Origin of the sequence: Citrobacter sp. BIDMC107 (genome assembly GCF_001037575.1) — a bacterium.
Classification (GTDB): domain Bacteria; phylum Pseudomonadota; class Gammaproteobacteria; order Enterobacterales; family Enterobacteriaceae; genus Citrobacter; species Citrobacter freundii.
This window is the reverse complement of record NZ_KQ089848.1, coordinates 4,330,821-4,387,392: the sequence shown is the minus strand read 5'-3', so window position 1 is coordinate 4,387,392 and position 56,572 is coordinate 4,330,821. Positions and strand designations below refer to the sequence as shown.

The 56,572-nt window shown below is 51.4% G+C and carries 58 protein-coding genes, 3 pseudogenes, 1 riboswitch and 1 other annotated feature (2 of these 63 only partly in view); of the genes and pseudogenes, 34 read left to right on the top strand and 27 right to left on the bottom strand.

The features are described from left to right. The 12 genes from SK39_RS20310 to pduF all read right to left on the bottom strand — a co-directional run. Positions 1–486: the 5' portion of a cobalt-precorrin-6A reductase gene (locus SK39_RS20310; protein WP_048217360.1), read on the bottom strand. Its footprint begins 300 nt before the window's first position; only the first 486 of its 786 coding nucleotides appear in the window; its start codon is at positions 484–486; the stop codon falls past the left edge of the window. After that, positions 483–1,208: a precorrin-3B C(17)-methyltransferase gene (locus SK39_RS20305; RefSeq protein ID WP_003030278.1), complete on the bottom strand. Its 726-nt coding sequence runs from the start codon at positions 1,206–1,208 to the stop codon at positions 483–485. The genes SK39_RS20310 and SK39_RS20305 overlap by 4 nt, the downstream gene beginning before the upstream one ends. Further along, positions 1,208–2,263: a cobalt-precorrin 5A hydrolase gene (cbiG, locus tag SK39_RS20300; RefSeq protein ID WP_003030276.1), complete on the bottom strand. Its 1,056-nt coding sequence runs from the start codon at positions 2,261–2,263 to the stop codon at positions 1,208–1,210. Before cbiG ends, SK39_RS20305 begins: the two co-directional genes overlap by 1 nt. Beyond that, on the bottom strand, positions 2,244–3,017 hold the full coding sequence (locus SK39_RS20295; protein WP_003030275.1) for a cobalt-precorrin-4 methyltransferase: 774 nt from the start codon (positions 3,015–3,017) through the stop codon (positions 2,244–2,246). The genes cbiG and SK39_RS20295 overlap by 20 nt, the downstream gene beginning before the upstream one ends. Continuing rightward, on the bottom strand, positions 3,010–3,579 hold the full coding sequence (locus SK39_RS20290; RefSeq protein ID WP_003030273.1) for a decarboxylating cobalt-precorrin-6B (C(15))-methyltransferase: 570 nt from the start codon (positions 3,577–3,579) through the stop codon (positions 3,010–3,012). Before SK39_RS20290 ends, SK39_RS20295 begins: the two co-directional genes overlap by 8 nt. Continuing rightward, positions 3,569–4,174 carry a cobalt-precorrin-7 (C(5))-methyltransferase gene (locus tag SK39_RS20285; RefSeq protein WP_003844235.1) on the bottom strand — a complete coding sequence of 202 codons (606 nt, stop codon included), beginning with the start codon at positions 4,172–4,174 and terminating at the stop codon, positions 3,569–3,571. The genes SK39_RS20290 and SK39_RS20285 overlap by 11 nt, the downstream gene beginning before the upstream one ends. After that, the gene (cbiD, locus tag SK39_RS20280; RefSeq protein ID WP_032936768.1) at positions 4,168–5,304 is read right to left on the bottom strand and encodes a cobalt-precorrin-5B (C(1))-methyltransferase CbiD; all 1,137 of its coding nucleotides are present in this window, start codon (positions 5,302–5,304) and stop codon (positions 4,168–4,170) included. The genes SK39_RS20285 and cbiD overlap by 7 nt, the downstream gene beginning before the upstream one ends. Continuing rightward, entirely contained in the window at positions 5,301–5,933 is a 633-nt protein-coding gene (locus SK39_RS20275) for a cobalt-precorrin-8 methylmutase (protein ID WP_003030267.1), read from the bottom strand. Before SK39_RS20275 ends, cbiD begins: the two co-directional genes overlap by 4 nt. 10 nt (positions 5,934–5,943) lie before the next feature. Further along, positions 5,944–6,903 (bottom strand): adenosylcobinamide-phosphate synthase CbiB, encoded by a 960-nt coding sequence (cbiB, locus tag SK39_RS20270; RefSeq protein ID WP_003839024.1) that lies wholly within the window; start codon positions 6,901–6,903, stop codon positions 5,944–5,946. After that, the gene (locus SK39_RS20265) at positions 6,900–8,279 is read right to left on the bottom strand and encodes a cobyrinic acid a,c-diamide synthase CobB (RefSeq protein WP_048217359.1); all 1,380 of its coding nucleotides are present in this window, start codon (positions 8,277–8,279) and stop codon (positions 6,900–6,902) included. Before SK39_RS20265 ends, cbiB begins: the two co-directional genes overlap by 4 nt. 88 nt (positions 8,280–8,367) lie before the next feature. Beyond that, positions 8,368–8,542: riboswitch (cobalamin riboswitch) on the bottom strand. Positions 8,543–8,874: 332 nt separating this feature from the next. Next, on the bottom strand, positions 8,875–9,786 hold the full coding sequence (gene pocR / locus SK39_RS20260; RefSeq protein ID WP_003030260.1) for a transcriptional regulator PocR: 912 nt from the start codon (positions 9,784–9,786) through the stop codon (positions 8,875–8,877). 203 nt (positions 9,787–9,989) lie between these two features. Continuing rightward, positions 9,990–10,799, bottom strand: coding sequence for a propanediol diffusion facilitator PduF (gene pduF / locus SK39_RS20255; RefSeq protein WP_003030258.1), 810 nt, complete (start codon positions 10,797–10,799; stop codon positions 9,990–9,992). A 525-nt stretch (positions 10,800–11,324) separates the two neighbouring features. Here pduF and pduA point away from each other — a divergent pair. The 21 genes from pduA to SK39_RS20150 all read left to right on the top strand — a co-directional run bounded on the left by pduA (position 11,325) and on the right by SK39_RS20150 (position 28,085). Beyond that, on the top strand, positions 11,325–11,606 hold the full coding sequence (pduA, locus tag SK39_RS20250; RefSeq protein ID WP_003030255.1) for a propanediol utilization microcompartment protein PduA: 282 nt from the start codon (positions 11,325–11,327) through the stop codon (positions 11,604–11,606). Then, positions 11,606–12,418, top strand: coding sequence for a propanediol utilization microcompartment protein PduB (gene pduB, locus SK39_RS20245; protein WP_003030252.1), 813 nt, complete (start codon positions 11,606–11,608; stop codon positions 12,416–12,418). Before pduA ends, pduB begins: the two co-directional genes overlap by 1 nt. Before the next feature lie 18 nt (positions 12,419–12,436). After that, on the top strand, positions 12,437–14,101 hold the full coding sequence (pduC, locus tag SK39_RS20240) for a propanediol dehydratase large subunit PduC (RefSeq protein WP_003030249.1): 1,665 nt from the start codon (positions 12,437–12,439) through the stop codon (positions 14,099–14,101). A 10-nt stretch (positions 14,102–14,111) separates the two neighbouring features. Further along, positions 14,112–14,786, top strand: coding sequence for a propanediol dehydratase medium subunit PduD (gene pduD / locus SK39_RS20235; protein ID WP_032936764.1), 675 nt, complete (start codon positions 14,112–14,114; stop codon positions 14,784–14,786). A 14-nt stretch (positions 14,787–14,800) separates the two neighbouring features. Continuing rightward, complete coding sequence (gene pduE, locus SK39_RS20230; RefSeq protein WP_016150572.1) at positions 14,801–15,319, top strand: propanediol dehydratase small subunit PduE; 519 nt, start codon at positions 14,801–14,803, stop codon at positions 15,317–15,319. 15 nt (positions 15,320–15,334) lie between these two features. After that, positions 15,335–17,167, top strand: coding sequence for a diol dehydratase reactivase subunit alpha (locus SK39_RS20225; RefSeq protein ID WP_003839013.1), 1,833 nt, complete (start codon positions 15,335–15,337; stop codon positions 17,165–17,167). Beyond that, a complete protein-coding gene (locus SK39_RS20220) occupies positions 17,157–17,507 on the top strand; it encodes a glycerol dehydratase reactivase beta/small subunit family protein (protein ID WP_003844243.1) in 351 nt (116 codons plus the stop codon). The genes SK39_RS20225 and SK39_RS20220 overlap by 11 nt, the downstream gene beginning before the upstream one ends. A gap of 19 nt (positions 17,508–17,526) precedes the next feature. Continuing rightward, the gene (gene pduJ, locus SK39_RS20215) at positions 17,527–17,802 is read left to right on the top strand and encodes a propanediol utilization microcompartment protein PduJ (RefSeq protein WP_001057752.1); all 276 of its coding nucleotides are present in this window, start codon (positions 17,527–17,529) and stop codon (positions 17,800–17,802) included. Positions 17,803–17,826: 24 nt separating this feature from the next. Beyond that, positions 17,827–18,291 carry a BMC domain-containing protein gene (locus SK39_RS20210; RefSeq protein ID WP_003839007.1) on the top strand — a complete coding sequence of 155 codons (465 nt, stop codon included), beginning with the start codon at positions 17,827–17,829 and terminating at the stop codon, positions 18,289–18,291. Next, positions 18,291–18,923, top strand: a complete 633-nt coding sequence (locus SK39_RS20205; RefSeq protein ID WP_003839005.1) for a phosphate propanoyltransferase — start codon at positions 18,291–18,293, stop codon at positions 18,921–18,923. The genes SK39_RS20210 and SK39_RS20205 overlap by 1 nt, the downstream gene beginning before the upstream one ends. Then, a complete protein-coding gene (gene pduM, locus SK39_RS20200; protein ID WP_032936762.1) occupies positions 18,920–19,411 on the top strand; it encodes a microcompartment protein PduM in 492 nt (163 codons plus the stop codon). The genes SK39_RS20205 and pduM overlap by 4 nt, the downstream gene beginning before the upstream one ends. A gap of 3 nt (positions 19,412–19,414) precedes the next feature. Next, the gene (locus tag SK39_RS20195) at positions 19,415–19,690 is read left to right on the top strand and encodes a EutN/CcmL family microcompartment protein (RefSeq protein ID WP_003030211.1); all 276 of its coding nucleotides are present in this window, start codon (positions 19,415–19,417) and stop codon (positions 19,688–19,690) included. Positions 19,691–19,698: 8 nt separating this feature from the next. Then, positions 19,699–20,706, top strand: coding sequence for a two-domain cob(I)yrinic acid a,c-diamide adenosyltransferase PduO (pduO, locus tag SK39_RS20190; protein ID WP_032936761.1), 1,008 nt, complete (start codon positions 19,699–19,701; stop codon positions 20,704–20,706). After that, positions 20,703–22,088, top strand: coding sequence for a CoA-acylating propionaldehyde dehydrogenase PduP (gene pduP / locus SK39_RS20185; protein ID WP_048217358.1), 1,386 nt, complete (start codon positions 20,703–20,705; stop codon positions 22,086–22,088). Before pduO ends, pduP begins: the two co-directional genes overlap by 4 nt. Before the next feature lie 10 nt (positions 22,089–22,098). Beyond that, entirely contained in the window at positions 22,099–23,211 is a 1,113-nt protein-coding gene (locus SK39_RS20180; RefSeq protein WP_032936759.1) for a 1-propanol dehydrogenase PduQ, read from the top strand. Then, a complete protein-coding gene (gene pduS, locus SK39_RS20175; RefSeq protein WP_048217357.1) occupies positions 23,208–24,563 on the top strand; it encodes a cobalamin reductase PduS in 1,356 nt (451 codons plus the stop codon). The genes SK39_RS20180 and pduS overlap by 4 nt, the downstream gene beginning before the upstream one ends. 2 nt (positions 24,564–24,565) lie before the next feature. Then, on the top strand, positions 24,566–25,120 hold the full coding sequence (gene pduT / locus SK39_RS20170) for a propanediol utilization microcompartment protein PduT (protein WP_003030201.1): 555 nt from the start codon (positions 24,566–24,568) through the stop codon (positions 25,118–25,120). Beyond that, positions 25,120–25,470, top strand: coding sequence for a propanediol utilization microcompartment protein PduU (gene pduU, locus SK39_RS20165; protein ID WP_003030198.1), 351 nt, complete (start codon positions 25,120–25,122; stop codon positions 25,468–25,470). Before pduT ends, pduU begins: the two co-directional genes overlap by 1 nt. Before the next feature lie 4 nt (positions 25,471–25,474). After that, positions 25,475–25,927, top strand: a complete 453-nt coding sequence (gene pduV / locus SK39_RS20160; RefSeq protein WP_003030195.1) for a propanediol utilization protein PduV — start codon at positions 25,475–25,477, stop codon at positions 25,925–25,927. Then, complete coding sequence (locus tag SK39_RS20155; protein WP_003030191.1) at positions 25,912–27,126, top strand: acetate/propionate family kinase; 1,215 nt, start codon at positions 25,912–25,914, stop codon at positions 27,124–27,126. Before pduV ends, SK39_RS20155 begins: the two co-directional genes overlap by 16 nt. A gap of 92 nt (positions 27,127–27,218) precedes the next feature. Next, a complete protein-coding gene (locus SK39_RS20150) occupies positions 27,219–28,085 on the top strand; it encodes a GHMP family kinase ATP-binding protein (RefSeq protein WP_048217356.1) in 867 nt (288 codons plus the stop codon). 40 nt (positions 28,086–28,125) lie between these two features. On the opposite strand, the gene SK39_RS20145 is transcribed toward SK39_RS20150, so the two are convergent. The 7 genes and pseudogenes from SK39_RS20145 to phsA all read right to left on the bottom strand — a co-directional run. Further along, a complete protein-coding gene (locus SK39_RS20145; RefSeq protein WP_003030187.1) occupies positions 28,126–28,461 on the bottom strand; it encodes a DUF496 family protein in 336 nt (111 codons plus the stop codon). Between the two features lie 238 nt (positions 28,462–28,699). Continuing rightward, a complete protein-coding gene (locus tag SK39_RS20140; protein ID WP_003030186.1) occupies positions 28,700–29,758 on the bottom strand; it encodes an FUSC family protein in 1,059 nt (352 codons plus the stop codon). Positions 29,759–29,865: 107 nt separating this feature from the next. Next, a complete protein-coding gene (gene sbmC / locus SK39_RS20135; RefSeq protein WP_003838984.1) occupies positions 29,866–30,333 on the bottom strand; it encodes a DNA gyrase inhibitor SbmC in 468 nt (155 codons plus the stop codon). Between the two features lie 123 nt (positions 30,334–30,456). After that, a complete protein-coding gene (gene dacD / locus SK39_RS20130) occupies positions 30,457–31,629 on the bottom strand; it encodes a serine-type D-Ala-D-Ala carboxypeptidase DacD (protein ID WP_032936755.1) in 1,173 nt (390 codons plus the stop codon). 139 nt (positions 31,630–31,768) lie between these two features. Further along, complete coding sequence (gene phsC, locus SK39_RS20125; protein ID WP_032936754.1) at positions 31,769–32,536, bottom strand: thiosulfate reductase cytochrome B subunit; 768 nt, start codon at positions 32,534–32,536, stop codon at positions 31,769–31,771. After that, positions 32,533–33,111 carry a thiosulfate reductase electron transport protein PhsB gene (gene phsB / locus SK39_RS20120; protein ID WP_003838976.1) on the bottom strand — a complete coding sequence of 193 codons (579 nt, stop codon included), beginning with the start codon at positions 33,109–33,111 and terminating at the stop codon, positions 32,533–32,535. Before phsB ends, phsC begins: the two co-directional genes overlap by 4 nt. 14 nt (positions 33,112–33,125) lie before the next feature. After that, positions 33,126–34,982 (bottom strand): annotated as a pseudogene (phsA, locus tag SK39_RS20115) (thiosulfate reductase PhsA); the annotation flags it as partial. 81 nt (positions 34,983–35,063) lie between these two features. Here phsA and SK39_RS26915 point away from each other — a divergent pair. After that, positions 35,064–36,175 (top strand): IS3 family transposase gene (locus tag SK39_RS26915; protein ID WP_129622533.1). Its coding sequence is split into 2 segments (ribosomal slippage): positions 35,064–35,325 and positions 35,325–36,175, totalling 1,113 coding nucleotides; the frame shifts between segments, so codons are not numbered across the junction. An 18-nt stretch (positions 36,176–36,193) separates the two neighbouring features. On the opposite strand, the pseudogene SK39_RS26275 reads toward SK39_RS26915, so the two are convergent. After that, positions 36,194–36,610, bottom strand: a pseudogene (locus tag SK39_RS26275) (molybdopterin-dependent oxidoreductase); the annotation flags it as partial. Between the two features lie 904 nt (positions 36,611–37,514). On the opposite strand from SK39_RS26275, the gene SK39_RS20095 reads away from it, so the two are divergent. Continuing rightward, complete coding sequence (locus SK39_RS20095) at positions 37,515–38,576, top strand: hypothetical protein (protein ID WP_044701556.1); 1,062 nt, start codon at positions 37,515–37,517, stop codon at positions 38,574–38,576. 490 nt (positions 38,577–39,066) lie between these two features. Next, on the top strand, positions 39,067–40,491 hold the full coding sequence (gene sbcB, locus SK39_RS20090; RefSeq protein ID WP_047715910.1) for an exodeoxyribonuclease I: 1,425 nt from the start codon (positions 39,067–39,069) through the stop codon (positions 40,489–40,491). A gap of 59 nt (positions 40,492–40,550) precedes the next feature. Here sbcB and plaP read toward each other — a convergent pair whose 3' ends face one another. The 4 genes and pseudogenes from plaP to SK39_RS20075 all read right to left on the bottom strand — a co-directional run bounded on the left by plaP (position 40,551) and on the right by SK39_RS20075 (position 43,977). Next, positions 40,551–41,912, bottom strand: a complete 1,362-nt coding sequence (gene plaP / locus SK39_RS20085; RefSeq protein ID WP_003030167.1) for a putrescine/proton symporter PlaP — start codon at positions 41,910–41,912, stop codon at positions 40,551–40,553. After that, complete coding sequence (yoeI, locus tag SK39_RS27905) at positions 41,902–41,964, bottom strand: membrane protein YoeI (protein ID WP_099045591.1); 63 nt, start codon at positions 41,962–41,964, stop codon at positions 41,902–41,904. The genes plaP and yoeI overlap by 11 nt, the downstream gene beginning before the upstream one ends. Positions 41,965–42,126: 162 nt before the next feature. Then, positions 42,127–43,111: pseudogene (locus SK39_RS20080) on the bottom strand (LysR family transcriptional regulator). A gap of 41 nt (positions 43,112–43,152) precedes the next feature. Then, positions 43,153–43,977 carry an SDR family oxidoreductase gene (locus SK39_RS20075; RefSeq protein WP_003030163.1) on the bottom strand — a complete coding sequence of 275 codons (825 nt, stop codon included), beginning with the start codon at positions 43,975–43,977 and terminating at the stop codon, positions 43,153–43,155. Positions 43,978–44,151: 174 nt separating this feature from the next. On the opposite strand from SK39_RS20075, the gene hisL reads away from it, so the two are divergent. The 9 genes from hisL (at position 44,152) to hisIE (ending at position 51,382) form a co-directional block, all read left to right on the top strand. Then, positions 44,152–44,199, top strand: coding sequence for a his operon leader peptide (hisL, locus tag SK39_RS27190; RefSeq protein ID WP_100250077.1), 48 nt, complete (start codon positions 44,152–44,154; stop codon positions 44,197–44,199). Beyond that, positions 44,175–44,297: a sequence feature (His leader region), on the top strand. (Overlaps the previous gene by 25 nt.) A gap of 45 nt (positions 44,298–44,342) precedes the next feature. Beyond that, a complete protein-coding gene (gene hisG, locus SK39_RS20070; protein ID WP_003030161.1) occupies positions 44,343–45,242 on the top strand; it encodes an ATP phosphoribosyltransferase in 900 nt (299 codons plus the stop codon). Between the two features lie 5 nt (positions 45,243–45,247). After that, positions 45,248–46,552, top strand: coding sequence for a histidinol dehydrogenase (gene hisD, locus SK39_RS20065; protein ID WP_048217354.1), 1,305 nt, complete (start codon positions 45,248–45,250; stop codon positions 46,550–46,552). After that, positions 46,549–47,628 carry a histidinol-phosphate transaminase gene (gene hisC, locus SK39_RS20060; RefSeq protein ID WP_044701948.1) on the top strand — a complete coding sequence of 360 codons (1,080 nt, stop codon included), beginning with the start codon at positions 46,549–46,551 and terminating at the stop codon, positions 47,626–47,628. Before hisD ends, hisC begins: the two co-directional genes overlap by 4 nt. After that, complete coding sequence (gene hisB, locus SK39_RS20055) at positions 47,625–48,692, top strand: bifunctional histidinol-phosphatase/imidazoleglycerol-phosphate dehydratase HisB (protein WP_048217353.1); 1,068 nt, start codon at positions 47,625–47,627, stop codon at positions 48,690–48,692. The genes hisC and hisB overlap by 4 nt, the downstream gene beginning before the upstream one ends. Continuing rightward, positions 48,692–49,282, top strand: coding sequence for an imidazole glycerol phosphate synthase subunit HisH (gene hisH / locus SK39_RS20050; RefSeq protein ID WP_003844282.1), 591 nt, complete (start codon positions 48,692–48,694; stop codon positions 49,280–49,282). Before hisB ends, hisH begins: the two co-directional genes overlap by 1 nt. After that, the gene (hisA, locus tag SK39_RS20045; protein WP_003844283.1) at positions 49,282–50,019 is read left to right on the top strand and encodes a 1-(5-phosphoribosyl)-5-[(5-phosphoribosylamino)methylideneamino]imidazole-4-carboxamide isomerase; all 738 of its coding nucleotides are present in this window, start codon (positions 49,282–49,284) and stop codon (positions 50,017–50,019) included. Before hisH ends, hisA begins: the two co-directional genes overlap by 1 nt. Continuing rightward, positions 50,001–50,777: an imidazole glycerol phosphate synthase subunit HisF gene (gene hisF / locus SK39_RS20040; protein WP_019077116.1), complete on the top strand. Its 777-nt coding sequence runs from the start codon at positions 50,001–50,003 to the stop codon at positions 50,775–50,777. The genes hisA and hisF overlap by 19 nt, the downstream gene beginning before the upstream one ends. Then, the gene (gene hisIE, locus SK39_RS20035; protein ID WP_048217352.1) at positions 50,771–51,382 is read left to right on the top strand and encodes a bifunctional phosphoribosyl-AMP cyclohydrolase/phosphoribosyl-ATP diphosphatase HisIE; all 612 of its coding nucleotides are present in this window, start codon (positions 50,771–50,773) and stop codon (positions 51,380–51,382) included. Before hisF ends, hisIE begins: the two co-directional genes overlap by 7 nt. A gap of 53 nt (positions 51,383–51,435) precedes the next feature. On the opposite strand, the gene wzzB is transcribed toward hisIE, so the two are convergent. Then, positions 51,436–52,419 (bottom strand): LPS O-antigen chain length determinant protein WzzB, encoded by a 984-nt coding sequence (wzzB, locus tag SK39_RS20030; RefSeq protein WP_048217351.1) that lies wholly within the window; start codon positions 52,417–52,419, stop codon positions 51,436–51,438. Between the two features lie 406 nt (positions 52,420–52,825). On the opposite strand from wzzB, the gene SK39_RS20025 reads away from it, so the two are divergent. Then, a complete protein-coding gene (locus SK39_RS20025; protein ID WP_048217350.1) occupies positions 52,826–53,830 on the top strand; it encodes an NAD-dependent epimerase in 1,005 nt (334 codons plus the stop codon). A 58-nt stretch (positions 53,831–53,888) separates the two neighbouring features. On the opposite strand, the gene ugd is transcribed toward SK39_RS20025, so the two are convergent. Both ugd and gndA read right to left on the bottom strand, forming a co-directional pair. Beyond that, positions 53,889–55,055, bottom strand: coding sequence for a UDP-glucose 6-dehydrogenase (gene ugd / locus SK39_RS20020; RefSeq protein ID WP_044701934.1), 1,167 nt, complete (start codon positions 55,053–55,055; stop codon positions 53,889–53,891). A 198-nt stretch (positions 55,056–55,253) separates the two neighbouring features. Then, positions 55,254–56,572 carry the 3' portion of an NADP-dependent phosphogluconate dehydrogenase gene (gndA, locus tag SK39_RS20015; RefSeq protein WP_048217349.1) on the bottom strand. Its footprint extends 88 nt past the window's final position, so the window shows 1,319 of its 1,407 coding nt (coding positions 89–1,407); its start codon lies beyond the right edge, outside the window; the stop codon is at positions 55,254–55,256.

Genomic DNA, 56,572 nt, shown 5'->3' with positions numbered 1-56,572 from the left:
TACAGGCAGAACACGCGCCAGCAGCGTTTTTTCAGGCAACCCTTCGCGCCAGGTGGCCAGATCTTTACTACCGGTCGTCAGCAGCACGCGATCGCCGAAGCGTCGCGCCACCTCACAGGCTTGCGGAATACTTTGTACGGTATAAAGCTGCGGGTGAGTTAATCCGCTCAACTGCTCAGGGCGCTGGTAGCGGCTCAGCAGTACGCCCGCCGCTTCGCAGGCATTCATAATGTTGCGACTCACCACCTCGGCGTACGGATGCGAGGCATCGATCACCCAGCGCGTCTGATTTTCCTGCAGCCAGGCAATCATTTGCTCGCGTTCCAGACGCCCGCAGCGCACCTGGCCTTTGATGTCTCCCGCCAGCTGCTTTCCCGTCGGGGTCGCAACGGACAGGGTGTAGGCCACGTTTGCCGCATCCAGTTGCTGGCACAGCATGCGCGCGTCGCTGGTGCCGCCCATGACCAGCACATCACCATAATTCACAGCACATAACCTCGTGGCGTGATCATCAGGCCGTCCTGAACATAGGTTGTTTTATTGCCCACGATCACAAGACTGGTCATATCAACCGGCTCAAAGTCCATTTCACCCAGCGTGGTCAGCCATTTTTCCTGCTTTTTACGTCCGGCTGACTTCACAATACCAACCGGCGTTTGTGCGCTCTTGCTGGCAGATAACAGCTCAAATGCGCGCGCCAGGTGACCTTCGCGACCCCGACTGCGCGGGTTGTAGAAACAGATAACAAAATCGGCCTCACCGGCGGCAACGATGCGTTTTTCGATAACCGGCCACGGCGTTAACAGATCGCTTAAGCTGATGTGGCAGAAATCGTGCATCAACGGCGCACCCAGCAAAGAGGCGGCGGCAATGCTGGCGGTCATCCCTGGTATTAACCTGACCTCAACGTCCAGCTTTTGCTTGCTGACCAGTTCGAGCACCAGCCCGGCCATACCGTAAATCCCCGCGTCACCGCTGCTGATCAGCGCCACGTTGTGCCCCGCCTGCGCCAATTCGATCGCCGCCTGACAGCGTTCAATCTCTTTGCACATCCCGGTTTTGATCACCTGCTTGTCGCCAGTGAACGCTTTTACCAGATGGGTGTAGGTTTTATAGCCCACGATGATTTCCGCTGCCTGCAGTGCTTCAACGGCTTCCATGGTCATCATTGCCTGCGAGCCAGGGCCAATTCCAATTACGCTTAACATCAGTGTGAAACTCCCAAAGTGATAGTGACGCCCTGTTCTCGCAGGGTCTCGCCTAACAGTTGTCCGTGGCTCAACAGCCAGGCTGCAGGACCAGAAACGCTTCCTGTACCCACCGTTTTGCGAACAAACGATGAGGCCGGAAAACGGTGCTCATGCTCACGCAGCGCGTCAGCAGTAAAGGTTTCGAAAGGAACGCGGCAGCATGAAGCCAGTTGGATAAGTCCCTGTTCATCTTTTTTCAGCGTGATGCTGCCAATCGCTTTTAGCGCCAGCGGATCAAGCTGTTGGGCTTCGAGTTGGCGGGCAAGCAGCGCAGCCAGCAGCGGGAACGGCGTATCACGGCGACAACCAATTCCGGCCACAACCCGCTGCGGCACCAGCTTCCAGTGCGGAACAGGCAGCTCAGGTAAATTGGTGCGTAAGGTGATGCACACCAAAGCATCCAGTTCAGGGAGTTGGTTGAGATCGGTGACCGTAATAAATCCGCGCCGGTCGCAATGGCTGACATCCTGCGTCAGTTCGTCATCCCACCACAGCCCAACCCGCTTATTGCTGACCAACATCTGATTGACGATCTTCACCGCCGAACGGAAATCACTCATTCGGGCATTCAGTTGAAATGCCAGCGTATCCAGTGCCGCCATATCGTTCACATCCGTCGCGGTGGTGATAACCGGGTCGGCACCCAACATGCCCGCCAGATAACGAGCCAACGCATTAGCACCGCCCGCATGACCGGAGAGCAGGCTGATGACATGCTGGGCACGTTCATCAATGACCACCACCGCCGGATCGCAAAACTTGTCGTTGACCAGCGGGGCCAGTACGCGCACCGCAATGCCGGTCGCCCCGATAAAAATCAGCGCCGAATAATTCGTAAACGCTTCGCGAGCGGTATTCGCAAAGCCGTTTTCGAAGGGAATAAACCCCTCCTCCAGCAGCTTTTCACTGGTAAAACAGGTTACCGGCAGCATAGCTGCCAGACGTTTCGCCAGCACAACGCCGCCAGGAGTCAGGCAAAAAAGCGCAATTGACTCAGGCTTTACGGTATTCATGGCTAAAGTCCGCCGCATAGAGTTTGGAGTAGTGATACTCCGAGCCCAGGAAATTACCGACCAGAATAAGGGCCGTTTTACGGATGCCAGCATCGCGAACCTTGTCGCCAATATCCGCCAGGGTCCCGCGTACGGTCTGGCTTTCCGGCCAGGTCGCTTTATAGATCACCGCTACGGGCGTGGTCGCCGGATAGCCGCCTTCAATCAGACGCTCAGCCACCCGATGAATACGCTGGACGGAAAGATATATCGCCATTGATGTCTGGTGGCTGGCAAAAGACTCCAGCTGTTCACGCTCTGGTACCGGGGTGCGGCCTTCCAGGCGCGTAATGATCAGGCTCTGTGACACTTCGGGCACGGTATACTCAACACCCAGCTCCGCCGCCGCGCCGAGGAACGCGCTGACGCCGGGCACCACCTGCCAGTCAATCCCGCGTTTGGTCAGCTCCTCGCCCTGCTCGCGCACGGAACCATACAACGAGACATCGCCGGTTTGCAGACGCACAACGGTCTTACCCGCTTTCACTCCGGCTTCCATCAGATCAAGGATCTGCTCCAGATGCAGTTCGGCACTGTCGTGACATTCAGCACCAGCAGGGCAATACTCCAGCAGTTCGGTGTTAATCAGCGATCCGGCGTAGATAACAACCTGCGCCTGTTGCAGCAACCGGTAACCTTTGAGGGTAATCAGCTCGCGATCGCCAGGACCTGCGCCAACAAACCACACGCTACGGGGATCAAAAATCTCAGACATGGTTTCCTTCCTTCTGACAGGCGATAACAAATACGGGGTTATTCGGTTTAAAATAGTGACCACTGCCAAGCGCGGTAAGCGAGGAAACCTGTAGCTGCAGGCAATCCACTCCCTGTACGCCAAGATGGTCCAGATGTGTTAGGGCGGTGTTGAGGTTTTCCTGGAGGATAAATGTCATCACCAAACGCCCTGCGGGATGTAATTGACGCATCGACCAGTCAATCAGGTCGGTCAGATGACCACCGCTGCCGCCCATAAAAATGGCATCGGCTTTTTCCGCGATGGTCATGGGAGCAACGCCGGGAAAAATATCGATATTTGCGCAGGCAAAATGCTGGCGGTTTTCATCCAACAACCTGAGCGCCGCCGGGTTACGTTCGATGGCCGTTACACGTAATCCGGGATATTGCAACGCCGCCTCTATCGACACGCTGCCGGTTCCGGCGCCTATATCAATCAGGTGACTGGCGCGGTGTAATTCAAGTTTTGAGAGGGCAAGTGCGCGTACCGCTTCTTTGGTCATCGGCACTTTCTCTCCACGCAGAAACAGCTCATCTTTCATCGAGGATCACCACTGCATTCATGTCATAGTCGGCGTTAACTTCACGCACAGGCAGGAAATGGATCTTTTCGTTTTCCATTGCCAGGTTTTCGCCAATCACCATCCAGCGATGCCCCTTGCCTCGGGCAATGAGCTGCTGCGCGATTTCACGCGGGCCACACAGCGCATCAGTCACCATCGCTACCTTGTTATGTCGCGCCAGCTCATCAAAACAGACGCTGCGGCCATGGCTACTGGTCAGCCACATATCGTTCATATCAATACCGGACTGCGCGCACAGGTACTGCACCGCACTAATGCCGGGAATAATCCGCACATTCTCAATACCAAAATGCACCACCATGCGCGTCCCGATGCCGTAAAACAGCGGATCGCCAGATGCCAGTACCACAACATGCTTCTCCTGGTGCGCGCTAATCCAACTCAGGAGTTCCGGGATATTGGCGCCAAGAGCAAACTGTTCACCGGCAAAATCCGGGAATTGCTGCAAATGCCGCTTTCCACCGACCAGAACATCCGCCACCGCGACCGCTTCACGTGCCGCAGGCGTCATCAAATGCAAACCGGCGGGGCCCATCCCTACAACGGTTAACATTGCATCTCCTCAGCAATCTCTGCGACCGGACGATTACTGCCAAGAACCTGATTATCAAAGGAAAACATGATGGCATCGCAGATCGGCGGATTTTTGGTAAAGCGCAATGTTTGCAGAACACGCATACAAATGCGCTGAGCCAGATGGTCATAAATGTGCTGGAAACCGTATGCGTCGATATGTTCCATCGCCGCTTCGGTGGTATCGCACTCGCTGACCAGCGTCAGCAGCTCCAGCGGTGCGCCAAGTAATGCGAGGTGGGCCACCAGCGTTTCCATGCGGGCATCGGCAATATGGCTATGGGTATGGAAGATCCCCGCCGCGATTTTGACGAGCTTACCGGGATGTCCCACCAGCACAATTTGCCGGAATCCAAGACGTACGGCTTCTTCAATCATGTAGCCGACAAAGTTGCTCATGGTGACTACAACCTGGGTGTCGATACCCATCTGCTCGCGCACAAAACGCTCGCCGTGGTTTCCCGGCACCAGTACGACACGCTCCAGCCCAGCCGCCCGCTTAATTTCCAGCTCCAGCGACAGCGAACGTTTCCAGCTCTCTTCCGACATCGGCGTGACAATACCCGTGGTGCCGATAATCGAAATGCCGCCCAGAATGCCAAGGCGGGAGTTGTAGGTTTTTTGCGCCCGTTCTTCGCCTTCTGGCGCGAAGATTTCAATCTGCGCCCCACGATTTGGGCCAATCGCTTCGCGGACGGCAGATTCGATGGTCTGGCGAGGTGTACGGTTAATCGCCGAACTGCCGACCGGTAGGCCAATCCCTTTGCGGGTTACCGTACCGACCCCTTCACCGCCCTGTAAGGCAATCACGCCACTATCGTCTAACGTCACGCGCGCAAAAATCAGCATCCCATGTGTGGCGTCCACATCATCACCACCGTCTTTGCGGATGGCGGCTATTGCCTGCTGCCCTTCGATATGTGGCGACTCAACGTTCAGGCACAACGTCACCCCGGAAGGCGTGACGATGGAAACCTGATGGATGAGGTGTTGGCGCAATACCATCAACGCTGCCACTTTTGCCGCCGCCGTGGCGCACGATCCCGTGGTATATCCTTTACGCAGCGCTTTACCGTTGTGCCACACCGGCGTATCGAAGGCCTCGCTCATCGCGCCCCCTGCATGTGATAAAGCATGGCGTTGACGATAGCGGCAGCGACATTACTCCCCCCTTTACGGCCTAACGCGGCAATGGCGGGCAACTTGCTTTGGGTCAATGCATCTTTCGACTCTTCTGCACCAACGAATCCGACCGGTACGCCAACCACACCGCTGACAGCGACATCATGCTCAAGCAGGCGAAACAGCGCTGTTGGCGCGTTGCCAAAGACAAACAGCTTTTCCCCCTCTTCCTTCACCGCAATGTCGACAGCAGCCATGGACCGGGTAATCCCCTGCTCTTTTGCCGTACGCACAACTCTCGGGTCACTGATGTAACAGCGGCATTCACCGCCGAATTTTGCCAGCAGCGTTTTATTGATCCCGGAAAGCGCCATCGTGGTGTCGGTATAAATCACGCTCGAACGGCTAAGCGCCGCACAAAACTGCTCCAGCACATCACTGGAAAACCACAGAATGTCCAGCCAGTCGAAATCTGCCGTCGTGTGAATGACCCGCTTGATAATGGCTTCATGTAACGGACTGGCAAACTGATAGTCCGGACGGGTTTCACGGATGATCTCGCCAATAATGTCGAAACTTTTGGCTTCAATCGCCTGGGGTTGCTGGATATATTGCATTATGTTGTCCTCAGGCTACACCGGCCCACAGCCACCGCAGCGCAATAAACAGCGCCAGTGCCAGCGTCGATGCCACCCACATCAGTCGAATCGTATGGGAAATGTCGTCTACCGAAATGTCGCGTTGCGCATCACCGATCCACGGTTTCTCAACGCGCTCGCCAAAGTAGTCATTAGGACCACCCAGACGAATGCCTAATGCCCCGGCTACGGATGCCTCTGACCACGCACAGTTTGGGCTGCTGTGGTTGTAGCGATCGCGCCAGCCAATCTGTAAAGCTCGCGAGCCGTCTTTACGGCATAAAAATGCCGCCACGCCCAGCAGCAGCCAGCTCAGTCTTGCAGGAATAAAGTTCGCGACATCGTCCAGACGCGCGCTGACCATACCGATAGCGCGGTATTTTTCATGTTTGTAGCCCACCATGGAGTCAAGGGTGTTTACCGCTTTGTAGGCCATCGCCAGGGGCGCACCGCCGAGAAGGAGAAAAAACAGCGGCGCGATAATGCCGTCTACGGTGTTTTCAGCCACGGTTTCCACCACCGCACGATTGATCTGTTGCGGTTGCAGTTGCGAGGTATCACGCCCCACTATCCACGACAGTTTTTCCCGACTCGCAGCAAGGTCACCGGCCCGTAGAGGACGTTCGACATCCTGTGCGGCATTCGCCAGGCATCGCCCGGCCAGCACGGTAAAGATCATCCATACCTCTACCACCCAACCCAACCAGGGGTGAACAGATTTTGCCAGTACCAGCACGCCCCAGGACGCAGCCCAGGTCAGACCAACCACCACAATCCACATCACCGCGCCACCAATGCGCAGCGCTCGGTCGCTATGACAATAACGCCGAATAATTCGCTGCACGGCAGAAATCAGATTGCCAATCCAGCGCACCGGATGCGGCCAGTTCTGCGGATCACCGATGATAAAATCAAGCAGCCAGGCAACACACCACGCAAGGATCGTCATAGCGCGCTCCTCGCGGCTGTCAGCCAGTGGCTAAGCATCTGCGGACGTTGAGCAAAATGAACGTGTAAATAGCTGGCAAAGGTGTTTCCAACCTGCCAGCCGCCGGACCAGGCTTGCAGCGTTTTACCATCGCGCACTTTGCGACAGTTCATCACCGCTGGCGTTTCAGGGGTAAAATCGGAATAGTGGAATTCATGCCCGCGCAGCACTTCGCCTTCTGCTGCTAACAATGTTTGCTGTGCGGCCTGCGCTTCGCAGTAGCCAAATCGGGTCAGACGTTTTCCCATTTTGCTGTGGCCGGGAATGATATCCGCCATCAGCCAGGTATCGCCGTTACTGTCCTCAAGCGAACTGCCGAGATACATCAGCCCCCCACACTCTGCGTAAATCGCGACGCCACGTTGATGTGCCGCTCGCAATTGCTTCAGCATCGAGACATTGCGAGCCAGCGCCGCAGCGTGTAGCTCAGGATATCCACCGCCTAACCAGATCATCTGACAGTCGGGTAAGCAGGTGTCGTGCAACGGGCTAAAACGAACAATATTAAGCCCCGTGCGTTCCAGCAGCGTAATGTTGTCCGGGTAGTAGAAGTTGAAGGCTTCGTCATCGGCAATTGCAAGCGTTAGCCCTGCTCCAGCATCTGGGGCAGGCAGCGCGGGCCATTCGCCAGCAGGAAGATTGGTTGACTGGCTTAATGTCAGCAGTGCGTCAATATCAAGGGTTTGCTCCAGCGTGGCAGCAAACTCCTGCCACGGTTGCTGATTGATAACCGACTCACGTGCGGTGACTAAACCCAAATGTCGTTCGGGAAGGGCAACCCCATCCATACGGGGTACGTAACCTAAGACGGGTACATCGCAGTAACGTTCGATTGCGACTTTCAGTAACTGGTAATGCGTTTCGCTGTTAACCCGATTAACAATAACGCCAGCGATGTTCAGGGTGGGATCAAAATGCTGAAAACCCATTACCGTTGCGGCGATTGAGGTGGAAACGGCTTTGCCATCAACCAGTAAGATGACCGGACAGCCTAACTGTTTAGCCATCGCGGCGGTGCTGCAGTAGTTTGGGTCGGTACCATAGCCGTCATACAGCCCCATCACACCTTCAATAACAGCGATATCCGCATGTTGCATCTGCTCATTGAATAGAGCGTTCAGCGTGGGGACGGGAAGCATAAAGCTATCAAGATTGCGGGAAGCAGTACCGCATACCGCTGTATGCCAGCCGGTATCAAGGTAATCAGGACCCACTTTGCAAGGCTGGACGCGCAAACCGCGTTTTTTCAACAAGCTCAACAAGCCCAGCGTCACCGTGGTTTTACCACAGCCGCTTCCGGTACCTGCAAGAACAAATGCGTGAAAATTGGCCGCCATACCCTGATCCTGTTCAGGGTGGTAGGGGTGTAGAGATACCCAGTCTCTCGACTGTATGCATCTGAACCACCCACTTCCCACCGAAGTTGTTGGTAGTCACTGACAGGCAGGTCTTCTGGCTTAGCGTCATCCTCACCCGTCCTTCCCAATCTTGCGATCAGTGGTCCATACGGGGTCGTCAGCATCACAGCAGCGGGGGCTGCGGGGGATTCTCACCCCCTTCCCTACCACATATGTGGCAAACCTGTCAGTTCAAGAGCCTGGTTAATTAAGCTCTCTGTTATGAGGTAAATTCACGACCTCATGACAATAATTCAGTTTAATATCTTTCCGAATTCATTCAGCCAATTTCCTGGCCTTTTCCCTCATATTCATACGTTCACTTTTTGAATGAAAGTATCAGCTAAGAATAAAGAAAGTCATTCACACAGACACTGTATCTCATCACAAAAATAAAAACTGGTGCAGTTTATCCCTCTAATACCATTATTTTGTTGCGCTATGACAATTTATTGGCAGCTGTCATTATTTTTCATTTTATAATGACGGACATAGCACCATATATCAAAAATCGGCAATAGCAAAATATTGCTATTTAAGCGGACTCTCCGCGTGAAATGACATTAATTTGCTGGCGAAATGCCTGCGGCGTAACCTGATACGTTTGACGGAACACTTTGCAAAAATAGCTGGTTTGCGAAAAGCCTAAATTACGTGCAATGCTGGCTATACTCCAGTCACTGTGGCAAAGCAACTCTTTGGCACTTGCCATTCTCTGTTGGTTTACCCATGCGTTAAAACCGATACCCTGATATTTTTTGAACAATTTGCTGAAATAGTACGGGCTAAGGAAAACATGAGAGGCAACATCTTCCAGACGCAACTCGTCTGATAAATGTGCATCAATGTAGCGCAGGGCTTTTTTCATTTTACTGTCATGGGGGTTGGTACTGCGGTTAGCGCGTACCGGCTCTGACTGCTGCGGGTTATCTTTGATAACAACAAAATTGAGTTGTTTCTTAAGGCAATTTTCGACGATGAGCTTGAGTAAATCCGCTGAGGCAATGACTCGAGAATAGTCCATCTCAGGTACATTACGGAATTCGTTGACCAGCTCTGGATCGGCTTGCCAGCGGTCATCGACGTTCAGAATATCAACGAGACCTACATCGTTACTTAAGCGTACTTGTCCACAAAGCACAAACCCTACCAGGTGTCCCGCGATGACCAGCGGAATTGAGAAATCGGTAAGCCCGGCATGGCAGCGATAAATGCAAGGTTGATCGGACTTAGAGGCTTCCAACCCGCCACAGCGGTCGCTCATACGACAACGCGTACTATGCTGAGGATGCTGGCGCATCAACTGGCAAAAAGGAGTGAAATTAAAAAGCTCAGAAATTTCATCACCGTGAATATTGACAACCACAACAGCCAGACTGGTGGCCTGTGCAAAATCCTGTGCGATTTTATTAATGAGTTCTGAGTTCAGGGCACTCGCAGAAATCATGATAAAACCTCTCAGTTAATTTATTGTTATAAATAAAACATATTATTCACACATTCATTTTCATCTCGCGATCCAGCGCTCTGATGAAAGTCAGCATTGAACATAACAAAAGTCTCCCATTCTTGGGAGACTTTTTAAGCCGTTCAGGAAACCGGATCACGAAAACAGTTTTTGCCTTTCAATAATAAACATCTTTCATGAAGCTAGCTCTCGTTTTCCTCCAACTTACACGAATTACACGGTAAATTTTTGCCAATAAAATAGCGATAAATTGCTGCGCCCGCACAGGCGCCGATGATGGGAGCCACAATCGGCACGATGAAATAAGGGATATCGCGCCCACCAGTCATCGCAACATCACCCCACCCGGCCATCCAGGCAAACAATTTAGGACCAAAATCACGTGCCGGGTTCATCGCAAAACCGGTAAGTGGACCGGTTGATGCGCCGATAACAGCAACCAGAATACCAATCAACAGTGGTGCCAGAGGGCCTTTGGGAACGCCGTTACCGTCGTCCGTTAGCGCCATAATCATCCCCATCAGAATGGAGGTAATCACCACTTCGACTAGTGCGGCCTGCCAGACACTCAGTGCGGCGGCAGGATACGTGCTAAAAATACTGGCAAGTTGCAGGCTTTCCAGACTGCCGCGTACCATTTGGTGGGCTGATTCATACTCAATGAATAAACTGCCGTACAACAAATAGGCCAGCATAGCGCCACCAAAGGCACCCGCTATCTGAGCGACAGAATAAGGCAGTACTTTACGACCAGGAAAACAGGCAAACAACCAAAGTGCGATGGTAATAGCAGGATTGAGATGGGCCCCAGAAATCCCGGCTGTCAGGTAAACTGCAAGCGAGATCCCCAAGCCCCATATGATGCAGATCTCCCACAATCCCAAACTGGCACCCGCGACTTTAAGGGCGCTCAGGCACCCAATACCAAAAAACAAAAATAGCCCGGTACCCAAAAACTCAGCAATACATTGCGCTCTTAGTGAATCGTTCATTGTGACACCTTCTAAGCAGAGTTCGTGTCTTTACCAGCGGACTCCTTGCTGGCAGGAAGATTACTTCAAGACTTACTATAAAAATCTGTATCGGCAAATTGTTGGCAATCTGCAAGCGACATACCCTTAAAAATCGTGTTGTGATAGCAAATTTTTGCCATCACCTTTATTAAAACAGGTGACAAAACGAGGATTCACCCTATTAAAAGTACATTTTCAAAATAATAAAATATTGCGAAAAGCAGAATTCCATTTTCAAACGATCATCACAATTTCATTTTTCTCGCATAGCAAATGATATTTAAACTGTCACTCATAAAAGTGTAAATATGGAATTAACATAACCAAATAATCATATCGATAAAGCTTAAAATAACCAACAAAAACAGTATATTACAATAACAAACAGCAATTTTATCTCACCGTAACCCCACTATTTTTTCACTCTTACTTTCAACTCAGCCATTCTTTTTCCTCGCTTCTTTTTATAGTCATGAAAATCGGGACAACCCAGGCGAGGTCTTTATGCAACAAGAAGCGTTAGGAATGGTAGAAACCAAAGGCTTAACTGCAGCCATAGAGGCCGCAGATGCAATGGTGAAGTCAGCCAATGTAATGCTGGTCGGCTACGAAAAAATTGGTTCGGGGCTGGTAACAGTTATTGTCCGCGGCGATGTCGGCGCAGTCAAAGCAGCAACAGATGCCGGTGCCGCCGCAGCCCGTAATGTGGGAGAAGTGAAAGCCGTACACGTTATCCCACGCCCGCATACCGATGTAGAAAAAATCTTACCGAAGGGAATTAGCTAATGAGCAGCAATGAACTGGTTGAACAGATCATGGCGCAGGTGATTGCTCGTGTGGCAACGCCGGAACAGCAGGCTATCCCAGAAAATAATCACCCAACACGAGAAACGGCTATGGCAGAGAAAAGCTGCAGTTTAACGGAGTTTGTCGGTACCGCGATTGGCGACACCGTCGGTCTGGTAATCGCCAACGTAGACAGTGCCCTCTTGGACGCAATGAAACTTGAAAAACGCTATCGCTCCATTGGCATCCTTGGCGCCCGTACTGGTGCGGGTCCACACATCATGGCCGCTGATGAAGCGGTGAAAGCCACCAATACTGAAGTCGTCAGTATTGAGTTACCACGTGATACCAAAGGCGGCGCAGGTCATGGCTCGCTGATTATTCTTGGCGGCAACGATGTTTCCGACGTGAAACGCGGCATTGAAGTCGCACTGAAAGAACTGGATCGCACCTTTGGCGACGTTTATGCCAACGAAGCCGGTCACATCGAAATGCAGTACACCGCACGCGCCAGCTACGCACTGGAAAAAGCCTTTGGCGCACCGATTGGTCGTGCCTGTGGCGTCATCGTCGGCGCACCAGCATCCGTTGGTGTCCTGATGGCTGATACTGCCCTGAAATCCGCCAACGTGGAAGTTGTGGCTTACAGCTCCCCTGCTCATGGCACCAGCTTCAGTAACGAAGCCATTCTGGTTATTTCGGGTGACTCTGGCGCTGTTCGTCAGGCTGTTATCTCCGCCCGTGAAATCGGTAAAACCGTACTCGGGACCCTCGGCTCAGAGCCGAAAAACGATCGTCCGTCCTACATCTGATATCAGTGAGGCTGATTCATGAGATCGAAAAGATTTGAAGCACTGGCGAAGCGCCCTGTGAATCAGGATGGCTTCGTTAAGGAGTGGATCGAAGAAGGCTTCATTGCGATGGAAAGCCCGAACGACCCCAAACCGTCGATTAAAATCGTCAACGGTACAGTCACTGAACTGGACGGTAAATCCGCTAGTGAATTTGACTTAATCGACCATTTTATTGCCCGCTATGGCATTAACCTGGCGCGCGCTGAAGAAGTCATGGCGATGGATTCGGTCAAACTGGCCAATATGCTTTGCGATCCTAACGTGAAGCGCAAAGACATTGTGCCGCTGACCACCGCAATGACGCCGGCAAAAATTGTCGAAGTCGTGTCCCATATGAACGTCGTTGAGATGATGATGGCCATGCAGAAAATGCGTGCTCGTCGTACACCATCTCAACAAGCGCACGTCACTAATGTCAAAGATAACCCCGTGCAAATTGCCGCTGATGCCGCTGAAGGCGCATGGCGTGGATTTGACGAACAGGAAACGACCGTTGCCGTTGCGCGTTATGCGCCATTTAACGCCATTGCGCTGTTAGTCGGCTCACAGGTTGGACGCCCGGGCGTGTTAACTCAGTGTTCTCTGGAAGAAGCAACCGAACTCAAACTCGGGATGCTAGGCCACACCTGCTACGCTGAAACCATCTCCGTCTATGGTACTGAACCCGTCTTTACCGACGGCGATGACACGCCATGGTCTAAAGGCTTCCTCGCCTCATCCTACGCATCCCGTGGTCTGAAAATGCGCTTTACCTCCGGCTCTGGCTCAGAAGTTCAGATGGGTTACGCCGAAGGCAAATCGATGCTTTATCTGGAAGCCCGCTGTATTTACATCACCAAAGCTGCTGGCGTACAGGGTCTGCAAAACGGTTCCGTAAGCTGCATCGGAGTCCCTTCCGCCGTGCCGTCAGGAATTCGTGCAGTGCTGGCTGAAAACCTGATCTGCTCCTCTCTGGATCTGGAATGCGCCTCCAGCAACGACCAAACCTTTACCCATTCGGATATGCGTCGTACTGCGCGTCTGCTGATGCAGTTCCTGCCGGGTACTGACTTCATTTCCTCTGGTTATTCCGCAGTGCCGAACTACGACAACATGTTTGCGGGTTCGAACGAGGATGCTGAAGATTTTGACGACTACAACGTTCTCCAGCGTGACCTGAAAGTAGACGGTGGTCTGCGCCCGGTTCGTGAAGAAGACGTTATCGCCATTCGTAACAAAGCGGCGCGTGCGCTGCAGGCCGTCTTTGCCGGGATGGGATTACCGCCAATCACTGATGAAGAAGTGGAAGCGGCGACCTACGCCCACGGTTCGAAAGATATGCCGGAACGTAACATCGTTGAAGATATCAAGTTTGCACAAGAGATCATCAACAAAAACCGTAACGGTCTGGAAGTGGTGAAAGCCCTTGCTCAGGGCGGATTTACCGATGTCGCTCAGGACATGCTCAACATCCAGAAAGCCAAGTTAACCGGGGATTACCTGCATACCTCCGCCATTATCGTTGGCGACGGACAGGTGCTATCCGCTGTCAATGATGTTAACGACTATGCCGGTCCGGCAACAGGTTATCGCCTGCAAGGCGAACGCTGGGAAGAGATCAAAAACATCCCTGGCGCACTTGATCCCAACGAGCTTGGCTAAGGGGTGAAAAATGGAAATTAATGAAAAACTGCTGCGCCAGATAATTGAAGATGTGTTGTCTGAAATGCAGACCAGCGACAAACCCGTCTCTTTCCGTGCATCTACAGCGGCAAGCGCACCTCAGGCTGCTACGGCACAGGGCGACAGCTTTCTGACCGAGATTGGTGAAGCCAAACAAGGCCAGCAACAGGACGAAGTGATTATTGCCGTAGGGCCAGCGTTTGGCCTGTCACAAACCGTCAATATTGTTGGGATCCCGCATAAGAATATCTTGCGCGAAGTGATTGCCGGTATTGAAGAAGAAGGCATAAAAGCGCGCGTTATCCGCTGCTTTAAATCCTCCGATGTGGCGTTTGTTGCCGTTGAGGGTAACCGTCTGAGCGGTTCCGGGATCTCTATCGGTATCCAGTCAAAAGGCACGACGGTTATCCACCAGCAGGGGTTACCGCCGCTTTCAAACCTGGAGCTGTTCCCTCAGGCACCGCTTCTGACGCTAGAAACCTATCGTCAGATCGGTAAAAACGCCGCGCGTTATGCCAAGCGTGAATCTCCGCAACCGGTCCCTACGCTGAATGACCAGATGGCTCGTCCTAAGTACCAGGCGAAATCAGCCATTCTGCACATTAAAGAGACCAAATACGTTGTGACAGGCAAAAACCCGCAGGAACTGCGCGTGGCGCTTTGATAAAGGATACCTCCATGAATACCGACGCAATTGAATCGATGGTTCGGGATGTGTTGAGCCGGATGAACAGCCTGCAAGGCGAGTCCGCGACTCCGTCCGCGGCAAGTTCATCAGCACATACCGCGAAAGTCACGGATTACCCTCTCGCGAATAAACATCCTGAGTGGGTAAAAACTGCGACCAACAAAACGCTGGACGACTTCACGCTTGAAAATGTTCTGAGCAACAAAGTGACCGCGCAGGACATGCGCATCACTCCTGAAACACTGCGCCTCCAGGCGGAAATCGCCAAAGATGCCGGACGTGACAGGCTGGCGATGAACTTTGAGCGCGCTGCCGAGCTAACCGCTGTTCCTGACGATCGCATTCTTGAGATCTACAACGCGCTGCGCCCGTACCGCTCAACAAAAGATGAGCTGATGGCTATCGCCGACGATCTCGAAAATCGTTATCAGGCAAAAATCTGTGCAGCTTTCGTTCGTGAAGCGGCAGCGCTGTACGTTGAGCGTAAAAAACTCAAAGGCGACGACTAACTCAGGGATAGGATCATGCGATATATAGCTGGCATTGACATAGGCAACTCATCAACGGAAGTCGCTCTGGCTACTCTGGATGAGTCTGGCGTGCTGAGCATCACCGGCAGCGCGCTGGCAGAAACCACCGGAATTAAGGGCACATTACGTAATGTGTTTGGCATTCAGGAGGCCCTTACGCTGGCGGCAAAAAACGCCGGTATCAATGTCAGCGATATTTCGCTCATCCGTATTAACGAAGCCACCCCGGTCATTGGCGACGTGGCGATGGAAACAATAACCGAAACCATCATCACTGAATCCACCATGATCGGCCATAACCCTAAAACACCGGGCGGCGTCGGGTTAGGCGTGGGTGTCACTATTACGCCGGAAGACCTTCTCAGTCGCCCGGCGGATACGCCCTATATTCTGGTGGTGTCATCGGCATTTGATTTCGCCGATGTTGCTACGATGATTAATGCTTCCGTCCGTGCCGGATACCAGTTGACTGGCGTTATTTTGCAGCAGGACGATGGTGTGTTGGTCAGTAATCGTCTGACTCATCCCCTGCCCATCGTCGATGAAGTCCTTCATATTGACCGTATCCCGTTGGGGATGCTGGCTGCCATTGAGGTCGCCGTACCAGGAAAGGTTATTGAAACGCTTTCTAACCCCTACGGTATTGCAACTGTCTTTGGCCTCAATGCCGATGAGACTAAAAACATTGTTCCGATGGCACGGGCGCTGATCGGCAACCGTTCAGCCGTGGTGGTGAAAACGCCGTCAGGTGATGTGAAAGCGCGAGCGATTCCTGCCGGAAATCTGGAGCTACAGTCTCAGGGTCGTACAGTACGGGTCGACGTTGCAGCGGGCGCCGAAGCGATTATGAAAGCGGTTGGTGAATGCCCGAAACTGGATAACGTTACTGGAGAAGCTGGCACCAATATTGGCGGCATGCTGGAGCATGTGCGCCAGACGATGGCTGAATTAACCAATAAACCCAGTCATGAAATTTTTATTCAGGATCTGCTGGCGGTCGATACCTCGGTTCCTGTCAGCGTGACGGGTGGACTTGCCGGTGAGTTCTCGCTGGAACAGGCTGTCGGCATAGCCTCCATGGTGAAATCAGACCGCCTGCAAATGGCGATGATTGCCCAGGAGATCACGCAAAAGCTCAACATTGACGTCCAGGTTGGCGGGGCCGAAGCCGAAGCTGCCATTCTGGGGGCCTTAACTACTCCGGGCACCACGCGACCACTGGCTATTCTGGACCTCGGCGCGGGTTCAACCGACGCTTCTATCATCAATCCTAAGGGCGAAATTATTGCCACGCACCTGGCGGGTGCAGGCGATATGGTCACGATGATCATTGCCCGTGAACTGGGTCTGGATGACCGTTATCTCGCGGAAGAGATTAAAAAGTATCCGTTGGCGAAAGTTGAGAGCTTGTTCCATCTTCGCCACGAAGACGGCAGCGTTCAATTCTTCCCTACGCCTCTCCCGCCAACGGTTTTTGCGCGCGTGTGCGTAGTGAAGCCCGATGAACTGGTGCCACTGCCGGGTGAACTGGCGCTGGAGAAAGTACGAGCCATTCGTCGAAGTGCTAAGGAACGCGTTTTCGTTACTAACGCACTCAGAGCGCTACGTCAGGTGAGTCCGACCGGGAACATTCGGGATATTCCCTTTGTGGTACTGGTTGGCGGCTCATCCCTGGATTTTGAAGTTCCGCAGCTGGTCACCGATGCTCTGGCGCATTATCGACTGGTTGCCGGGCGCGGCAATATTCGTGGTACCGAAGGTCCGCGCAATGCGGTTGCGACAGGGCTGATTCTCTCCTGGCATAAGGCATTCGCTCATGGAAAGTAATCTCACCACGCCAGCCATCGTTATCTTCACCAGTGCTGACTGCGCTGACGTCTGGAATGACGTACTGCTGGGTATTGAAGAAGAAGGGATCCCCTTTGTGATTCAGGAGAATGACTCAACTGACGTTATCCACAACGCATGGTTGGCCGCCTGCCAATCACCATTGCTGGTTGGTATTGGCTGTAGCCGTGAAAAACTGGTCGTGCACTACAAAAACTTACCCTCATCAGCACCGCTTTTTACGCTGACGTATCAACAAAATAGCCACGATCGCCGCAGCATTGGTAACAACGCTGCGCGGCTGGTTAAAGGCATTCCGTTCCGGGAATGCCACTCATAACCCACAGGAGAAAAGCAGTATGAATAACGCACTGGGACTGGTTGAAACAAAAGGGCTTGTCGGCGCTATTGAAGCCGCTGATGCCATGGTGAAATCCGCAAACGTGCAGTTGGTTGGTTACGAAAAAATCGGCTCTGGCCTGATCACCGTTATGGTTCGCGGTGATGTCGGCGCGGTGAAAGCAGCCGTAGATGCTGGAAGCGCAGCCGCAAGCGCCGTTGGTGAGGTGAAATCCTGCCACGTTATCCCGCGTCCGCACAGCGACGTTGAAGCCATTTTACCTAAATCCGCATAAGTCGTTGCAACCAAGGAGCACAGCGTGAAGCAATCACTGGGATTACTTGAAGTTAGTGGTCTGGCATTAGCCATCAGTTGCGCGGACGTCATGGCGAAAGCCGCCTCCATCACGCTGGTGGGCCTCGAAAAAACCAACGGTTCGGGCTGGACGGTGATCAAGATAATCGGGGATGTGGCCTCCGTCCAGGCAGCCATTTCCACCGGTGTCAGTTTCGCTGACCAGCGAGATGGACTGGTGGCTCACAAAGTCATTTCCAGACCCGGGGACGGGATCCTGTCGCATAGCGTTGTCCTGGAGCCTGAACCAACGCCCGACCCCATACCAGCCATACCGCATGAAGAGATATTTGTAGACCATGCGGCACCCGAAGCACCGCAAGATGCAGAATTGATTAGCTGCAATTTGTGTCTTGATCCTGCCTGCCCTCGCCAAAAAGGTGAGCCGCGCACACTTTGTCTTCACTCCGGCAAACGAGGTGAAGCGTGATGGATAAACAGCAACTGGAAACCACTGTCGCTAAGGTTCTGGATGAAATGCGCGAGCGCCCGATTCCGCTGGGGATCTCTAATCGGCATATTCATCTGTGCGCTGAAGATTACGGTCGCTTGTTTCCCAATCACCCAATTAGTGAGAAAAAAGAGCTGCTGCAGCCAGGGCAATATGCAGCAGAGCAGACTGTCACGCTGGTGGGGCCAAAAGGTCAGTTAAAAAATGTGCGTTTACTCGGTCCGCTGCGCAATACCAGCCAGGTCGAAATTTCCCGTACTGACGCCCGCACGTTGGGAATTGCTGCTCCGCTGCGGATGTCGGGCAATATTCAGGGCACACCCGGTGTTCGTCTTGTCAGCCCATTTGCTGAACTGGACTTAGCATCCGGGGTGATCGTTGCCCAACGGCATATCCATATGTCGCCGCTCGATGCTCTGATTCTGCGAGTTTCCCATGGTGATAAAGTCTCGGTCGCCATTAATGGCGATGAACGTCGACTGATTTTCGATAACGTCGCCGTACGCGTTTCGCCGGATATGCGCCTCGAAATGCATATCGATACAGACGAAGCCAATGCTGCAGGCGCTGATAATCCCCAGGCATTCGCCACACTGGTGACCTCACGATGAACAACGAACTGCTGCAACGCATTATCGAGGAGGTTGTTTCCCGATTAAAAAAACGCGCGGAAAGCACGCTCACTCTTAGCGTCGCGCAGTTACGGGAAATCGATTCACGGACAGTATGCTGCCAGTACTCGTCGCTCCATCTCCAGCAAGTGGACCTGCCATTTCTGGAGCAAATTGCCGAAGGCTGCCCAGTCAACATGTCGGTGGTAATGATTCACGACGCGCTGGCATGCGGAGTCCGCGTGAAGATTTCACTACAACACCGATTGTTACCCGCAATCCCCGTGAAAAAACTCGCGCGTCTGCCGCTGGAGTTCAGTGACGAACTGGGGCGAATCATCTTTTTGCATCCTGAGAAGCTTCTCAGCTATGCCGACGTCGCCCAATTGAGGGATGGCGTACTGGTGCTACGCCGTCGATGTATCGTGACGGCTCTGGCTCAGGAAGCTGTCAGTCTGCGAAATGTCCAACTAATTAAGCAGGAGTGAGCTATGCATCTGGCACGGGTTACAGGCGTTGTGGTTTCCACGCAAAAATCTCCATCACTGGTGGGAAAAAAACTGTTGCTGGTACGTCGGGTAAGTGCTGACGGAGAGCTTCCTGCGTCTCCAGTGAGTGGAGATGAAGTCGCTGTTGATTCTGTCGGCGCGGGGACCGGCGAACTGGTATTACTCAGCAGCGGGTCCAGCGCCAGACACGTTTTTTCCGGCCCTAATGAGGCCATCGATCTGGCTATCGTCGGCATTGTCGACACGCTTTCTCGTTAGGAGGAACTATGGCGATTTATACCCGCACAGGTGATGCCGGAACCACAGCCCTATTTACCGGACAGCGCGTGAGCAAAACGCATCCGCGCGTGGAAGCCTACGGTACGCTGGACGAACTGAATGCGGCGCTTAGCCTGTGCGTTTGCGTGGCGAAAAACCCTCAGCACCGGCAGTTACTTGAAAATATCCAGCTGCAACTTTTTTGGTTCAGCGCCGAACTGGCAAGCGAAAGCGAAGAACCGACGCCAGAGCAACGCTACATCAGCTCAGAAGAAATTGCGGCACTGGAAGGTGCCATCGATATCGCAATGGGAAGAGTACCGCCCCTGCGCAGCTTTATTTTACCAGGCCGCAGCGAAGCCGCCAGCCGACTGCACTTTGCCCGAACTCTGGCACGCCGCGCAGAGAGACGACTGGTCGAGCTGTCCACCGAGATCTCCGTCAGACACGTACTGATGCGTTATATCAACCGCCTGTCCGACTGCTTATATGCGCTTGCACGAGCAGAAGATCATGACGCCCATCAAAACGAAATCATTGAGAAAGTGGCTGAGCGCTATCTCGCTGCCGTTCAACCACCAGCCACAAAGGAGCCGACTATGTCTCTGTCTTTTCAGGAGCTCCACCAACTCACTCGCGCTGCGGTGACGAGAGCAGAAGAACTTCAGGTTCCGGTCGTCATTAGTATTGTTGATGCGAACGGTACCCAAACGGTGGCCTGGCGCATGCCTGACGCATTACTTGTGAGTAGCGAACTGGCACCGAAAAAAGCATGGACTGCCGTGGCGATGAAAACCGCCACGCATGAGCTGTCATCAGCAGTGCAACCAGGCGCCGCGCTTTACGGTCTGGAAAGCCATATGCAGGGAAAAGTCGTCACCTTCGGTGGCGGGTACGCATTATGGCGTGAGGGTTTACTCCTCGGGGGTCTTGGCATCAGCGGAGGAAGCGTTGAACAGGATATGGACATTGCAGAAACGGCCATTGCGGCGATTAACGTGAGAACACATCAATGAATACTTCAGAACTTGAAACCCTTATTCGTAACATTTTGAGTGAGCAACTCGCCCCGGCAAAAGCAGAAGTTAAGGGTAACGGTATTTTTCCGTCCGTTGGCGAAGCGATCGATGCCGCTCATCAGGCTTTTCTGCGTTACCAGCAATGTCCATTGAAAACCCGCAGCGCCATCATAAACGCCCTACGCGAAGAACTGACGCCTCATCTTGCTTCACTGGCCGCTGAGAGCGCTGCCGAAACGGGTATGGGCAACAAAGAGGATAAGTTCCTTAAAAATAAAGCCGCGCTGGACAACACTCCGGGTATCGAAGATCTCACCACCACGGCGCTAACCGGCGATGGCGGCATGGTGTTATTCGAGTATTCACCGTTTGGCGTAATTGGTTCTGTCGCCCCCAGTACTAATCCGACAGAGACCATTATTAACAACAGCATCAGCATGCTGGCGGCAGGGAATAGCGTTTACTTCAGTCCGCATCCGGGTGCTAAAAAGATTTCACTCAAGCTGATTGCCATGATTGAAGATATTGCTTTCCGTTGCTGCGGAATTCGTAATCTTGTCGTCACGGTCACAGAACCCACTTTTGAGGCTACCCAGCAGATGATGGCGCACCCTAAAATCGCAGTTCTGGCGATTACCGGTGGCCCAGGCATTGTTGCTATGGGCATGAAAAGCGGGAAAAAAGTCATCGGCGCAGGCGCAGGAAATCCACCCTGCATTGTTGATGAAACGGCCGACCTGGTTAAGGCGGCGGAAGATATCATCAATGGCGCATCCTTTGATTACAACCTCCCCTGCATTGCTGAGAAGAGCCTGATTGTTGTTGATGCCGTTGCCGAACGACTGGTTCAACAGATGCAGTCTTTTGGTGCGATGCTTCTCAATAGAGAAGAGGTAGACAAACTGCGAGCCGTCTGTCTACCAGAAGGCATAGCCAATAAAAAACTGGTAGGTAAAAGCCCGGCAACCTTACTGGAAGCAGCAGGAATACCAGTTCCGGCAAAACCACCTCGATTACTGATAGGCATCGTCCAGGCGGACGACCCGTGGGTTACCAGCGAGCAACTGATGCCAATGCTCCCCGTCGTAACGGTAAGCGATTTTGATAGTGCATTAACGTTGGCCCTGAAGGTTGAAGAGGGATTGCATCACACGGCCATTATGCATTCGCAAAATGTGTCACGTTTGAACCTTGCCGCGCGCACGCTTCAGACCTCCATCTTTGTGAAAAATGGCCCCTCTTACGCCGGGATCGGCGTTGGTGGTGAAGGCTTTACAACCTTCACTATTGCGACGCCAACCGGTGAAGGAACAACATCTGCGCGCACTTTCGCACGCTCTCGTCGTTGCGTGCTGACAAACGGTTTTTCTATTCGTTAATGGGGCCGTTATGAATAGCTTTTCACTGCAAACTCGATTGTACAGCGGCCTGGGAAGTCTGGATGTGCTCAAGCGCTTCACGAATAAGCATATCTGGATTATTTGCGATGGTTTTCTCGCGCGTTCTCCCCTGATTGAAAAGCTGCGCAACGCTCTGCCAGCGGATAACCGCATCAGCATTTTCAGCGATATCACCCCCGATCCCACCATCGGCACTGTAGTTCAAGGGATTGCACAAATGCAGTCCCTGCGGCCGGACGTCGTGATGGGTTTTGGTGGCGGCTCAGCACTGGACGCCGCAAAGGCCATCGTCTGGTTCAGCCGACAGTTCGGTATTGAAATTGAAACCTGTGTCGCAATTCCCACTACCAGCGGTACGGGCTCCGAGGTAACCAGCGCCTGCGTGATTAGCGATCCGGATAAAGGCATTAAATATCCATTGTTTAATAATGCGCTTTATCCAGACATGGCCATCCTTGATCCAACGCTGGTCGTCAGCGTACCGCCAGCCATAACCGCGAATACCGGCATGGACGTATTAACGCATGCACTGGAGGCATACGTATCCACGAAGGCCAGCGACTTCACCGATGCACTAGCTGAAAAAGCGGCTCAAATCGTCTTCCAGTACCTGCCTGTCGCCGTCAGCAAAGGCGAATGTCTGGCAACCAGAGGGAAAATGCACAATGCGTCAACGCTCGCGGGAATGGCATTTAGTCAGGCTGGACTGGGGATCAATCATGCGATTGCCCATCAGTTGGGCGGTCAGTTTCATCTGCCACACGGACTTGCCAATGCGCTGCTGCTGACCCATGTCATTCATTTTAATGCTCGCGATCCGCGGGCTGCGAAGCGCTATGCCCGTTTCGCTAAAGCCTGCCATTTATGCCCGGATAACGCGAACGATACAACGGCATTGAATGCGCTCATTCATCATATCGAGCTACTCAAAAAACAGTGTGCGTTGCCTTCTTTAGTTGACGCGCTTAAAGACGGAAAGCAAGCCTGGTCGCAACGTATCCCGGTGATGGTTCAGGCCGCGCTGGCTGATGTCACGCTGCAAACCAATCCTCGTGTTGCCGACGCCAGTGCCATGCAGGAACTGCTTGAGGAATTATTATGAAGACAGCCATGACGGCAGAGTCCACGCTCTATGATGCGCAGACAATTCGCGAACGCGTTCGCGCAGCGGGTGTTGTCGGAGCCGGAGGCGCAGGCTTTCCTGCTCACGTAAAATTACAAGCGCAGGTCGATACTTTTCTGGTCAATGCGGCTGAATGTGAGCCAATGCTGAAAGTTGACCAGCAGTTGATGGCCGTCCAGGCTGAGCGACTTATCCACGGCGTTCAATATGCCATGACGGCTACCGGAGCCAGTTCCGGAATTATTGCGCTCAAAGAGAAATACCAAGAGGCTATCAATGCATTAACACCCCTTCTACCTGCCGGGATCCGCTTACATATTTTGCCCGATGTCTACCCGGCAGGTGACGAGGTTCTGAGCATCTGGATGGCAACAGGCCGGAGAGTTCCGCCTGCCGCGCTGCCGGTCAGCGTCGGGGTAGTGGTCAATAACGTCCAGACCGTGCTCAATATCGCGAGAGCAGTTGAGCAGCAGTACCCCGTTACGCGTCGTACCTTGACCGTTAACGGCGCTGTCGCCAGACCAATCACACTCACAGTCCCTGTCGGCATGTCTTTACGTGACGTTCTGGCGCTGGCCGGGGGTGCAACCGTTGACGATCCCGGCTTTATTAACGGTGGTCCGATGATGGGCGGCCTGATTACTTCACTGGATACCCCAGTCAGCAAGACCACCGGGGGCCTGCTGGTTTTGCCTAAATCTCATGCGTTGATTCAGCGGCGGATGCAGGATGAACGTACCGTGCTTTCCGTTGCAAAAACCGTTTGCGAGCAGTGCCGTTTGTGTACGGATTTGTGCCCAAGGCATTTGATCGGTCATGAATTATCCCCGCATCTGCTGGTTCGTGCGGTTAATTATCAGCAGGCAGCCACGCCGCAATTGCTGCTCACGGCCCTGACCTGCTCAGAATGCAATGTGTGTGAAAGCGTTGCCTGTCCGGTTGGGATTTCGCCGATGCGAATCAACCGCATGCTTAAACGCGAGCTGCGGGCGCTCAACCATCGTTATGAAGGGCCGCTAAATCCTGAGGATGAAATGGCGAAGTACCGGCTGATCCCGGTTAAGCGCCTTATTACCAAACTGGGCCTTAGCGACTGGTATCACGATGCGCCACTGGCTGAGACTGACTACTCCACAGACAAAACGACGCTGTTGTTACGCCAGCATATAGGTGCCAGCGCCATCCCATGTGTAGAACAAGGCGAACGCGTTGTTCGCGGTCAATGCGTTGCCGATGTGCCGTCCGGTGCATTAGGCGCGCCTGTTCACGCCAGTATTGACGGTATTGTCAGCGAAATCACTGAGCAATCCATCACGGTAATAAGAGGTTAAACATGTCTCAGGCTATAGGGATTTTAGAACTCACCAGCATTGCCAAAGGAATGGAAGCTGGCGATGCCATGTTAAAAAGCGCGAATGTGAATTTACTGGTCAGCAAGACCATCTGCCCGGGAAAATTTCTACTTATGCTCGGTGGTGACGTAGGTGCCGTACAACAGGCGATCGCCACTGGAACATCTCTTGCTGGCGATATGCTCGTTGATAGTCTGGTACTCCCCAACATTCATGCCAGCGTACTCCCCGCAATCAGCGGACTAAACAGCGTAGATAAGCGTCAGGCAGTTGGTATTGTCGAAACATGGAGCGTTGCTGCCTGCATCTGCGCCGCCGACAGGGCGGTTAAAGCCTCCAACGTCACGCTGGTCCGCGTCCATATGGCATTTGGTATTGGCGGCAAGTGTTACATGGTCGTAGCTGGCGATGTATCCGATGTGAATAACGCGGTGACGGTTGCCAGTGAAAGTGCGGGTGAAAAAGGCCTGCTGGTTTACCGCTCGGTCATCCCCCGTCCACACGAAAGCATGTGGCGACAAATGGTGGAAGGATAATGGAAAGACAACCCACCACGGATCGTATGATTCAGGAATATGTTCCTGGCAAACAGGTCACGTTGGCGCACCTTATCGCCAATCCCGGTAAGGATTTGTTCAAGAAACTGGGATTACCTGATTCGGTTTCTGCGATCGGTATTCTGACCATTACCCCTAGCGAAGCCTCAATCATCGCCTGTGATATCGCCACGAAATCAGGGGCGGTAGAGATTGGTTTTCTCGACCGGTTTACCGGCGCGGTGGTACTGACGGGCGATGTTTCAGCCGTTGAGTACGCGCTGAAACAGGTAACCCGAACGCTGGGCGAAATGATGCGTTTTACCGCGTGTCCCATCACCCGGACGTAATCTCATGAAACGTATCATGCTAATTGGTCCCAGCCAGTGCGGTAAAACGTCGCTCACGCAGTGCATGCGCGGAGAGGTGCTCCACTATCAGAAGACCCAGGCCATAGTCTGGTCTCCTACGACAATAGACACACCGGGTGAATATCTTGAGAACCGCTGCCTGTACAGTGCGCTGCTGGCCAGCGCCTGTGAAGCGGACATTATTGCGCTGGTACTCAATGCTGACGCGCCGTGGTCACCATTTTCTCCCGGTTTTACCGGACCAATGAACCGACCCGTTATTGGCCTCGTTACCAAAGCCGATTTAGCCAACCCGCAGCGTATTTCACTTGTGGAGAGCTGGTTAGTTCAGGCTGGCGCGCAAAAAGTATTTGTCACCAGCGCGCTGGAGAATACCGGGGTCGATGAGATGTTCATTTTTCTGAATGCAAAGGAACCTTCATGTCTCACAAAATAATGGCCATTAATGCAGGTAGTTCCTCGCTTAAGTTTCAACTACTGGCGATGCCGCAGGGTGAAATGATCTGCCAGGGGTTGATAGAACGTATCGGTTTGTCTGATGCACAGGTCACCCTAAAAACACCAGCGCAGAAATGGCAGGAGACTTTGCCTGTAGCAGATCACCGTGAAGCCGTAACGTTGCTTCTGGAAAAACTGCTCAACCACCACATTATCAGCAGTCTGGAAGAGATCGACGGCGTTGGCCACCGCGTCGCACACGGCGGGGAATCCTTTAAAGACTCCGCGCTGGTAACTGATGAAACGCTGGCAGAAATCGAGCGCCTAGCGGAACTGGCCCCTCTGCATAACCCGGTAAATGCGTTGGGGATCGCGGTATTCCGCCAGCTATTGCCCAAAACGCCAGCCGTTGCGGTGTTCGACACCGCGTTTCATCAAACGCTTGATGAGCCTTCTTTCATCTATCCCCTGCCCTGGCGTTACTATGTCGAGTTGGGTATTCGTCGTTACGGTTTTCATGGTACCAGCCACAAATACGTTAGCTCACAGCTTGCTGAAAAACTGGGTGTGCCACTCAGCGCCCTGCGCGTTGTTTGTTGTCATCTGGGCAACGGCAGCAGCATCTGCGCGATCAAAGGCGGACAATCGGTGAATACGTCAATGGGCTTTACACCACAGTCTGGCGTGATGATGGGCACGCGAAGTGGCGATATTGATCCATCCATTTTGCCCTGGATAGCCCTGCGAGAAGGCAAAACACCCCAGCAGCTCAACCAATTGCTCAACAATGAGTCCGGATTGCTCGGTGTTTCTGGCATCTCACCTGACTACCGCGACGTTGAACATGCCGCAGATACGGGCAATCACCAAGCTGCGCTGGCGTTGACGCTTTTTGCTGAGCGCATTCGTGCCACCATTGGTAGCTATATTATGCAGATGGGCGGTCTGGATGCCCTGGTGTTTACCGGTGGTATTGGCGAAAACTCCGCACGGGCGCGCGCTGCGATTTGCCGTAACCTGAATTTCCTGGGTCTGGCCGTTGATGAGGAAAAAAATCAGCGTAATGCCACCTTCATTCAAACGGAAAATGCGATGGTCAAAGTAGCAGTGATTAATACCAATGAAGAGCTAATGATTGCGCAAGACGTTATGCGTTTAGCGATATCTGAAACTGTGACATTGGGCATTCCTGCATAATACTGCCGCACCGCAAATTGCGGCAAATCATGGTAATAGCGCGATCGCCATGACACTATGCGCCGAGGATTGCTGATCACATAGGTGAAGACGTGGCTGTTGCGCAATGTCCCGCATCGTGCGGAGAACTTATCCAGGGCTGGATTCTGGGCAGTGAGAAATTGGTCTCCTGCCCGGTTGAATGGTATAGCACCGTTGAGGTCACTTCAGGTTCACCGCTGACAGATGAACGTCCACTTTCGCGGGCAATGGTTGAGAGGTTATTGCTGCACTGGCAATACCCGGCACACATGAGTCAGGATATCCGAATAGATGTCCAGTCAACCATTCCTGTCGCTAAAGGGATGGCCAGCAGCACAGCGGATATCGCCGCCACGGCAATCGCCACGGCACAGTATCTGGGGCATCAGCTAGACGAATCCACTCTGGCGCAGCTTTGCGTTTCGCTGGAACCTACCGACAGCACCGTTTTCCGCCAGCTTACGCTGTTCGATCATAACGACGCCTCCACGCAAATTGCCTGTGAATCCCAGCCTCAAGTCGATCTGCTGGTTCTCGAAAGTCCGGAAACCTTGCTTACTGCTGATTATCACCGTACTCCACGTCAGTCAGGGCTACTGGCGGGCGCCCCAGCTCTGAAACGCGCATGGGAAAAGTTACAGGAAGCCTGTATCAGTCAAAACCCTTATCGGATGGGCGAAGCCGCCACGCTGAGCGCGATCGCCAGCCAGTTGCTGTTACCTAAACCAGATTTTGATTCACTATTAGCACTGGTAGAAGAATGTGATTTATATGGCGTCAACGTCGCGCACAGCGGCAGCGTCGTCGGTCTGATGCTCGACAGAAGGCGTCATGATGTGGACTACATAAAATGGATGCTGACACAGAAAAAATTAACATTGCACTGGCCGGAACAACATTTGTTGCGGATGGTAACTGGCGGGGTCGAACTGCAATAAGGGCCGCCGCTAAGCAGCGACCCAAACGAGCATAAAATCGTTACTCAGCTTTCGCATCGGCGTTTTTCACTTCGCCCATCGCTTTCAGCTTTTTAGAGATGTCGCGGCGCTCTTTAGAGATCTCAGCGTTTTTGATGATGTAATCATCAACACGATCTTCATAATCGCTTTTCATGCTGGCGATAATGCCCTGAATCGCTTCCACGCTCATTCCAGGCTTGATGTAGTCGCTCAGGTTGTCCAACAGCAGAACGCGTTTCTGGTTGTCACGGATCTTTTTCTCAACGTCCTGAATTTCACGTTGCAGTTTGTTTTTACGACGGAACAGACGAACAAATTCCAGCACGTCCTGGAAAGAAGGCTTGGTAGTTTCCATTTTTACACCCCTGATAATGTGAGATTCGGATTCGTTAAAACAACGGCTAAAGTGGGTCAACATTACTTTCATGCCCGCCATACTTCAAGTTGCATCTGCATCGACAATGCATGGTTGAAACCTGAATTATCGAGGGTAAAGCCATTGCAGTTACCAATGGTTTTAGCCTTTTTCAGTATCATACCTCTAATCTTTGCTGAATCGAAGCAGCAGTAGAACCTATCGCCTCATCTGCTCTTTATTTGCGCAGCGCGCGACAGATTAAATGTGAGAGCAACTCCAGCTGTCGCGCCATTTCCATGTTCAACCAAACGTAGCCGTGAATGGGCGTTTCTGCGACATAATCGCCTTTATGCTCAGCAATGAGCTGACGTAACTCCGCCACGGTGTCATTGAGCTTTTCCGTATTGGCAAGCACCGGCTGCGGATTCCCTTCGTACAAGGCGTGGGTTATGGTCAGTAGCGCCTGCTGCGTCCTGAGCTGAGTTTCACGCAAAGTTTGCGCATTCAGCATGACAAAGTGGCTGGTGCGGCTGGCCCAAAGTGCATTAATTTGCAGCTCAAGCATGCAGACCAGATTGCGGTTAACCGTTTGAATAGCCTCAAAAATGGATTTTTGAATACGGGTTTCTTTACTGGCGGGAACGATGAGCCCGCGCATTTTGACAACGTCGCTTAAGAGCTGCTGTAAATGCTTCTCAAGCCGCGGTTGCTCAAGCAAATTAGGGGATAGCGCGGCCTGATACACCCGATTATATCCCGTCACACAATGTGCCAATTGGATACGCCAGTGTATAAATGCCCGCTGCGGCCAGATGCCGGTAAACAACATCGCCAGTAACGAACCCAAAATAACATCGCCACCGCGCCATAACGCGGTATTCATATCTCCGGCAGGCGCCCCCACGACCACGGCAAGCGTAATGCCAATCAGCAGCGCCTGATACGGCCTTTTACCCAATGCCAACCAGCCACAGAGAAACATCGCCACCGCGCACCAGATCAGCATTAGCGGAAGCGAAAAGAGTTCCAGACGCAGGGCAATCAATCCAAGCACCGAGCCCAGGATCGTTCCGCCTATACGCTCAAACGCTCTGGGAACAACGTTACCCCAAAAAGAAATTGGCCCCATAATCACCACTAGCGTGATCAGAGGCCATGTACCTTCGGGAATGTTTAACAGGCGTACCAACAGAAAAGTAAGAAGAAACGCCAGCGCAATGCGAATGCCATGCACCACACGATAATGACGATACAAACGAATTTCAAAAGGACTCAGCGACTTATCTGCACGCACTCATGCACTCCGTCAGGGAATAGCAAAAAAGCGAATTGTACCTGTTTTTACGGTGAAAACATCATCCTGATGACCAGGACATTCATCCTGATTTGCACCAAAAACAGTTACTTCAACTGTACCGGCACGTACATTTCAATGTCCCAGTAACCGTCCTCCATGCCGTTGTTCAGATAAACTTCAAAACAGGGTTTAGCGGCTATCGCATACGTCGAATCCTGCATCAGGCGCTCAAAAAACTGATACCACGGCGTCGCGAAGTCATGATTTTCAACGCGCGCAACGGCTATAGCATAGTCGCCACCTGCCAGCTCGGTCTGGATCACCCCTTCACTGTTTTCCGGGATCTCAAAACCTTCAGGCACAGACACCACGGTATCACAACGCAGTTTTTCCGCCGGAACAACGTCAGGATTGTCGTAATAAACGGCTATCCATTCCAGCGGTACGATCTGCTTACCGTCGACCCACATCATTAACTGTTCGAAACCTTGCTTTACCGTTTGTTCCCACGGTCCAACCATATGGAAACCGGCAATTATGCGTTTCTCGACCTGCTTTATCTCGTACTCCATATAACCTCCGTTATTACACTGTATTTATATACAGTGTAATTTTTAGGTATGACGGCCACAAGGAATCAGTGATTATTATGTGAGCAGATTCGCACTCTTGCCAGTCAGGCACATCAGGAAAAACTACGCCTTATGGCGGAAGTAATCGCTCAGACGCGAGAAGACGCCACCTTCGTTGACAGACTCCAGCGTAACCAGAGGCCAGTGCGCCACCAGTTTATCCCGATCGTAGAGTTCAATTTCCCCCACACGTTGATGGGCAGCGATGGGGGCGACCAGTTCTTTCTTATCAAGAACATATTTTGCCTTGATATTCGCGACTTCGGCTTTAGGCAGGGCCATCCAGAAATCCTGCTCTGTGCCAAGGCTAATTTTTTCTTTATCGCCATACCAGATCCGTTCAATACCGACCTGCTTACCGCTACGTAAAACCTGCACGGTATCGAAGTTCTTTTGTCCCCATTGCAGCAATTTTCTCGCCTGGTCTTCACGTCCTTTCGCACTCTCCGCCCCCATCACAACCGCAATCAGGCGGCGCTGCCCATCAACAGCAGAAGCAATCAGGTTGAATCCAGCGCCGGAGGTATGCCCAGTCTTCAGACCGTCGACGTTCATGGTTTTATCCCACAACAAACCGTTACGGTTTTGCTGCGTGATTCCGTTCCAGGTAAGGCTTTTTTCACTGTACATATGGTAGAAATCCGGCTCTCCATGGATGATAGCTCGCGACAGCACGGCCAGATCGTAAGCTGAGCTATGCTGACCTGGCGCATCCAGACCATGTACCGTTTCAAAATGCGTGTCACGCAGGTTCAGCTTTTGCACATAGTTGTTCATCATCGCGACAAACTGTGGCTGCCCTCCGGCGATGTAATCCGCCAGCGCCACACAGGCATCATTACCGGAATCAACAATTAACCCGCGACTCAGGTCGCGCACAGAAACGCGATCCCCTTCTTTCAGGAACATTAAGGATGAACCGACGAATACCGGATTATCTTTCGCCCAGGCGTCGCGCCCAACGGTGACAATATCTGTCGGACTAATACGCTTGCTGTCGATTGCGCGATCGACAACATAACCAGTCATCAGCTTGGTCAGGCTGGCAGGGTTGCGCTGCTGGTGTTCATTTCCGGCTGTCAGGATTTGGCCCGTGGTGTAATCCATTAATACCCACGCTCCGGCATTAATCGCAGGTGGCTGTGGGGAAAAGCTTACGACCTCGGTCGCGTACGCGGGCGAAAAACTCATCGCAAAGAGTGAAGCGGCAATAAACAAACGGCGTTTCAACAGCATGTCCTCAGGAAATGGAAAAATAGCCGTTCTTTTTACGGAAGTTCTGGCGAACAAACATGGATAAATTGCAAGAAAATGTGACATAAGGCACATTTTCTTGCTGTAAGGAAAGGTTTTCAGATATCAACCGCGGCGGGCATTAGCCTTTGCGCGGTGCTGTCTCTGCGTGATGGCTGCGATGACGATGATAGCCATCTATCATGCTGCGGAAAATTTGCCCCGGTGTGTCACCCAGCGTGCACAGGTAAATATGTGCACAGATGAACAGTAAGCCGACAATCGCCAACACCATATGCAGCACCAGCATCACAGGCCCTGCCCCTATTACCTGCGGGTAGAGACATAACAACCCGGTAATGATCAACAGCGGAACCAGCGCATACATGATGGCCAGATAAGCCAACTGTTGTAGCGGGTTAAATTTACTCTCTGCCGTTGCTGCAAACGGGTGCGGCTCACCTTTCATGATGCCATACAGATAAAAGCGCGTTTGCAACAAGCAGCGTGATATCAACCCGTTAAGCTTCACCCGATAATGACAACCGTTGCCGCTGGTTGCGTTGATTAGCACAAAACCAACCCAGAAGGCCAACAGGGCGAAACCGCACCAGGTATGTACCTGCACCATCAATGCCACCGGTCCGACAGAGAAGTGCCCAAACAGGCCACTCAGCAGAAGCAGGATAAAAAGCAGCGCATTACCCCAGTGCCAGCGGCGAACTGCCAGCGAATAGAGGTAATCCCGATGTTCTTCTCCAGTAGCTGTTTTGGGTGACAGCATCCGACGTAACAGCGCGTGTATAACCAGGCCCGCAATCATCAGCACAATAACAACGCCTGCATAAATGAGCCACAGCGGCCAGTAGTCCGGCGCATAGTTAAGCTCTGCTCCCCAGATAGAATTCATGCTTTACCCTCCTGATGGATCTCTTTACGCCGATAAACACTCACCGGGCCGCTACGCGTATCCTGCTGGCGATAAACCTCTTTTTGATTTATCCAGTGCTGAATTTCCGGGTCGTCACGACGACCAAATTTCAGCGCATCCGTCGGGCAAACGGAAACGCAGGCGGGCGATTGTCCAGTCTCCAGCCGGGTATCTGCGCAAAAGTTACATTTGTCGGCAATTCCCGTTTGCGGATTGAGATAACGGACGTGGAACGGACAAGCGGCAACGCAATAGTCACAGCCAATACAGCGAGACTTATCCACTTGCACAATGCCATTTTCGTCGCGAAATGACGCACCGGTCGGACAAACGCTGACACACGGCGCATCTTCACAATGCTGACAGGAAACGCGAACAAACTGGAAGTGGGATAGCACCTCGGGTTCATGTTCGGGTGAACGGATCTGCACCTGTAGACGGCTAAATCCCTCTGGCACGTCATTCAAAACTTTGCAGGCAACCGTACATGCCTGACAGCCGATACAGCGTTTCTCGTCATGCAGCATGACATAAGGGTTTGTTGCTTGATTCATGATGTTCTCCTTTCTCATGCCCGACGAAGCGTAACGCCAGCGGTGTGCACCACTGTACCGGAAACCGGACTGGTAACATGCGGAAGCAAATTACCGCAATGGATACCGTGCGTTGTCGCTGCGGTTTTGGCTCCCGCCTTGGCGCCAAACCCCATATAAACAAACAGCGTATCGGGCCGAATTCCGGCGGTGACCAGCGCTTTGCCTTTTTCCTTGCCGGTCGCGTTTTCCAGCCAGATGTCATCGCCGCTTTTGATGCCTTTTTCACGGGCCGTTTGCGGGTGGATCCACACCGCGTTGTCCCACATCAACTCGCTAAGCAGTGGCACGTATTGCGTCGCACCGTTGGTATGAACCGCCACTTTTCCCTGGATAAAATAGAGCTCACTATCGCCTTTGAGCGCAAAATTGCGCGCGCGCGGAATACCGTAGCCAGGCAGGAGCGTCTCCAGCTCTTCAGAATAAAGCTCTATTTTTCCTGAAGGGGATTTAAAGCGCAGTTGCTCGCCATAGGTACCGTCGCTGTCAACCGCCACCGCGCCCGGATAGCGTTCCACAAACTGACGCACCGCTTCAGGTTCACGCAGCAGTAACGGAACACCCCACTCCCGATACCCTTTCTCACGCAGTTCAGCAGACAGCGCATGATCGCCATTAAGCTGGTATAACTGACGCGTTTGCATATCCTGCCATGGGTAGAATTGCCCAAGGCCTAACTGCACGGCCAGCTCTTTCCAGATTTGCCAGCTTGGACGCGCATCACCAATAGGTTCTACTACCTGCTGGCGCAGGGCATAGGCTGGATTCAGACCCGACATGTCTGAAACTTCTTCATCGCGCTCAAGGTAAGTACATTCAGGCAAAAGGTAGTCGGCATACGCCGCGCTTTCGCTAAGATAGACATCACAACTGACCACAAGGTCGAGCTGTTCAACGGTTTTGACCAGATCCGGTCGACATGTAACGGTTTGGAAAGGGTTGTGTCGGGACATAATCCATCCCTTCACCGGATAAGGCGTCTGGTTTAACACAGCATCAATGATGCTTTGCACCACACCACCGCCCGCCGCGATGTACTTAAACTGCGGGGCTACCAGATCGATACGCTGCGCCGTTGGCTTGGGTAATTTGACATCGGGTTTTGCCAGCACCGGAGCGACCTTCTCTCCGGCCAGCTTATTATAAGTTGCCGCCGCTTTTTTCTGGTATAAACCGCCTTCACGCTCAATATTACCAAGCAGCACATTGAGGGTAAAAATCATGCGCCGCATATCAATTTCTTCTTGCGAGAACGTCGCACGATGGCCCGGGCTGACGATAGCATGAGGCGCGCAGGCGGCCATTTCTCGGGTGACCCGAACAATGACATCAGCAGGCACATCAGCTTGCTTTTGCGCCCATTCCGGCGTGGTCTCTTGTACTGCTTCTGCCAGTTGGTCAAACCCTGTGGTGTAGCGCGCAACGAAGTCCGCGTCATACAATTTTTCATTGATCATGACGTGACACATGGCCATCAACACCGGCAAGTCGCCGCCCGGTTTGAGCGCATGCCATTCATCCGCCTTGCTGGAGAAGACGGACAGACGAGGGTCGAAGCTGACCATTTTTGCGCCCTTTTCCTGCGCCATCATCAGTTCATGCGTTTCGGCAACCTCAATTCCTTCATAAAGGTTGTGACCAAAAGAGACCATATAACGGGTATTGGCGATATCCATGGCCAAATCGCCGCCCATCATCACTTTGGCGGCAATCGATTTTCCGGCCGGGCATGTCGACGCGTGCGTAAAGGTGTTTGGCGATCCGAAAGCCGTCGCCAGTTGAAATAAATGCCCTGAAAGCGAACCGGATTTAGAAGAAAAGACGACGCCCTGAGTGTAAGTAGCCCGCATAATCGTGCCATTCACATTTAGAGATCATCCGGCATAATCAATCTGCCAACGAAGGAGATCGCTATGCGTAAAGCCCGTTTTACTGAGCATCAGATTATCGCTGTGATTAAGTCGGTTGAAACCGGACGAACTGTTAAAGATGTCTGCCGGGAGGCCGGTATTTCTGAAGCCACCTACTACAACTGGAAGTCCAGATACGGCGGCATGGAGGCTTCTGATATTAGAAAGATCAAAGATCTTGAGGACGAGAACCGACGTCTCAAACAGATGTTTGCCGACCTGAGCCTTGAGAACCGAGCGCTGAAAGACGTTATCGAAAAAAAGCTTTAAAACCAGCCTTTAAGCGTGAGCTGGTCACTCATCTGATAACGACATTCGGACTCAGTATCCGTCAGGCCTGCCGGAGTCTGAACCTGAGCAGAACGGTTTACCATTACCGCCCGGATCCCACGCGTGACGAACCCGTTATTGTCGCGTTACAGGCAGTGGCAGAGCGATACCCACGATACGGTTTTCCAAAACTTTTCCAGGTGTTGCGGCGGCAGGGACACCCGTGGAATCACAAAAGGATCCATCGTATTTATTGTCTGCTGAAGCTGAATTTTCGCCGAAAGGGCAAACAGCGGTTGCCGGTGCGTAATCCTTCGCCACTGGCCACGCCGGAAACACTGAACCAGAGCTGGTCTGTCGATTTTATGCATGATGCCCTGGTCTGTGGCCGTCGTTTTCGCACGTTCAATGTCGTTGATGACTTTAACCGTGAGGCGTTGTCGATTGAAATCGATCTGAATCTGCCAGCTCTGCGCGTGGTCCGTGTACTCGACAGGATTGCGGCCAATCGCGGCTATCCGGTCATGCTACGTATGGATAACGGTCCGGAATTTATCTCACTGGCACTGGCTGAATGGGCAGAGAAACATGCAGTAAAACTGGAGTTTATCCAGCCGGGTAAGCCGACGCAGAACGCTTTTATTGAGCGCTTTAACCGAACATACCGTACAGAAATACTCGATTTTTATCTGTTCAGAACGCTGAATGAAGTGCGGGAAATCACGGAAAGATGGGTGTCAGAATATAACTGCGAACGCCCTCATGAATCACTGAACAATATGACGCCGGAGGAATATCGGCAACACAATCATTTGGCCGGGATCTCAAAAAATGCATGGATCTAAAACGGGTCTATTTACATGAGGACCATGCTGCGTTTTAATTGCCGTCATTTTTTCGGCAATTTCTTTATACGCTTGTTCCCAGCTAATAACCTGCCATTCTCCGCTCCCGCGAGGTCCTGTGCGTTTCATGGGTTTAACAATGCGATGAGGGTCGTTGACCAGGCTAACGCCGCTGCCGCCACGAGCGCAGACACGCGTGCCTTGTTGAGGCGCATTAGGGTTCCCTTGAATAAAAACCGTTTTGTTATTAATTACCTGCGCCTGTATCGGGCAACGATAAGAACACATTTCACACAAACTTGGCGTCAGGGATGTCTTCCCTTTGATACTCTCAGGAGAATTTCGTGCCAGTGCGCCTGGCGGAAAACTGCCTATCGCACAGGCTGAACAGCCTATACCCACTCCTCGCAAAAAATTACGCCGACTAATGCTCATATAACCTCCTGTTATTAGATATATCCAATGATTATATGGCGTTTAGAATATTTATTTTTTACATCAATCACATTTCATTACAATGCATGACAGCGAATTGACACAAATAAAAACTCTTTGTTTATAAAAGACTTTAAAGTTTCCAGAACACCACGAATCGGGCGCAAAGTAGCAACAACAATAATAATAATTCTCAATCAATTAAATATCTATTGCATCAGAATCGATAATTGCATCACTGCTTCTATCTTAATCTTTGTCATTCATTAAAAATGATAAATCAGTTCTAATGATAATTTACCCCCGTTAATATTTATCAATGAACACATCAACTGACAGCATTCCTTATGCTATTTTCAACATAGACAAGGACTGATATTATTTTACTAAAAAACATAACATACAGCTTATCTTAATATAAAACACAATCAGACAATTCAAATAAAAGCCAGAATAATGAGAAGTTAAAAATGATAAGATGTATTTCTATAAGAACAATAGGTAATCGCCTCAGTACTCTTTAACAAAGTTATCATGACACAATCAAACGAGTGATAAGATTGGCAGAGTCAAGATCATCATAAGATTGAGTCTTTAAATTTATCTAAATTACACTATTTTTTAGTCGTGATCGTATTCATAAAGATCAACACTACTTATGATATTGACTACACGCAGCAATTACGATATATTCTAAAGAATCTTTCATAACCGGAGAGAAAATGTTCAATGAAATCACCATATCATCAATTGGACGACTCATCCTATATAGGGACTTTGTTTTTTTATGGATATTATCAGTATTCATCAAGAAAGACAAAAAAAGAATCACCTTTTATAAGATATGTAGCCATACTTACAATTGGTTTTGTGTTTAAAATAATACAATAAAACAAGGTCTGTAATGAAAAAAATCACAGCCATTCTGTTTCTTATGCAAATTACATCTCTTCTGGCTACAGGATTGCTATTGATACCGGAAACAATTGCACTGTATGTCAGAACGGCGGTCGGCGTTCTTATTTTTGCTTTATATTTCAAAGATTTTAAATGCAGCATTTATTTACTTTTATCATCTATCTTTATAGTGATTTTCTTCATCACAAGCCATAACTTTACATGTATAAATATATTATTTACTGTGTGGCTTATATTTTTAATGAAGAAACTTGGAGATAAAAACCTGGTTAAATGCATTTTCTATTCAACTCTAATGTTTTCGCTTGTTTTTTGTGCCTTTGTCATTAATGGATTAATTCATCCTGACATTGTTTATATAGCTGAGTCAGGAAGGTACAGGAATAATTTAGGTTTCTGGTCAGCAAACTATCCGGGATTCATATCATTTTCCTGTTTTATGACACTATTCGCAACCCTTGGCTTTCTTAAAAAAAATATAAAAAATAAATATCGCATTGTTTCATACATAGTTATGGCATTTTGTTTTGTAATTCCATGGATAGCTGACTCCAGGACGCCTGGATATGCAATGGTAATGGCTATTTTTTTCTTTATGCTTTGCTATATAAATACATTCAAACAAATTGCCATTAGGTTAATCCCATTTATTCCTTTAGCTGCATTGGTTTCCACTATTTATTTATCTTCAAAAAGCGGTAGCAACATCGACTTTATTTTGAGCGGGCGCTTAACTTATTACCATGATTTTTTACGTGAACTTAATTCATGGGATTATATTTTCGGAACTCAGCTTCCAGATTATGCACTAGATAGTTCATATCTCATACTACTCTCTGCATTTGGTATATCATATATACTAATCCTAACAGCCCTCCTAATCAAAGCTGTAATTAATAATAAAAATAAATTTGCATTAACGATTTTATTTTCACTCATGTGCTATGGAGTTACTGAAGCTGTGATGGCCAGAGCTGAAATACCAGTAACAATCCTATTTATCTCACTCATGTTTATCAACACAAATAAAAAAACAGAGCTTACTTAATTTTGTATTTGCGCATAAAGTGTTGTTACATTTTTGTTTAAAATATAAGCCATTACAGTTCGGGAGTCATAGATCATTCAGTAAACTAACAGAAAACCTCAGACCTCGGCAGTCTTAACAAACTGGAAGTAAAATTTGATTCGACTGTATCGAAGACTAAGAGAAACTTACAGACGTAACAAAACTGGTTTTTCATCCTATATGTAACACCAACTAATTGGACTACATTCGTTTTATCTTAGGAAAAAGTAGATAGCACTAGGATAAAACACTAGTATATTGAGTTCTATTATTAAAAACCCGCCTTCATAGAAGGCGCATTGGTACACTCCAAAAGCGGCGTACCAAAACCCTTAAAAAGAAATATCTGTCAGTCCAGTAAGATTTTAATCCCAAGGCAATAAGGCAGAGCCAAAACCAGCAGATGGCCAAGCCCGTAGGACATGGTTTTCATGTTGGCAATAAATTCCAATACAGGTGTAATAAAGAAATGTCAGATACCTCCAACTGTCCTGGTTTTCTCTTCCACGATTACGAGACCTTTGGTACCCATCCGGCGCTGGACAGACCCGCGCAATTTGCGGCTATCCGCACAGATAATGATTTCAACATCATCGGTGAACCAGAAGTCTTTTATTGCAAACCCGCGGACGATTATCTGCCGAAGCCTGAGGCGGTGTTGATTACGGGTATCACACCGCAGGAAGCACGTGAAAAGGGAGAGAATGAAGCCGCTTTTGCTGCGCGTATCCACGCCCTGTTCACCGTGCCGAAAACCTGTATCCTGGGCTATAACAACGTGCGCTTCGATGATGAGGTGACGCGCAACATCCTGTATCGCAATTTCTACGATCCCTATGCCTGGAGTTGGCAGAACGATAATTCGCGCTGGGATCTGCTGGATGTGATGCGCGCCTGCTATGCCCTGCGCCCTGAAGGCATTAACTGGCCGGAAAACGACGACGGCTTACCCAGCTTCCGCCTGGAGCATTTGACCAAAGCTAATGGTATTGAGCATGCCAATGCTCACGATGCGATGGCGGACGTATACGCCACGATCGCAATGGCGCAATTAGTGAAGTCACGTCAGCCGCGTCTGTTTGATTATCTCTACAGCCATCGTAATAAGCACAAGCTGGCCGCACTGGTTGATGTCCCGCAAATGAAACCGCTGGTCCATGTCTCTGGTATGTTCGGCGCATGGCGCGGTAACACCAGTTGGGTGGCGCCATTGGCGTGGCATCCGGAGAATCGTAACGCAGTTATTATGGTCGACTTAGCTGGTGATATTTCGCCGCTGCTCGAACTCGACAGCGACGCCCTGCGCGAGCGGCTCTACACGTCTAAAGCGGATCTGGGTGATAACCCGGCCGTACCGGTTAAATTGGTGCACATCAACAAATGCCCGGTACTGGCACAGGCGAATACCCTGCGTCCGGAAGACGCCGACCGTCTTGGCATTAACCGCCAGCATTGTCTGGATAATCTTAAAGTTCTGCGCGAAAACCCGCAGATACGCGACAAAGTGGTCGCGATCTTTGCCGATGCGGAACCCTTTACACCATCAGATAACGTGGATGCCCAACTGTACAACGGCTTTTTCAGCGATGCTGACCGTGCGGCGATGAAAATCGTTCTGGAAACTGAACCACGCAATTTACCTGCGCTGGATATCTCCTTTGTCGATAAGCGCATTGAAAAACTGTTGTTTAATTACCGTGCACGTAACTTCCCGGGAACGCTGGACGAAGCTGAACAGCAGCGCTGGCTGGACCATCGTCGCCAGGTATTCACACCGGAGTTTTTGCAAAATTACGCCAATGAATTGCAGCTATTGAGCCAGCAATATGCGGATAACAAAGAAAAGTTGATGCTGCTGAAATCACTCTGGCAGTATGCCGAAGAGATTGTATAAATCCCACGTATAAAAAAACGGAGAACATGTCTCCGTTTTTTTTCAGCTAAATGCAGTTATTACGCGATATCTTCGTCGTACTGTGGGACCGGGTTGCGGAAGCTTTTGGTCACGCAAGCAAGGTAGATCAGACCGATACCCGCCCAGATCAGGCCCAGAACCATTGAGCTTTCTTCCAGGTTCACCCACAGCGCGCCAACGGTCAGCGCACCGCACATTGGCAGGAACAGGTACTGGAAGTGATCTTTCAGCGTCTTGTTACGCTTCTCACGGATCCAGAACTGGGAGATTACCGACAGGTTAACGAAGGTAAATGCCACCAGCGCACCAAAGTTAATCAGCGCCGTCGCCATCACCAGGTCGAAGTTGATTGCCAACAGAGCAATCGCCCCAACCAGAATGATGTTCATGGACGGAGTACGCCATTTCGGGTGTACATAACCGAAGAAGCTTTTCGGGAATACGCCGTCACGACCCATCACGTACATCAGACGCGCAACGCCTGCATGCGCCGCCATACCGGACGCCAGTACGGTAATGGTAGAGAAAATCAGCGCGCCGACCTGGAAGAACTTGCCGGCAACATACAGCATGATTTCCGGCTGCGAAGCATCTGGATCCTTAAAGCGCGAAATATCCGGGAAGTACAACTGCAACAGATAGGTGGAGACGATAAAGATCAGGCCACCAATCAGCGCAGTCAGGAAAATCGCACGCGGGATCACGCGCTCAGCGTCTTTGGTTTCTTCTGACAGGTTGCTGATACCGTCAAAACCGGTGAACGAGAAGCACAGGATGGTCGCGCCGGTGATCATCGGGATCACGTGCGCATCACCGGACCAGAATGGGCGACTGCTCGCCAGCGTACCGGCACCTTCCCCTTCGAACACGCCATAAACGACCATGCCGAGGATCACCGCAATCAGCACCACCTGCAACAACACGATCACGGTGTTGAAATTCGCAACGGATTTGAGGCTCCGAAGGTTGAAGGCGGTCATAAAGGCCACCAGCGCCACCACGAACATCCACGATGGAATCGAGGGCACCAGCGCTTCAAAATAAATTTTCGCCAACAGAATGTTGATCATCGGGGCGAACAGGTAGTCCAGCAGCGATGACCAACCCACCATAAAGCCAACTGTCGGGCTAATGGATTTCTGGGCGTAAGTGTAGGCAGAGCCTGCAGACGGATAGCGGCGTACCAGTTTACCGTAGCTCAGTGCGGTAAAAAGGATGGCGATCAGTGCAAAGGCGTAAGCTGTCGGGACGTGACCATCGGTCATTCCTGATACGATACCGAATGTATCGAACAGCGTCATCGGCTGCATATAGGCAAGGCCCATCATGACAACCGGAACCAGCGTAAGCGTTTTACGTAATTCCACGCGAGAGGTGTTTGGAGTAGCGTTATGCGACATGGTTATCCCCCATTACGGCGAAAACCGTCGCGTAAGCAAAAAATTGCCCCATTTTTTGTTAATCCTCAGCGACAACAACTGTCGATTTTTAAGTAAGTATCTATCCGGTACGAAGCCCGGCCTCTTTTATGAATGATTGGTTTGATGCAAAAAAATAACCGACGCGTATTAAAACGTCGGTTAATGTCATTTTTTGCAAGCGGCGTATTTTGCACTAAATTGGGGAGAAATAACAAGAGATTGAAGTGGCCACAAAAGAATATTTTTTCTTAACTGATTGATTTGTCAGCAGCCGTTTTAACATACACCCCCGCAATAGCACTATTTGCTAAAATTTCATCCCGCCACCAGGCACTGGCCAACCCGGCGGTCTGTTCATTCCAGCCTATCCACACGGGTTCAAGGACAATTTGCGCGACCACTTTTTTCTCAATCAGTGCGCCGCTCTCCAGAAATCGCTGCGCCAGATAGCGCGGAATATAGCCACATCCCAGGCCGCTGATTTGTAGTTCCAGCTTGGTTTTGAAGTCAAAAACGGTAATGGCTTCCTGATCGTCAAGCACCTGAGAACCTGAGACATTGGCATGCTGCGCATTGTCGCCCACTACAATGGCGCGAAAACGGCGAATAGTGCGACGATTTAACGGTTCCTGTTCCTGCGCCAGCGGGTGATGCGGCGCAACCACAAACACCTGTTCCAGAACCCCCAGCCGTGCAAAGCCAAATTCGCTCGCTGCAGGGGGTTCATGCATGGCACCGACAATAATATCCGCCCGGCCCTGAATTAGGGCATCCCATGAGCCGCCCAGCACGCCATTGATAAATTTCAGACGCGTCACGCTGTGGTGTTGATAGAAAGACTCGATGAGTGGGGCCAGCAATGAAAAGGGAAAGGTATCATCTACGCCAATAACCAGTTCATTCTCCCAGCCTTCGTGTAGTTTAATGGCCTGCTTTTCGAGTTCACGGACGGTATGCAGCACCTCCCGCCCCTTTTCCAGCAGCATCTGTCCGGTGCGGGTGAACTTAGCCCGGTGCCCGCTGCGATCGAGTATCTGAATATTAAGATCGCTTTCCAGCTTATGGACGGTGTAGCTAAGCGCAGACGGCGTCTTAAACAATTTTGCCGACGCCGCCGCGAAACTGCCCTCTTTTTCTAAGGCATCGAGGATGATAAGAACGTCCAGCAGTGGTTTCATACTCGCCCCCTGGCGGTATACAGCGGCACTCTGCTGGCTTGTCACTCCATCGGCATCACCAGCGGATCAGGATACTGGTACTCAAACCCAAGCTCATTACAAATACGGTTGCCATCAATGACTTTACCTTTACCGTTATCCGTACCGTCGCGAAATTCCGGCGGCTCCATCCCCAACTGGCGGGCCATCTGCGGATAGAACACGTTACGCGCCGGATGCATAGGCGCACATATATTATAGATGTGTCCCCCTTTAGGCGCTTGCAGCAGTAACGTGATAGCAGAAACCACATCGTCCAGATGCACCAGATTGACGCCATGATGTCCGTCTGGCGCCGTCTTGCCGGCAAAAAAGCGACCAGGGTGTCTTCCCGGACCAACTAACCCGGCCAGACGCAAAATATCCACCGACGTGCCAGGTAAATTGTGCAACCAGTCTTCAAGTTCTTTCAGAACACGACCACTTGCCGTGACCGGATTACGCGGCGTCCCCTCTTTCACTGTTCCTTGAACGTCACCATAGACTGACGTCGAACTGGTAAAAATAATCCGCGGGATCCGATACGCCAGCGCGCTGTCGACCAGTTCCTGCATTGCCTGCAGGTAAAATGCTTCCCCAGGACCGCTACGGCGTGCAGGCAGCGTAATAACCAACGCATCGGCGTCCATCAGTGCGTCGAGATCGTCAGCCTCACAGACCAGTTCAGGTTCCAGGCGCAGCGAGTAACTCTCGATACCGCTCATGCGGGCCGCTTCCACCCCATCCAATGTGGTTTTGCTGCCGGTAACCTGCCAGCCTCTCGCCGCCAGCGACATGGCTAACGGCATGCCTAACCAACCTAATCCGACAATTGCGACCTTTTTCATGCCTTCTCTCCTGACTTTTGGCCTATAACGCAAGGCTACGCCAGCCCACGGTGGCTGACAATTCATAGTATCAATATGAAATGAATTAATGATCAAAAAAAGCCCTTGCTTTCCGTAGCTAAAGTGGTTTAGGTTAAAAGACATCAAATGAATAAACATTCATCGAGAAAATTTATGACACGCGCTCAATTCAAACACCATCATCACCATCATCCTGACTAGTCTTTCAGGCGATGTGTGCTGGGAGACATTTAAATCTTCCAGCGGTGCATGAGCGTATGAGAAAGCCCCCGGAAGATTTCTTCCGGGGGCTTTTTTTTGTGCGTGACCCAAACTGATTCAGACAGGATAACGAGGAATAAAGAATGTTAGACAACACCCGTTTACGCATAGCTATGCAGAAATCTGGCCGTTTAAGCGATGATTCACGCGAATTGCTGGCCCGTTGCGGCATTAAAATTAATCTTCACACCCAGCGCCTGATTGCAATGGCAGAGAATATGCCTATCGATATTCTGCGCGTACGTGATGACGATATCCCGGGTCTGGTGATGGATGGCGTTGTTGACCTCGGCATCATCGGGGAAAACGTTCTCGAAGAGGAACTGCTCAACCGCCGCGCACAGGGTGAAGACCCTCGCTATTTTACCCTGCGTCGTCTGGACTTCGGCGGCTGCCGTCTCTCGCTGGCAACCCCGGTTGATGAAGCCTGGGATGGCCCGGCAGCGCTGAACGGTAAGCGTATCGCTACCTCTTACCCACACCTGCTCAAACGTTATCTCGATCAAAAAGGGGTGTCGTTTAAATCCTGTCTGTTAAACGGCTCTGTAGAAGTCGCTCCCCGTGCGGGTCTGGCCGACGCGATTTGTGATCTGGTGTCCACCGGCGCAACGCTTGAAGCCAACGGTCTGCGTGAAGTGGAAGTCATTTACCGCTCTAAAGCCTGCCTGATTCAGCGCGACGGCGAAATGGCCGACGCCAAGCAACAACTGATCGACAAACTGCTGACCCGTATCCAGGGGGTGATTCAGGCACGCGAATCCAAATACATTATGATGCACGCGCCGAGCGAGCGTCTGGACGAAGTTATCGCCCTGCTGCCTGGCGCTGAGCGCCCGACCATTCTGCCGCTGGCCGGCGACCAGCAGCGTGTTGCCATGCACATGGTCAGCAGCGAAACCCTGTTCTGGGAAACAATGGAAAAACTGAAAGCGCTCGGTGCCAGCTCAATTCTGGTGCTGCCAATTGAGAAGATGATGGAGTGATAGCCATGAGCTTCAATACCCTGATTGACTGGAATAGCTGTAGCCCCGAGCAGCAACGCGAACTGCTGATGCGCCCGGCTATTTCCGCCTCGAAAAGCATCAGCCGTACGGTGGCCGAGATCCTTGAGAACGTCAAAAATAACGGCGACCGGGCGCTGCGTGAATACAGCGCGAAGTTTGATAAAACCGAGGTCGGCGCGCTGCGCGTCACCGAGGAAGAAATCCAGCAAGCCAGTAGTCGCCTGAGCGACGAACTGAAACAAGCTATGCAGGCAGCGGTGCGTAATATTGATACTTTCCACACCGCGCAGATCCTGCCACCGGTGGATATTGAAACTCAGCCGGGTGTGCGCTGCCAGCAGGTTACCCGCCCTATCGCTTCCGTGGGCCTGTATATTCCTGGAGGTTCAGCGCCGCTGTTCTCTACCGTATTAATGCTGGCGACCCCGGCGCGTATCGCCGGCTGCAAAAAAGTGGTGCTGTGCTCACCGCCGCCGATTGCCGATGAAATTCTCTACGCCGCGCAGCTGTGTGGTGTAAAAGAGGTGTTTAATGTGGGCGGCGCGCAGGCTATTGCCGCGCTGGCGTTGGGCACCGAATCCATTCCTAAGGTCGATAAAATCTTCGGGCCGGGCAATGCGTATGTGACCGAAGCCAAACGCCAGGTTAGCCAGCGTCTTGACGGCGCGGCCATCGACATGCCTGCTGGCCCGTCCGAAGTGCTGGTTATCGCTGACAGCGGCGCGACGCCGGACTTTGTTGCCTCTGACCTGCTTTCTCAGGCAGAACACGGCCCCGACTCGCAGGTTATCCTATTGACGCCAGACGCTACCCTTGCCGAAGGCGTTGCCAAAGCCGTAGAGCGCCAGCTCGCTGAGCTTTCCCGCGCTGAGACCGCCCGCCAGGCGCTCAGTGCCAGTCGGCTGATTATCGCCAAAGATCTGGCGCAGTGCGTGGCCATTTCTAACGCCTACGGTCCGGAACACCTGATTATTCAGACCCGCAACGCACGTGAACTGGTTGATGATATCACCAGCGCCGGTTCGGTGTTCCTCGGCGACTGGTCGCCGGAATCCGCAGGCGACTATGCTTCTGGCACCAACCACGTTCTTCCGACCTACGGCTATACCGCGACCTGCTCAAGCCTTGGGCTGGCTGACTTCCAGAAACGGATGACTGTACAGGAATTAACCCCGCAAGGTTTCTCTGGCCTGGCCTCAACCATTGAAATACTGGCCTCTGCTGAACGACTGACTGCCCACCAAAATGCCGTTACCCTGCGCGTTAACGCCCTGAAGGAGCAAGCATGAGCACTGACAACTTTCTCAGCGTCACTGATTTAGCCCGTAAGAATGTTCGCGAATTAACGCCCTATCAGTCTGCCCGTCGTCTCGGCGGTAACGGCGATGTCTGGCTCAACGCGAATGAATATCCCACCGCCGTGGAGTTCCAGCTCAGTCAGCAAACGCTGAACCGCTACCCGGAGTGTCAGCCGAAAGCGGTGATTGAGAATTACGCGCAGTATGCTGGCGTCAAACCGGAGCAGGTGCTGGTCAGCCGCGGCGCAGATGAAGGGATCGAGCTGCTGGTGCGCGCGTTTTGCGAACCCGGTAAAGATGCCATTCTCTACTGCCCGCCGACTTACGGCATGTACAGCGTCAGCGCCGAAACGATTGGCGTCGAATGCCGCACCGTTCCGACTCTTGATAACTGGCAACTGGATTTGCAAGGCATCGCGGACAAGATTGATGGCGTGAAGGTGGTCTACGTTTGCAGCCCTAATAACCCAACCGGCCAGTTGATTAACCCGCAGGATCTGCGTTCACTGCTCGAAATGACGCAGGGTAAAGCTATTGTGGTCGCTGATGAGGCCTATATTGAGTTTTGCCCGCAGGCCACGCTGGCTGGCTGGCTGTCTGAGTATCCGCATCTGGTGATATTACGCACGTTGTCAAAAGCGTTTGCCCTCGCCGGTTTACGCTGCGGGTTTACGCTGGCGAATGAAGAGGTTATCAATCTGCTGTTAAAGGTGATTGCCCCTTACCCACTCTCTACGCCGGTGGCAGATATCGCCGCCCAGGCCCTGACGCCGCAAGGGATTTCCGCCATGCGTAAACGCGTAGAGCAGATCCTGGAAGAGCGTCAGTATCTGGTAGATAACCTGAAAACGATTCGCTGTGTAGAACAGGTTTTCGACTCTGAAACCAACTATGTTCTGGCGCGCTTCACCGCATCAAGTAGCGTATTTAAATCTTTGTGGGATCAGGGCATTATCTTACGAGATCAGAATAAACAACCTTCGTTAAGCGGCTGCCTGCGAATTACTGTCGGAACCCGTGAAGAGAGCCAGCGCGTCATTGACGCCTTACGTGCGGAGCAAGTATGAGCCAGAAGTATCTTTTTATTGACCGTGATGGAACCCTGATTTCCGAACCGCCAAGTGACTTTCAGGTCGATCGCTTTGACAAACTCGCCTTCGAGCCGGACGTCGTTCCTGTTTTACTCAAGCTGCAAAAAGCAGGTTTTAAGCTGGTTATGATCACTAACCAGGATGGACTAGGAACACAGAGTTTCCCACAGGCTGATTTTGACGGTCCGCATAACCTGATGATGCAAATTTTCACCTCTCAGGGTGTGACATTTGATGAGGTACTGATTTGCCCGCACCTGCCAGCGGACGAGTGCGATTGCCGTAAGCCAAAAGTGAAGCTGGTTGAACAGTATCTGGTTGAACAGGCCATGGATATGGCGAACAGCTACGTCATTGGCGACCGGGTGACCGATATTCAGCTCGCTGAAAACATGGGCATTAGCGGATTGCGTTACCATCGCGACACCCTGAACTGGGCGATGATCGGCGAGCAGCTGACCAAACGTGACCGCTACGCACACGTAGAGCGTAATACTAAAGAAACGCAGATTGACGTCAAAGTCTGGCTGGACCGTGAAGGCCAAAGCAAAATCAATACCGGCGTTGGCTTCTTTGACCACATGCTGGATCAAATCGCCACCCATGGCGGTTTTCGCATGGAGATAGCCGTCAAGGGCGATCTATATATAGACGATCACCACACCGTTGAAGATACCGGTCTGGCGCTGGGTGAAGCTTTAAAGCTGGCATTAGGCGATAAACGCGGCATCAATCGTTTTGGTTTTGTGCTGCCGATGGACGAGTGCCTGGCGCGTTGCGCACTGGATATCTCCGGCCGCCCGCACCTGGAGTACCGCGCGGAGTTTACCTACCAGCGCGTTGGCGATCTGAGCACAGAGATGATTGAACACTTCTTCCGCTCACTCTCTTACACCATGGGCGTCACCCTGCACCTGAAAACCAAAGGCAAAAATGACCACCACCGTGTGGAGAGCCTGTTTAAAGCCTTTGGCCGTACGCTGCGTCAGGCGATTCGCGTCGAAGGCGACACGCTGCCCTCTTCAAAAGGAGTGCTGTAATGGACGTGGTGATTCTGGACACCGGCTGCGCCAACCTGCACTCGGTAAAATCCGCCGTCGCACGCCATGGATACGATCCTGTTGTCAGCCGCGACCCGGATGTAGTGCTGCGCGCCGATAAGCTGTTTCTGCCGGGCGTCGGTACCGCCCAGGCGGCGATGGACCAGTTGCACGAGCGTGAACTGATTGAGCTGATCAAAGCCTGTACGCAACCAGTGCTGGGGATCTGCTTAGGCATGCAACTGCTTGGTCGTCGCAGCGAAGAGAGTAACGGCGTATCCCTGCTGGGCATTATTGAGCAGGATGTCCCGAAGATGACCGATTTCGGTCTGCCGCTGCCGCACATGGGCTGGAATCGCGTCTATCCGCAGGCGGGAAATCGTCTGTTCCAGGGCATTGAAGATGGCGCGTATTTCTACTTTGTTCACAGCTATGCTATGCCGGTAAACCCGTGGACCATCGCCCAGTGTCATTACGGCGAACCGTTTACCGCGGCAGTACAAAAGGACAATTTCTTTGGCGTGCAGTTCCACCCTGAACGTTCGGGCGCGGCTGGGGCGCAGTTGCTGAAAAACTTTCTGGAGATGTAATGATTATTCCGGCATTAGATTTAATCGACGGCACGGTAGTGCGTCTTCATCAGGGCGATTACGCAACGCAACGTGATTACGGCAACGATCCGCTCCCCCGTTTGCAAGATTACGCCGCTCAGGGGGCCGAAGTACTGCACCTGGTTGATTTAACCGGCGCGAAAGACCCGGCGCAGCGCCAGATCCCGCTGATTAAAACGCTGGTCGCTGGCGTCAATGTTCCGGTACAGGTTGGCGGCGGCGTGCGTACGGAAGCAGACGTGGCGGCGTTGCTTGACGCTGGCGTGGCGCGCGTGGTGGTGGGGTCGACGGCGGTAAAATCCCCCGAGGAAGTCAAGAGCTGGTTTGCTCGTTTTGGTGCCGACGCGCTGGTGCTGGCACTGGACGTTCGTATTGACGAGCGTGGGAACAAACAGGTAGCGGTTAGTGGCTGGCAGGAAGACTCCGGGGTTTCACTGGAAGAACTGGTTGAGACCTATTTACCCGTCGGCCTGAAGCACGTGCTGTGCACCGATATCTCCCGCGACGGCACGCTGGCAGGCTCAAACGTCGCGCTTTATGAAGAAGTGTGCGCCAAATATCCGCAGGTGGCGTTTCAGTCATCTGGTGGTATTGGTGGAATCGAGGACGTAGCGGCCCTGCGCGGGACCGGTGTTCGTGGTGTTATCGTCGGACGAGCCTTGCTGGAAGGAAAGTTCACCGTTGAGGAGGCCATACAATGCTGGCAAAACGCATAATTCCTTGTCTGGACGTCCGCGATGGGCAGGTAGTAAAAGGCGTTCAGTTCCGCAATCACGAGATTATTGGCGACATTGTCCCACTGGCAAAACGCTATGCCGATGAAGGCGCAGATGAACTGGTGTTTTACGATATCACCGCCTCCAGCGATGGCCGCGTAGTGGATAAAAGCTGGGTATCACGCGTGGCGGAAGTGATCGATATTCCGTTCTGTGTTGCCGGTGGCATTAAATCCATCGACGATGCGGCACGTATCCTCTCTTTCGGGGCGGACAAAATCTCCATCAACTCCCCGGCGCTGGCCGAACCGGAACTTATCACCCGTCTGGCGGATCGCTTTGGCGTGCAGTGCATCGTGGTGGGCATTGATACCTGGTATGACGCCGAAACCGGCAAATATCACGTTAATCAGTATACCGGGGATGAAAGCCGTACCCGCGTCACGCAATGGGAAACACTGGACTGGGTGCAGGAAGTCCAAAAACGCGGCGCGGGCGAAATCGTCCTGAACATGATGAATCAGGACGGCGTACGTAACGGTTATGACCTGGAACAGTTGAAAAAAGTACGTGACGTTTGTCACGTCCCGCTGATTGCCTCCGGCGGCGCGGGCACCATGGAACACTTTCTCGAAGCCTTCCGGGATGCCGACGTTGACGGCGCGCTTGCCGCCTCCGTCTTCCACAAGCAAATCATCAATATTGGCGAATTAAAAGCGTACCTGGCAACACAGGGCGTGGAGATCAGGATATGTTAACGAAGCAACAATGCCGTGAGCTGGACTGGGAAAAAACCGACGGGCTGATGCCAGTCGTCGTGCAGCATGCGGTTTCCGGTGAGGTGCTGATGCTGGGTTATATGAACCCGGAAGCGCTGGATAAAACGCTCGAAAGCGGCAAAGTGACCTTTTTCTCGCGGACTAAGCAGCGCCTGTGGACCAAAGGAGAGACCTCAGGTCACTTCCTGAATGTGGTGAGCATTGCGCCTGACTGCGACAACGACACTCTGCTAGTGCTGGTTAACCCGATTGGCCCGACCTGCCATAAAGGGACTTCAAGCTGCTTTGGCGACGCCAGCCACCAGTGGCTGTTCCTGTATCAGCTTGAGCAACTGCTGGCCGAACGTAAAACCGCTGACCCAGCCAGTTCCTACACCGCGAAACTGTATGCCAGCGGCACCAAACGCATCGCACAGAAAGTGGGTGAAGAAGGCGTAGAAACCGCGCTGGCTGCGACGGTGAACGACCGCTTTGAGCTGACAAACGAAGCCTCTGATCTGATGTATCACCTGCTGGTGCTGCTGCAGGATCAGAAACTCGACCTGACGACGGTGATTGAGAATTTACGTAAGCGTCATCAGTAAGTTGCACATGTAAAAAAACCGGGCAAGCCCGGTTTTTTTATTGAGATGAGCGCTTACTCTGTTTTGCCTTTATAGCTGCGCAACGCATTTCGCGCCAGCACCACGCCAGCCCCAATCATCCCGCCGAGCAGAACCGCCAGCACCAGGGTAATCGCTTTTTTCGGACTGTCACGACGAACCGGTAACGTTGGTTTCATCACGTAGCGGTAGGCGTGTAACTCCGCCCCTTCAAGCTTAAGACTTTCGATATCCAACAGCTTTTGTTTGGTCTGGAAGTAGTTATCAGACAATATCAAAGGGCGTGTGGATTCGTGCTCAATCATGGATTTCAGGGCATCGCTACCCAACAGGAACATGCTATCCTGCGTCACATCCTGCGTCTGCTGAATTTGCGGCTTAATCACACCAGCTTGTTCTGCATAACGCAGCGCTTCCTGAATTTGCTTAATTCGCAGATCTTTTTGCTCCTGCGCGACCACTTCCTGAGTTTTCAAGGAGTCCTGAAGCGTAGTTGTTTGCAATTTGATGTTATCAACCAGATCAAGCTCCAGCTCTTTGGCAACCTTTTCATCTGTTTGTTGAATATATTCAGCCAATTGACGCTGAGCTTCTTCTGGAGAACCAGCTACATAAGCGACCGCCAACGGCAATGGTTGCCCTTTTACAGACTGCTCAATCGACAGTTTTTCAGGCTTTTCCTGATTATCCAGCGTTTCCGCCAACGCAGAGAATGACGTACTAAAACGGCCAATCACGTTTGCCTGTAACTCAGTAACCTTAGGGGCACTGGCACCATACAACACGTTAAGTGCGTTGTTATAGGTGGCAATCTGTCCAACATCCGGTTGAGTGATAATTGCTGTAGAGGTCCATTTCTCCTTAGCAACTGCCAGATAGCCCACAGCAAGCACTATGGCAATAACAATCGCAATAACGATTGTTACTTTCCCGCGCCACAACTGTACTAGTAAATCAATCAGATCAATCTGTTCCGGATCATGACTGCTCCCGAACATGTTGTTATCACTTACAGACATAGAAACCCTAGATCCTAGATAAGGAAAGACTTAAACTGGGATTAGTTTAGCTATAAATTGAGGCAATGCCATAGGATTAATGATAAAAAAATCAAATTGTTTGAGGGATTTTGATTGGTATTTCAATCACTACTGAAAATCAATACGATCAAACAAAAGTGTAAATACTCAAAGAACACTTTCATGAGCAAAAAAACAGCAATAACCAGATTTCATGCCCGCCAATCGTTACACTTTACAATTCATTTTAATTAATTCATGTCGTGAATACTTACCATCTAACCAGTAAAGATGGTAAGCGTAAAAAATATAACAATTAGCTTTTTTACCATCTAACGGTATCATTCCACTTTTTAGTAGCGCCTGTTGGTGCCTGGCTATTATTTAGCCAAAAAGAGGAATAAACATGAAATACCTGGTTACGGGTGCCGCTGGTTTCATCGGCTTCCACGTTAGCAAACGCCTCCTTGAGGCTGGCCATCAAGTAGTCGGTATTGATAATCTGAACGATTACTACGACGTCAGTCTTAAACAAGCTCGTCTGGAATTACTTGCGCAGCCTGGTTTCCAGTTTAATAAAATTGATTTAGCCGACCGCGAAGGCATGACTGAACTCTTCGCATCCGGGCATTTTGAACGTGTCATTCATCTTGCCGCACAGGCTGGCGTACGTTATTCACTCGAAAACCCGCATGCCTATGCAGACTCAAATCTCACAGGATTTCTGAACATACTGGAAGGGTGTCGCCATAATAAAATTCAGCATTTACTCTATGCCTCATCCAGTTCAGTTTACGGCCTGAATCGCAAAATGCCTTTCTCTACGGATGATTCCGTCGATCATCCCGTGTCGTTGTATGCAGCAACCAAAAAAGCCAACGAGCTGATGGCTCATACTTATTCCCACCTGTACGGATTGCCCACCACCGGGTTGCGTTTTTTCACCGTGTACGGTCCATGGGGTCGACCGGATATGGCGCTGTTCAAGTTCACCAAAGCGATGCTGGAAGGGAAAAGTATTGACGTCTATAACTACGGCAAAATGAAGCGTGACTTTACCTATATCGATGATATCGCAGAAGCGATCATTCGCCTGCAGGATGTCATTCCACACGCAGACACACAATGGACCGTTGAAACAGGCACGCCAGCAGCCAGCATTGCGCCCTATCGCGTCTACAATATCGGCAATAGTTCACCGGTTGAGCTAATGGACTATATCCAGGCTTTGGAAGATGCTCTGGGTATTGAAGCGAAGAAAAACATGCTACCACTACAGCCAGGTGATGTACTGGAAACCAGCGCAGACACTAAAGCACTGTATGAGGTAATTGGTTTTAAACCTGAAACCACGGTAAAAGATGGGGTGAAGAACTTTGTTGACTGGTATCGTAATTTCTACAAAGTTTAATTACTGACCTGATTAAAATAAAAAGGCCTTTTATAAGGCCTTTTTTATGGAGACGAGATTAATCACTACCAAACAAATCGCGGGTATACACTTTATCGGCAACATCAGCTAATTCTGACGTCATGCGGTTAGAAATAATAATATCCGCTTCATTTTTGAACGCATTAAGATCACGCACAACTCGGGAATGGAAAAATTCATCCTCTTCCATGACCGGTTCATAGATAATAACGGGTACGCCCTTGGCTTTAATGCGCTTCATGATGCCCTGAATCGATGATGCCCGGAAATTATCGGAACCACTTTTCATGATCAAACGGTACACGCCGACCACCTTAGGCTTACGCGCAAGAATAGAATCTGCAATGAAGTCCTTACGCGTACGGTTCGCATCAACAATCGCACCAATAATGTTATTCGGTACAGACGCGTAGTTAGCCAGCAACTGCTTAGTATCTTTCGGCAGGCAGTAACCACCATAGCCGAATGACGGATTGTTGTAGTGATTACCGATACGCGGATCCAGGCACACACCTTCAATAATCTGCCGTGAGTTCAAGCCAAGACTTTCTGCATAGCTATCCAGCTCGTTAAAGTAGGCAACACGTAACGCCAGATAGGTGTTAGCGAACAACTTGATGGCTTCGGCTTCAGTAGAGTCGGTAAACAGCGTCGGAATGTCTTTTTTAACCGCACCTTCCTGCAGCAACGCGGCAAAACGCTCGGCTCGTTCGGAACGTTCACCAATAACGATACGGGACGGATGCAAGTTGTCGTATAGCGCACGACCTTCACGCAGGAATTCTGGCGAAAAGAAAATATTGTCGATACCCAACTGTTCTTTAATGGAGTTCGTAAAGCCAACCGGAATCGTTGATTTAATTACCATCACCGCATTTGGGTTGATTTCGACCACATCGCGGATCACTGACTCGACGCTAGAAGTGTTAAAGTAGTTAGTTGTCGGATCGTAATCAGTCGGTGTCGCGATGATAACGTAGTCCGCGTCGCGGTAAGCATCATACTTATCGGTCGTTGCACGGAAATTCAGCTGTTTTGTCGCCAGATATTCTTCGATCTCCTTATCAACGATCGGCGATTTTTTCTGATTCAGCATCTCGACCTTCGTCGGAACGATATCCAGAGCGACCACTTCGTGGTGCTGGGCAATCAGAATACCGTTCGACAAACCTACATAACCTGTTCCTGAGATAGTTATCTTCATTCGCTGTGTAACTTCTTCCGGTTGAACATTTGAGGGTGAACACGCTGCCAACAACGTGGCGCATCGGCTCTGCATTGCGCCAGTATATCGTGATTTGCTACAACACCGGATATCGGACCTGACTGAATCCCATTTTTTGGCAATAAAAAAGCCCGGAGGAGCGCTCCGGGCCTGGATTCACAGTTAGACTAAATCAGATTAATCCAGCCATTCGGTGTGGAACACGCCTTCTTTATCGGTGCGTTTATACGTATGTGCACCAAAGTAGTCGCGCTGGGCCTGGATCAGGTTAGCCGGCAGTACCGCAGAGCGGTAGCTGTCGTAGTAGGCTATCGCTGCAGAGAAGGTCGGTACCGGAATACCGTTCTGCACAGCATAAGCCACTACATCACGTAGCGCTTGCTGATATTCGTCAGCGATATTTTTGAAATACGGAGCCAGCAGCAGGTTCGCGATGCCTTTGTTTTCAGCATAGGCGTCGGTGATTTTCTGCAGGAATTGCGCACGAATGATGCAGCCCGCGCGGAAGATCTTCGCAATTTCGCCGTAGTTCAGATCCCAGTTGTATTCGTCAGATGCGGCACGCAGTTGAGAGAAGCCCTGAGCATAAGAGACGATTTTGCCCAAATACAGCGCGCGACGGACCTTCTCAACAAACTCTGCTTTATCACCAGCCAGTTTAGCCAGCGGGCCAGACAGCACTTTAGATGCCGCAACGCGCTGGTCTTTCAGAGAAGAGATGTAGCGAGCGAATACGGATTCGGTGATCAGCGACAGCGGTTCGCCCAGATCCAGAGAGCTCTGGCTGGTCCATTTACCGGTGCCTTTGTTCGCCGCTTCGTCCAGGATCACATCAACAAGGTATTTACCCTCTTCGTCTTTCTTGGTGAAGATATCTTTGGTGATGTCGATCAGATAGCTGCTCAGCTCGCCTTCATTCCACTCGGTGAAAGTAGTTGCCAGCTCTTCGTTAGACAGGTTCAAACCGCCTTTCAGCAGAGAATAGGCTTCCGCAATCAGCTGCATATCGCCATATTCGATCCCGTTGTGCACCATCTTCACATAGTGACCTGCGCCATCGGCACCGATATAGGTCACGCACGGTTCGCCATCTTCAGCAACAGCGGCGATTTTAGTCAGAATCGGCGCAACCAGTTCGTACGCTTCTTTCTGGCCGCCAGGCATAATAGACGGACCTTTCAAGGCCCCCTCCTCACCGCCGGACACGCCGGTACCGATGAAGTTGAAGCCTTCAGCTGACAGTTCACGATTACGACGAATGGTGTCCTGGAAGAAGGTGTTACCACCATCAATGATGATGTCGCCTTTATCCAGATACGGCTTCAGGGAATCAATAGCAGCATCGGTGCCAGCACCCGCTTTCACCATTAACAGGATACGACGTGGGGTTTCAAGAGACTCGACGAACTCTTTCACCGTGTAATAAGGAACCAGTTTCTTACCCGGGTTCTCGGCAACAACTTCTTCAGTTTTCTCGCGGGAGCGGTTGAAGATGG

What these genes read in the sequence shown, in the direction of transcription:
- pduJ (WP_001057752.1), top strand. Translation starts at nt 17,527, where the DNA reads ATGAATAACGCACTGGGACTGGTTGAAACAAAAGGGCTTGTCGGCGCT.
- hisC (WP_044701948.1), top strand. Translation starts at nt 46,549, where the DNA reads ATGAGCACTGACAACTTTCTCAGCGTCACTGATTTAGCCCGTAAGAAT.
- hisF (WP_019077116.1), top strand. Translation starts at nt 50,001, where the DNA reads ATGCTGGCAAAACGCATAATTCCTTGTCTGGACGTCCGCGATGGGCAG.
- hisB (WP_048217353.1), top strand. Translation starts at nt 47,625, where the DNA reads ATGAGCCAGAAGTATCTTTTTATTGACCGTGATGGAACCCTGATTTCC.
- sbcB (WP_047715910.1), top strand. Translation starts at nt 39,067, where the DNA reads ATGTCAGATACCTCCAACTGTCCTGGTTTTCTCTTCCACGATTACGAG.
- SK39_RS20285 (WP_003844235.1), bottom strand. Translation starts at nt 4,174, where the DNA reads ATGTTAACCGTTGTAGGGATGGGCCCCGCCGGTTTGCATTTGATGACG.
- cbiG (WP_003030276.1), bottom strand. Translation starts at nt 2,263, where the DNA reads ATGAATACCGTAAAGCCTGAGTCAATTGCGCTTTTTTGCCTGACTCCT.
- hisD (WP_048217354.1), top strand. Translation starts at nt 45,248, where the DNA reads ATGAGCTTCAATACCCTGATTGACTGGAATAGCTGTAGCCCCGAGCAG.
- wzzB (WP_048217351.1), bottom strand. Translation starts at nt 52,419, where the DNA reads ATGTCTGTAAGTGATAACAACATGTTCGGGAGCAGTCATGATCCGGAA.
- SK39_RS20025 (WP_048217350.1), top strand. Translation starts at nt 52,826, where the DNA reads ATGAAATACCTGGTTACGGGTGCCGCTGGTTTCATCGGCTTCCACGTT.
- pduF (WP_003030258.1), bottom strand. Translation starts at nt 10,799, where the DNA reads ATGAACGATTCACTAAGAGCGCAATGTATTGCTGAGTTTTTGGGTACC.
- SK39_RS20145 (WP_003030187.1), bottom strand. Translation starts at nt 28,461, where the DNA reads ATGGAAACTACCAAGCCTTCTTTCCAGGACGTGCTGGAATTTGTTCGT.
- pduO (WP_032936761.1), top strand. Translation starts at nt 19,699, where the DNA reads ATGGCGATTTATACCCGCACAGGTGATGCCGGAACCACAGCCCTATTT.
- phsB (WP_003838976.1), bottom strand. Translation starts at nt 33,111, where the DNA reads ATGAATCAAGCAACAAACCCTTATGTCATGCTGCATGACGAGAAACGC.
- sbmC (WP_003838984.1), bottom strand. Translation starts at nt 30,333, where the DNA reads ATGGAGTACGAGATAAAGCAGGTCGAGAAACGCATAATTGCCGGTTTC.
- pduB (WP_003030252.1), top strand. Translation starts at nt 11,606, where the DNA reads ATGAGCAGCAATGAACTGGTTGAACAGATCATGGCGCAGGTGATTGCT.
- SK39_RS20180 (WP_032936759.1), top strand. Translation starts at nt 22,099, where the DNA reads ATGAATAGCTTTTCACTGCAAACTCGATTGTACAGCGGCCTGGGAAGT.
- pduA (WP_003030255.1), top strand. Translation starts at nt 11,325, where the DNA reads ATGCAACAAGAAGCGTTAGGAATGGTAGAAACCAAAGGCTTAACTGCA.
- pocR (WP_003030260.1), bottom strand. Translation starts at nt 9,786, where the DNA reads ATGATTTCTGCGAGTGCCCTGAACTCAGAACTCATTAATAAAATCGCA.
- pduE (WP_016150572.1), top strand. Translation starts at nt 14,801, where the DNA reads ATGAATACCGACGCAATTGAATCGATGGTTCGGGATGTGTTGAGCCGG.
- pduT (WP_003030201.1), top strand. Translation starts at nt 24,566, where the DNA reads ATGTCTCAGGCTATAGGGATTTTAGAACTCACCAGCATTGCCAAAGGA.
- pduS (WP_048217357.1), top strand. Translation starts at nt 23,208, where the DNA reads ATGAAGACAGCCATGACGGCAGAGTCCACGCTCTATGATGCGCAGACA.
- cbiB (WP_003839024.1), bottom strand. Translation starts at nt 6,903, where the DNA reads ATGACGATCCTTGCGTGGTGTGTTGCCTGGCTGCTTGATTTTATCATC.
- pduP (WP_048217358.1), top strand. Translation starts at nt 20,703, where the DNA reads ATGAATACTTCAGAACTTGAAACCCTTATTCGTAACATTTTGAGTGAG.
- SK39_RS20305 (WP_003030278.1), bottom strand. Translation starts at nt 1,208, where the DNA reads ATGTTAAGCGTAATTGGAATTGGCCCTGGCTCGCAGGCAATGATGACC.
- SK39_RS20225 (WP_003839013.1), top strand. Translation starts at nt 15,335, where the DNA reads ATGCGATATATAGCTGGCATTGACATAGGCAACTCATCAACGGAAGTC.
- hisH (WP_003844282.1), top strand. Translation starts at nt 48,692, where the DNA reads ATGGACGTGGTGATTCTGGACACCGGCTGCGCCAACCTGCACTCGGTA.
- hisA (WP_003844283.1), top strand. Translation starts at nt 49,282, where the DNA reads ATGATTATTCCGGCATTAGATTTAATCGACGGCACGGTAGTGCGTCTT.
- pduV (WP_003030195.1), top strand. Translation starts at nt 25,475, where the DNA reads ATGAAACGTATCATGCTAATTGGTCCCAGCCAGTGCGGTAAAACGTCG.
- pduM (WP_032936762.1), top strand. Translation starts at nt 18,920, where the DNA reads ATGAACAACGAACTGCTGCAACGCATTATCGAGGAGGTTGTTTCCCGA.
- SK39_RS20095 (WP_044701556.1), top strand. Translation starts at nt 37,515, where the DNA reads ATGAAAAAAATCACAGCCATTCTGTTTCTTATGCAAATTACATCTCTT.
- phsC (WP_032936754.1), bottom strand. Translation starts at nt 32,536, where the DNA reads ATGAATTCTATCTGGGGAGCAGAGCTTAACTATGCGCCGGACTACTGG.
- pduU (WP_003030198.1), top strand. Translation starts at nt 25,120, where the DNA reads ATGGAAAGACAACCCACCACGGATCGTATGATTCAGGAATATGTTCCT.
- pduC (WP_003030249.1), top strand. Translation starts at nt 12,437, where the DNA reads ATGAGATCGAAAAGATTTGAAGCACTGGCGAAGCGCCCTGTGAATCAG.
- SK39_RS20205 (WP_003839005.1), top strand. Translation starts at nt 18,291, where the DNA reads ATGGATAAACAGCAACTGGAAACCACTGTCGCTAAGGTTCTGGATGAA.
- hisIE (WP_048217352.1), top strand. Translation starts at nt 50,771, where the DNA reads ATGTTAACGAAGCAACAATGCCGTGAGCTGGACTGGGAAAAAACCGAC.
- hisG (WP_003030161.1), top strand. Translation starts at nt 44,343, where the DNA reads ATGTTAGACAACACCCGTTTACGCATAGCTATGCAGAAATCTGGCCGT.
- SK39_RS20220 (WP_003844243.1), top strand. Translation starts at nt 17,157, where the DNA reads ATGGAAAGTAATCTCACCACGCCAGCCATCGTTATCTTCACCAGTGCT.
- SK39_RS20075 (WP_003030163.1), bottom strand. Translation starts at nt 43,977, where the DNA reads ATGAAAAAGGTCGCAATTGTCGGATTAGGTTGGTTAGGCATGCCGTTA.
- ugd (WP_044701934.1), bottom strand. Translation starts at nt 55,055, where the DNA reads ATGAAGATAACTATCTCAGGAACAGGTTATGTAGGTTTGTCGAACGGT.
- SK39_RS20290 (WP_003030273.1), bottom strand. Translation starts at nt 3,579, where the DNA reads ATGAAAGATGAGCTGTTTCTGCGTGGAGAGAAAGTGCCGATGACCAAA.
- SK39_RS20195 (WP_003030211.1), top strand. Translation starts at nt 19,415, where the DNA reads ATGCATCTGGCACGGGTTACAGGCGTTGTGGTTTCCACGCAAAAATCT.
- SK39_RS20265 (WP_048217359.1), bottom strand. Translation starts at nt 8,279, where the DNA reads ATGGCGGCCAATTTTCACGCATTTGTTCTTGCAGGTACCGGAAGCGGC.
- dacD (WP_032936755.1), bottom strand. Translation starts at nt 31,629, where the DNA reads ATGCTGTTGAAACGCCGTTTGTTTATTGCCGCTTCACTCTTTGCGATG.
- SK39_RS20295 (WP_003030275.1), bottom strand. Translation starts at nt 3,017, where the DNA reads ATGTCTGAGATTTTTGATCCCCGTAGCGTGTGGTTTGTTGGCGCAGGT.
- SK39_RS20275 (WP_003030267.1), bottom strand. Translation starts at nt 5,933, where the DNA reads ATGCAATATATCCAGCAACCCCAGGCGATTGAAGCCAAAAGTTTCGAC.
- SK39_RS20155 (WP_003030191.1), top strand. Translation starts at nt 25,912, where the DNA reads ATGTCTCACAAAATAATGGCCATTAATGCAGGTAGTTCCTCGCTTAAG.
- cbiD (WP_032936768.1), bottom strand. Translation starts at nt 5,304, where the DNA reads ATGAGCGAGGCCTTCGATACGCCGGTGTGGCACAACGGTAAAGCGCTG.
- pduD (WP_032936764.1), top strand. Translation starts at nt 14,112, where the DNA reads ATGGAAATTAATGAAAAACTGCTGCGCCAGATAATTGAAGATGTGTTG.
- plaP (WP_003030167.1), bottom strand. Translation starts at nt 41,912, where the DNA reads ATGTCGCATAACGCTACTCCAAACACCTCTCGCGTGGAATTACGTAAA.